A 55,355-nucleotide genomic window follows, 5' to 3' on the forward strand; every position below is an offset into this window, starting at 1 on the left:
GTGCACGTACTCGCCGAACTTCATGACCTGCACGCCGCCCACCGCCACATCGGCGGAGCGGCGCAGCAGGTTGAACATGCTGATGCGGGTGTAGCGCGCGAAACGCTCGTTGATCATTTCCAGGGTCGGCATGCGCCCGCGCACGATGCGATCCTGGCTGGTCAGGTCATATTGCTTGACGCTACCGGGCTCGACGAACTCCTCGGTCTCCACCAGGCCATCATCGACCCCGTGCAGCAGCGCATCGATCTCGTCCTGGGACAGCAGGTCTTGTACGGCCATCAGTGAACTCCCGCCCTATTGCAACACGAGGTTGGTGAACAGCACCTGCTCGACGGTCACCTTGCCGGTTTCCTTCTCGGCCAGTTGCTGCACGCTGGCGGTGGCCTGCTGGCGCAGCATTTCCTTGCCGACCGGGGTGATCAGGGTGGCGAAATCCTGGCTGGAAAACAGCATCACCAGGTTGTTGCGCAGCACCGGCATGTGTACCTTCAGCGCGTCCAGAGCAGCCTGGTCGCGGGTCATCAGCGCCACGCTGACCTGCATGTAGCGCGCCCTGCCGTTCTGGGTGAAATTGACCACGAAGGCGGGCGTCAACTCTTCATAGATCGCCGGCTGCTTGACCGGCGCGGCATTCTCGGCCTGCGCATGCTCGGCGTCCGGCTTGGCGCTGTCCTTGCTCAGAAAGAACCAGGTGCCACCGATCGACGCCCCCACGGCCAGCAACAGTGCCAACACGATCGCGATGATGAGCTTGAGTTTGCCAGGCGGCTTGCTACCTGCTTCGGCAGCAGCAGCGGGTGGCGCGTTCTTCTTTGCCATGCCAAAAATCCGTCACGGAGCGGAGAACCCTCCGCTTTCAATAGGTTAAGAGCAACTGTTATGCCAGCTCAAAGACACGGCTGCAATCACCGAGCGCGCCATGTTACGCGAAAGCGTGGTGCCTGACCCGACTCCAGGGGTGCCGTGCAAAGCAAATCACCCCGCTCGACGGATTGAGCGGGGTGATTCGAAGTGTAGGGTCTGTTCCCGTTTCACGCACGGCCGCGCCGGAGCCAGCGCGGTAGGGCGTACTCGCGAAGCAGTGCGCCGTTGCCGTTGTGCAAGATCGAGAGGTTTGGCGGTCTGTTCGCTTCGCTCCTGAGTCCGCCCTACGCGCTAAGCACGTGCCATTCGCATCAGGCGTAATAGTCGACCATGCCGCGGCCAGCGCCCTGGGCCGGGTCGCGGATCTCGATGCTGCCGAGCACCCGCTCCTCGCTTTCGCCACCGGCCCCGCCCTCGTCCGCCATCCGGCTGCCGCGGCCGCGCCCATCACCTTCCTGGCCCTGCCAGGCGCGGCCCTGGGACTGATCGGAGACATTCACGTCGGCCAGGTTCATACCCTGCTGGGTGAACATCTCGCGCAGGCGGTGCACCTGGCCTTCCAGGGCCTCGCGTACGCTCGGGTGCGCGCTGGCGAAGCTGATCTGGGTCTGATCCTGGTTCAGGCTGATGCGCACATCGAGGCGCCCAAGCTCAGCCGGGTCGAGCTGGATCTCCGCGGACTTGAGGTTCTGGCTGGACATCCACATCACCTTGTCCACCACTCCTTCGCTAAAGCCGGCCTGCTGCATGGCCAGTGGTTGCCCGGGCACCACCGGAACTCGCCCGACCTGGGAGGCCTGCTGACCAATGGCCTGGCTCAGGGCACTGAGCTTGCTGACGAACTGCTCTGGCGCGGTGCCGGCCGAGCTCTCCTTGAGTGCCTCGAGCGCTTCGCTGCTGAGCTCGAAAGACGGCAATGGGGTAACCTCGCTCGGCTCACCCTCCATGGCGCCCGCCTTCATGCCCATGGCTGCCATGGCGCTGGCGAACGCCTGGCCGCTGCTGGCCGAGGCGGAAGTGGCCGCGCCACCAGGCGTGGTCGTCGACTGCGCGGCGGCCTTGTCCTGGGCGCCGACCTCGAGCGCCAATTGCACGGCAGGCTGCTGATTGAGCGCGTCGATTTCCGGGTCGAAACTCGCCTCGGTCATGCTTGCCGGCGCGGAACCGATCAGGCTGGTCGAGGCCGCGGTCGCGGCCTGCGAGTCGGGTTCGCCCTCGACCACCACAGCCTCCGGCTCTGGCTGGAACAAGCCCAGCAGCATCAGGGGGTCGACGGCCCCCTCCTCGAGCGTCGGCTCTTCAGGCAAATCCTTGCCGCTATCGGCAACCGCCGGCTCGGCGGCAGCGGCCGCTGCCGGATCGCTGGCGCCCGCCTGGGGGTCGGTCTTGCCATCGCGAGCCGACTTGGCGGCATCGTCCTGGCGCTCGGCGGCTTTCGCCTGGCGCTCCTTGGCATAAACTTGCGAGAAGCTGGAAGCTTCCTGCTTGCGCGGTTGCGCGGTGCTCTGCGTAGTGGTCGCTGGCGCGGCCTTGGGCTTGGCAGCCGCCGCTGGGGTCAGCAACAGATCAGGGGCAACGGGCATGAATGCTCTCCGCTTGAATTATGACGTATGCCCTCTTCAAGCAAAGGTTGGGCCAACATTCGTACAAGGGATTAGCTGGCCGGAAAACGCTGCCGTTCGGACTTCAGCAGGATCCGCACGATGGCGAACTCGCGCTCGATGCGCGCGACCAGGTGCGCCGACCCGGCCATTTCGCCACGGCGCGCCAACTCTTCGAGCTCCCGGCAGGATTCGGCCAGCACCTTGGCGCCCATGTTGCTGCAGCTGCCCTTGAAACTGTGCGCAGCGCGGCGCATGGCCTGGGCATCCTGATCGTGCTCGGCATTTTTCAGCAGGCGCAGGCGCTCTTCGGAGTCGGTCACGAAGGTATCCAGCAGCACCGGATACTCGTCCTCCATGATGTCCTGCAGGGTATTGAGTACATCGCGATCCAGATGATTGTCGGACACCCTAGACTCCAGGCCAGCCTCGAACGACGGTTCGCCGCCGCGAGCATGTGTGTGACACGCAAAAGCAGGCGGATTATGCCTGGGTGGCCCAGGAAAACTCCACACTGACCCGACGTCCGTCAGGCGACCACTCGCAACGTTCGCTCAACTCCTGGATCAGCCCCATACCGCGCCCGCTCAAACCGTCGGTAGTGCGCTGTCGCGCCCTCACCGCAGCCGCATCGAACCCCGCGCCGCTGTCCTCGACCGTCAAGGTCAGGCGTCCGCCGCTCGGGTGCTGACGCACATCGAAAGCCACGCTGACGCAGCCTTCCTGCAAGGCGTCGAGCCGCTCGGCGCGCAGCCTGTAGTATTCGGCGAAACCGGCTGCATCACGCTTGAGCGAGGAGTCCAGCTCCAGCACGCCATGTTCGAGCGCATTGGTGTACAGCTCGCACAGCACGCTGTAGAGATTGCCACCATTGCCACGCAGGCCCGGCACTTCGAGCAGCAACTGCAACAGGTGTGGCAAGGGATAGAAGTCGCGCAAGGTGGAGCCACGAAAATCATAGCGGGCCGACCAGTTCTCCGGGCCGGCCTGGGATTCACTTGCCGGCAACGGCGGCCGGACGACCGCGCCCTCGTCGATCATGGTCACTTCGACCAGGCTGACGTCATCGCGGGCCTCGCCATGGAAAGTCTGCAGGGCCTGGCGAATATCGGCGAACAGCCGCGACGGGTCTCGGCTGCCATCGAGCACCTCGAGCAGGCGCTGTTCGCCGAACAGCTCGTCGCGCTCGTTCTGCGCTTCGAGTACACCGTCGGAGAGCAGGAAAACCCGGTCGCCCAGCTCCAGCGCGTAGGATTCGTAGTCATCGCGGAAACTTTCCGGCTCGAGCACGCCCAGCGGCAGGTGGCGCGATACCAGGGGCACCCGCTCGCCACTGCCCTGGCGCAGCACATAACCGGCGGGCAGGCCGCCGCCCCAGAAGTCGACCGTCCGGCGGCGGAAGCTGATGCTCAACAGGGTGGCGCAGCAAAACACTCCGCGGGGCAGGATGCGGCGCAACTTGGCATTGCTCTCGTGGAGGATTTCCACCAGCGAATGCCCTTTGCCGGTCATGCGGTAGAAGACGTCCGCCAGGGGCATGGCGCCGATCGCCGCGGGCAGGCCATGACCGGTGAAATCACCGAGCAGCACGTGCATGTCGCCACTGGGGTGAAAGGCGGCCAGCAACAGATCGCCATTGAACAGTGCGTAGGGCGACTGCAGGTAGCGCACGTTGCCGGAACCCAGGCAACCGGAGTGGGCCACCTTGTCGAAGACCGCCTTGGCGACCAGTTGCTCGTTCTGCAGGTGCTCGTTGTGCCGGGCGATCTGGTCGCGCTGAAGCAGCACCTCCTGGTGCAGGCGCCGCAAACGGTCCATGGCGTTGATCTTGGCTTCGAGAATCACCCGGCTGTAGGGCTTGGCGAGAAAGTCATCGCCGCCCGCCTCCAGGCAGCTGACCAGCGCCTCATCTTCGCTCAGGGAGGTCAGGAAGATGATCGGCACCATGGCTTCACCGGCCATGGCCTTGATCCGCCTGGCCGCCTCGAAGCCGTCCATCACCGGCATCAGCGCATCCATCAGCACCAGTTGCGGGCGCTGCGACTCGAACAGCGCCACCGCCTCCAGGCCATTGGCAGCAACCAATACCCGATGCCCCTGGCGGCCGACGATGGTCGACAGCAGCATGCGGTCAGTGGCGCTGTCCTCGGCAATCAGTACGGTCAGGGAGGAGGCGTTCATCGCGCCTCAATCGATCTTGAAAAGCTGTTCGAAGTTGGAAATGGAGAGAATCTTGCGGACATCGGCGTTGCAGTTGAGCAGGCGGATCTGCGCGCGGTCGCCACCGGCATGATCACGCAGCAACAACAACATGCCCAGCGCCGAGCTGTCCAGATAAGTCGTTCCCTTGAGATCGACCGTGTAACGCTTGGGACGGATATCGACACGCTCGTAGGCGCGGCGAAATTCCTGATGGGCGCCGAAATCGAAGCGACCCTGAATGGTGATGGTCAACTCTTGCCCGTCTTCCGAGGGCAGCGAGGTGATGGGCATGAAACACTCCTTGATATCCGGGATAACCCGTAGCCCGCTAAGGCGGGTCAACGTGGCCGAATCTGCTCCGTGGAGCAGCCGATAAGCTGTTGACCCGTGTGGTGACGCGGTGTCTCACCTGTTTTTCCTGGCCCTGCCCAGCCCCCGTTCCGGCGATGCTGAATTCCGGCCTAAGAAGATTTAGCACTAGCCCGCGCAAGCGGCAACCATCATTCCAGGGAATCGCGTCGCGGAATGCGTTGGGACAGTTCGTCGAGCAGTTTCTGCTCGCGCTTGTCCTCGGCCAGGCGTGCTTCGTCCAGGTAGCGCTGCACCAGCTTGCGCAGCCCTTCCAGGCGCGCGTAGCGCTGTTGCCAGACCTCGCGCACCTTGTCCAGGTTGTTGCGGTGCCAGTTGACCGCCTGCTGCTGCTGGGCGATCGCCACGTCGAGCTGGGACAGGAAGCGCTGATAGTTCATCAGCCACTGGCCAGATACACCGCGCTGGCCCTCGCTCATCCATTGCTGCTGATAGCCCTGCAGGTAATTTTCCAGGTCCGCGAGCTTGTTCTGCGCCTGCCCCAGCAGGCCCTGGGCGCGACCGAGCTGCAAGGCCGCTTCGCGCTCGGCCTTCTCGGCCATGTCGACCACCGGCGCCAGACGCGCCGCTCGGCTGGCGGCCACCGGTTAGGACGCCGCCGTGGGGTTGAGCACCGCGGCAAGCAGCTCGCGGCTGCTGTCCAGGCTCTCGCTTTCGCCCAGGGCCTGGCGCAGGTAGCGCACCATCACCGGCTGGCGGGCGATGGCCAGGTCGGTGTCGGCATCGCCCCCCGGCACGTAGGCACCGACGCTGATCAGGTCGCGGCTCTGCTGGTAACGCGACCACAGCTGCTTGAAGCGCTGGGCGTTGCGCATGTGCTCGGGACTGACCACCTGGGGCATCACCCGGCTGATCGAGGCTTCGATATCGATGGCCGGGTAATGCCCCTCCTCGGCCAGACGCCGGGACAATACGAAGTGGCCGTCGAGCACGCCGCGGGCGGCGTCGGCAATGGGATCCTGCTGGTCATCGCCTTCGGACAACACGGTGTAGAAGGCGGTGATCGAACCGCCCCCCGCCTCGGCGTTACCGGCCCGCTCGACCAGGCGCGGCAGCTTGGCGAACACCGAAGGTGGGTAGCCCTTGGTCGCCGGCGGCTCACCGATGGCCAGGGCGATTTCCCGCTGGGCCTGGGCGAAACGGGTCAGCGAGTCCATCAGCAACAGGACGTTCTTGCCCTTGTCGCGGAAATATTCGGCGATCCGCGTGCAGTACATGGCGGCGCGCAGGCGCATCAGTGGCGCGTCATCGGCCGGTGAGGCGACCACTACCGAACGCTTGATGCCCTCCTCGCCAAGAATCTCGTCGATGAATTCCTTCACCTCGCGGCCCCGCTCACCGATCAGCCCGACCACGATGATTTCGGCCTCGGTGAAGCGCGTCATCATGCCCAGCAGCACCGATTTACCGACGCCGGTACCGGCGAACAGACCCAGGCGCTGACCGCGGCCGACGGTGAGCAGCCCATTGATGCTGCGGATGCCGACATCCAGCGGTTCGCTGATCGGGTGACGCTTGAGGGGGTTGATGGTCGGTCCGTCCATCGGCACCCAGTCCTCGGCCTTCATGCCGCCCTTGCCGTCCAGGGCGCGGCCGGCGCCATCGAGGACCCGGCCGAGCATCGACATGCCCATGGGCAGGCGCCCGGTATCCGGCAGCGGAACCACCCGAGCGCCCGGCGCGATTCCGGCCAGGCTGCCGACCGGCATCAGGTAGATCTTGCCGGAGGAGAACCCCATCACCTCGGCCTCGACCTGTACCGGGTGGTAGCTGTCGTCGTTGATTACCAGGCAGCGACTGCCGAGCGCGGCACGCAGGCCCTCGGCCTCCAGGGTCAGGCCGACCATGCGCAGCAGGCGACCTTCGACTATGGGCTGGGTGGGCAGTTTGACGGCCTCGCCGTAGCCGTCCAGGCGGCGGGCGAAGCTGAGGCGCTCAAGGCGCATCGCTGGCATCCAGGTCGATGACCATGTCGGCAGCGCGCGGCGTGGTGGCATGCTCGCGCTGTTGCTCGAACAGCTGCTTGAGTGCCTGGCTCAGCCGGGTTTCGACACTGGCATCGATGCGGCTGTGCTCGCTTTCCACCCGGCAACCGCCCGGCAGCAGCGAATCGTCTTCGAGAATCCGCCAGTTTTCCTCGTGGCGGTCGCGCAGCGTCTTGACCAGTTCGAAGTCCTGGGGGTTGAGGTGAATGCGGATGTTTTCCGCGCCCATCGGCAACAACTTGAGCGCTTCGCGCAGCACCTGGCGGATCTGGCTGGAGTCGCGGCTCAGCTCACGCTGGATGACTTCCCGGGCGACCTGGCCGACCAGGGTCACCAGGGCCACCTCCAGTTGCTGATCCTGCTCGGCGATCGGTTCGAACAGATGACGCATGACCTGCTCGAGCGCCTGGACCCGCCCGGCCAGGGCAGCGTCCGCCTCCTGCTTGGCCTTGAGCTGGCCGGCCCGGAAGCCATCCTTCTCACCGGTAGCGAAACCCTCGTTGTAGGCGTCCTGGCGGATCGCCTCGAGCTCGTCGAGCGTCAAGGGTTTGACATCCTCGAGGGCCACCTCCTCGCTTTCCTGCACCACCGGCGTCGGCTCGGCAGCCACCGGCTCCGGCGCGGGCACCTCGGCCTGCGACTCGTCATGCTCGTCGAAACTGGGCAGCGACCAACGGTCGACACTGCCCAGATCCTTGGCGCGAATCAGCTCGCTGACCGGTTCCTTGGCTACCATGGGTTACACCATCTCCTCGCCGCCCTTGCCGCCAAGCACGATCTCGCCGGCCTCGGCCATGCGCCGGGCAATGGTGAGGATTTCCTTCTGCGCCGTTTCCACGTCGCTGACCCGCACCGGCCCCTTGGCCTCCAGGTCGTCACGCAGCAGCTCGGCCGCCCGTTTGGACATGTTCTTGAAGACCTTTTCCTTGATCGCCTCGTCGGCGCCCTTGAGGGCCAGCACCAGCACGTCGGACGAGACCTCGCGCAGCAGCGCCTGGATACCGCGGTCGTCGACGTCGGCCAGGTTGTCGAAGACGAACATCAGGTCCTCGATCTGCGACGACAGGTCCTCGTCGATCTCGCGGATCGAATCCATCAGTGGCCCTTCGACCGAACTGTCGAGGTAGTTCATGATGTCCGCGGCGCGCTTCACCCCACCCATGGTAGCGCGGGTGGTATTGGAACTGCCGGAGAACTGCTTCTCGAGAATCAGGTTGAGCTCCTTGAGCGCCGCCGGCTGCACGGTATTCAGCGACGAGACGCGCAGGACGATGTCCAGGCGCACCTTGTGGTCGAAGTGGCCCAGCACTTCGCCGGCCTGATCGGGGTCCAGGTAGGCGACCACGATGGCCTGGATCTGCGGGTGCTCGTAGCGAATCACATCGGCGACCGCGCGCGGCTCCATCCACTTCAGGCTGTCCAGGCCGCTGGTGCTGCCGCCGAGCAGGATGCGGTCGATCAGGTTGCCGGCCTTGTCCTCGCCCAGCGCCTGGGTGAGCATCTTGCGGATATAGCCGTCGGCGCCCACGCCGAGGCTGGTCTGGTCGCCGACGGTCTCGACGAACTCGCCCATCACCTGCTCGACCTGCTCGCGATGGATGTTGCGCATGGCGGCCATGGCCACGCCCACGCGCTGGACCTCCTTGGGCCCCAGGTGGCGCAGCACCTGAGCGGCATCGGTTTCACCGAGCGAGAGCAGCAGAATCGCGGCCTTCTCGACCTTGCTCATCTTGGCGGTGGTGCGGTTCTCATTCATCGGCATTGATCCAGTCTTTGACTACCTGGGCGACCCGGCCCGGATCTTCGGCGACCAGACTCTTGATCGCGTTCAGTTGTGCATCATACCCCTCGCTCGGGCTTGGCAACATAATGCTTTGCGGTCCGCCGAGGCTTACCCGATCGGAGGCCAGGCCGTCCATGCCGCCCATTTCGCCGAGGTCGACGTCGCCCTCGCGGCCACCGCCTGCCAAGGCCAGTTCCTTGTTCTTGCCGCCACCGGTGATGTTGTTCAACACCGGGCGCAGCACGAACCACACCAGCAGGAAGATCAGCAGCGCCGGGAACAGCGACTTGAGGCCGCCCATGGCCATCAGGAACAGCTCGCTCTGGTACCACGGCACTTCGATCACTTCCGCGGTTTCACTGCTGAACGGCGTATTGATCACGCTGACGCTGTCGCCGCGGCTGGCATCGAAGCCGACCGAATCCTGCACCAGGCGGGTAAAGCGCGCCAGGTCGTCGCTGGTCCACGGCACCCGGGTGGCTTCGCCGGTGGCCGGGTCGACGCGCATCTGGTCATCGACCACCACGGCGACGGAAAGCCGGCGCAGGCGACCCTGCTGCTGCTTGGTGTAGCTGACCGAACGATCGAGTTCGAAGTTGCGGGTCGACTGGTCGCGCTTGTCGGCCGGGTACGGCGCCAGCATCGGCTGGCCGGTGGCCGGGTCCATGATCTGCTGGCCATTGGCATCGACCAGCGGCTGGCCGGGAGCGACCGGCCCACCAGGCGCGGCGGCACCACCGGCCTGCTGGGGCGCGGCAGCCGGGCCAGGCGGCTGATTGCTCAGTGCGCCCGGCACGCCCTGGGGGCCGCTGCCGCTGCTGCGTTGCTCATTGACCTGCTGCTCGCTGCGCAGCGCCGGCTGATCCGGGTTGAAGGTTTCCGACGTCGACTCGACGGCGCTGAAGTCCACGTCGGCGGATACTTCGGCCTTGTAGCGACCCACGCCGAGCACGGGCTGCAGGATGTTGTGCACGCGCTGGGTGAACAGGCTTTCCATGCGACGGCTGTAGTCGAACTGCTTGCCGGCCATGCTCAGCTCGGACATTTCCTGCTGATCGGACAACAGGTTGCCCTTCTGGTCGACCACGGTGACCTGGCCCTTGTCCATCTCCGGCACGCTGCTGGCCACCAGGTTGACGATGGCCATCACCTGGCTCGGCTCCAGGCTGCGCCCGGCGTACAGCTCGACCAGCACCGAGGCGCTGGGCTTGCGCTCGTCACGCACGAACACCGAACTCTTCGGGATCGCCAGGTGAACGCGGGCGGCCTTGACGTTGTTGAGGCTCGACACGGTACGCGCCAGTTCGCCTTCCAGGCCGCGACGGTAGCGGGTCGCCTCCATGAACTGGCTGGTGCCCAGGCCCTGCTCCTTGTCGAGGATCTCGAAACCGATGCTGGTATCGGTCGGCGCCACGCCGGCGGACGCCAGGCGAATACGCGCCTGGGCCAGGTCCGAGGACTTGACCAGCAGGGCGCCGGAGTTCGGCTCGACGGTGTAATCGATATTGGCGGCGGTCAGGGTTTCCATCACGCTACGCGCATCCATGCCCTCGAGGCTGCCGTACAACGGCCTGTACTCGGGCTGCTGGGACCACAGCACCACGGCAAAGCCGATCGCCACGCTGGCGGCCAGGCCAACCAGCAGGCCGGCCTGACGCAGCAGCGGCATGTCCGAGAGGTTTTCCAGGAAGGTCAGCCCGAACAGCGGCTTCTTCGGCGCGTTGTCGGCGGCGGTGGCAGGTACGTTTGCGGCGAGAGCGTCGGCCATGATCGAAATCTACCCCTTAAACCGGCATCTGCATGATGTCTTGATAGGCCTGAACCAGCTTGTTGCGCACTTGGGTCATGGCCTGGAACGAGACACTGGATTTTTGCGAGGCGATCATCACGTCGGTCAGGTCGACGCCGCTCTGGCCCATTTCGAAGGCGTTGGCCAGCTGGCCGGCGGCCTGTTGGGTTTCGCTGACCTTGTTCACCGCCTGCCCGAGCATGTCCGAGAAGCTCGGCGCGCCGACTTCCTGGGCCTGGGGCACGGCTGGCTTGCGCGCCATGGCCTCGGCCTGCATGGAGCGCATTTCCAGCATTAGACGATTGAACGCGACACCCTGACTCATGACCTTTCCTCCACTGACCGCGGTTTTTTGACGCCGCGAGTGCTTTGCTGAGGGTATTTGCAACAAGGGTGCCAACTACCTCCGTGCCATCAATCCGTGGCCACCAGGCAGATCAAGCAGAAAACGCGCCAGGCTTGACCCTCGGGCTGGCGATGGAGACATGGTGACGAAAAGCTGTCGCCCATGAAAAAGCCGCGCCTCCAGAAGGAGGCGCGGCCTGGGCCGCCAGCGACTACTGGCCGACGGTCAGCTTGTCGCGGTTGCGTTCGAGCAAGGCTTCACCGATGCCTTTGACCTCGAGCAGTTCGTCCACCGAGGCGAAGTCACCATGGGTATCGCGATAAGCGACGATGGCCTGTGCCTTCACCGCGCCAACGCCACTGAGCTCGCGCTGCAGGGTCTCGGCGTCGGCGGTATTGAGGTTGACGGGATTGAGTTCGGCCACTTGCTGGGCCGCGGGCTCGGTAGCCGGCGCCTTCGCCGCCTCATTGGCGCTGGCCAGCGATGACGCACTGGCAACCACGAAAAACAGCAGGGCTTGCAGGGTCGTTTTCAGCATGTTCAACATCCTCTGTAAGTTCCACTCGAGTTGAGCGACGCGGGTGTTCCTCACGCCGCACGATGAAAATAGCCAGTCTGAACCTCCAGTCAAAGGAGCCTTTGTAACTACTTTTTCCGCGTCTATCTAAAGCCCTTGCTCGCCGCTAAGATGCGCGTCTCCTTTACCATGCGTGTTCGACCATGCCCGCCACCGCCCGCTTTCCTCTGCTCCCCTATCTCTGTGCCTGCATCGTCGGTTTCCTCGCACTCGGCAGCCTCTGGCAAACCATCGGCAAGCCGGTGGTGCTGGCCGACGCGGCCACGCCGACCCACAAGCTGCAATGCGCGTCCTACACGCCGTTCGGCAAGGACCAGTCGCCCTTCGATCTGCCCCTGCAGATCCACCCGGAGCAGATGGACACCGACCTGGCGCTGCTGGCCGAGCGTTTTCAATGCATCCGTACCTATTCGGTTACCGGCCTGGAGACGCTGCCGGAGCTGGCCCGCAAGCATGGCCTGAAGCTGATCACCGGTGCCTGGGTCAGCCGCAACCCCCATGACACGGCCATCGAGATCCAGGGCCTGATCAAGCTGGCCAAGGAAAATCCGGATGTGGTCGAGGCGGTCATCGTCGGCAACGAGGCGTTGCTGCGCAAGGAAGTCACCGGCGGGCAGCTGGTCGAGCTGATCAACCAGGTCAAGGCCGAGATCAGCCAGCCGGTCACCTATGCCGACGTCTGGGAGTTCTGGCTCAAGCACCCGGAAGTCGCGCCAGCGGTCGATTTCATCACCATCCACCTGCTGCCGTACTGGGAAGACAACCCGGCCGGCATCGACGCGGCGCTGCATGAAGTGAGCGAGGTACGCGAGCTGTTCGGCAAGCAGTTCGCGCCCAAGGACATCATGATCGGCGAGACCGGCTGGCCTAGCGAAGGCCGCCAGCGTGAAACCGCGGTGCCCAGCCGCGTCAACCAGGCCACCTTTATCCGCGGCTTCGTCGCCCTGGCCGAGCAGCATGGCTGGCGCTACAACCTGATCGAAGCCTTCGACCAGCCCTGGAAACGCGTCAGCGAGGGTGCAGTGGGCGGTTTCTGGGGCCTGTACGACGCCGATCGCCAGGACAAGTCGATCCTCGCCGGGCCGGTGTCCAACCTGCCCCATTGGCCACTGTGGCTGGCCATCAGCGCCGGCGTTCTGGCCTTCGGCCTGCTGGTCGGTGGCCGCCCGAGCTCGACGCGCAACGCCGTGCTGCTGCCGTTGCTGGCCGCACTGGGCGCTGCCTGCATCGGCCTGTGGGCGGAATTGGCCTGGGTGACCAGCCGCTATGTCGGTGAATGGCTGTGGGCAGGCGCCCTGCTCGCCCTCAACCTGCTGGTGCTGGCCCATGCCACGCTGGCACTGTCCACCGCGCAGGGCTGGCGAGCCCAGGCCTTCGGCTGGCTGGAGCGCCGTGCCGGCTGGTGGCTGGCGGCAGCCGGCTTTGCCGGCGCGGTGATGATGCTGGCGATGGTCACCGATGCGCGCTATCGCAGCTTCCCGAGTGCCGCGCTGCTACTGCCGGCCCTGGTGTACCTGCTGCGCCCGGCGGCAGGGCCGCGTCGGGAAATCGCCCTGCTGGCGGTGTTGATCGCTGCCGGCATCGTGCCGCAGCTCTATGAGGAAACCCTGGACAACCTGCAGGCCATCGGCTGGGCCATTACCAGCGCGCTGCTGGCAGCGGCCCTGTGGCGCAGCGTGCGCCACTCGAAGCGGTAACCCCCACCGCGGGCGCTGCGCTTGCCGCGTAGCGCCCGGCGTCTTGGAGCCGATTCACGATCTTTCCAGGCGACATTGCAGAGACTGCAACAAGGCAGGAGCGGACATTGGGCTTCAAGCCGCAAGCTGCAAGCTGCAAGCTGCAAGAAGAAGCTAGAGCACTGTGGACTGCTTTTAACCTGTAGCTTGGGGCTTGCAGCTTGCGGCTGCTTTCGCCACTTTGCAGTCAACGCGCTGAAGCCGAGCCGAACGGTCCTGAACAGGCTCTCAGCGCGTCACCACAGCGGGCGCGCGCACCAGACGAAGCAGAGCAAGAACGACTGCGAACACCGCGAGGCTCGCGGTATACAGCGCCAGCGCCGGCAAACCGAGCAGCAGCGCCGGCACCGCCAGGCGCCAGCCCCAGACGCCGGGCAGGATGAACGCCAGCAGCGCACAACCCAGCGCTGCCCAGGCGATCACCCGCAGGTGGATCATCCAGCCCAGGGTGGCACGCACCTGACAGGCCAGCAGGCCCGGGTCTTCGACGCAGCGGCCGACCCACTGGTCGCCTTCCATGAGCAGGTAGCGCAACGCGTAACTGGCGGCCACGCACACGAGCGCTGCGATCACCAGGGCGACGATGGATAAACGACGAGGCATGCTGCACTCCAGAGGACTTGAAAACGGCGCTCAGCATAATCGCCCGGCAGGCGGATGCAAGCGGCAAATCGATACCCACCAAACCCGGCGCATATGGCCACGGCAAAGGCCGCTGGCGGCCCAATCGCCATCTGGCATACCCGGTGTGCAGCATGGCAGAATTTCCCATGGCACTTTGATACAACGGCGGTTGTCCTAGTCATCGCGGCTGATGCCGAAAGCACCGGCTTGCCGGCCCACCTCTGAAAAGAATGTTCTCTTCCAAAGGGATCTTGTATGTCTTTCATTCCCCGTCTTGCAGCCTTGCTCGGCACCCTGCTGCTCAGCGCCCCTCTGTGGGCCGCCGACATCGATGCGCAGACCTACGGCTATCCGCTGACCAACCCCTTCGAAGCCACCATCGCCACCACGCCGCCGGAGCTGCGGCCCGAGCTGCCGGAAGACGCGGACATCAAGCAGGCTGACTACCGCGTCCGTCTGCGTCCGGAACGGGAGTTCCAGCTGCCGGACAACTTCTGGGCCGTCACCAAGATGAGCTACCGGCTGGCCGAGCAGAATGGCCCGGCGCCGCTGATCTTCATCATCGCCGGTACCGGCGCGCACTATTCGAGCGGCACGCCCGAGTACCTGAAGAAGCTCTTCTACGGTGCCGGCTACCACGTCGTGCAGCTGTCGTCGCCGACCAGCTACGACTTCATGACATCCGCCTCGCGCTTCGCCACGCCCGGCATCAGCCGTGACGACGCCGAAGACATGTACCGCGCCATGCAGGCCGTGCGCGCCCAGCATCCGCGTCTGCAGGTCACCGACTATTACCTGACCGGCTACAGCCTCGGCGCGCTGCATGCGGCGTTCGTCAGCCAGCTGGACGAGACGCGCCGCAGCTTCAACTTCAAGCGCGTGCTGATGCTCAACCCGCCGGTCAACCTGTACACCTCGATCAGCAACCTGGATCGTCTGGTACAGACCCAGGTCAAGGGCATCACCAACCGCACCACCTTCTATGAGCTGGTGCTGGCCAAGCTGACCCGCTATTTCCAGCAGAAGGGCTACGTGGACATCAACGACGCGCTGCTCTACGACTTCCAGCAGTCCAAGGAGCACCTGACCAACGAGCAGATGGCCATGCTGATCGGCACTTCGTTCCGCTTCTCGGCTGCCGACATCGCCTTTACCTCGGACCTGATCAACCGCCGTGGCCTGATCACCCCGTCGACTACCCGATTGGCGAAGGCACCAGCCTGACACCCTTCTTTCGCCGTGCCCTGCAGTGCGACTTCGACTGCTACATGACCGAACAACTGATCCCCATGTGGCGCGCCCGCTATGACGGCGGCAGCATGAACCAGCTGATCAACGAGGTCAGCCTGTACGGCATCGAGGATTACCTGAAGAACAGCCCGAAGATCGCGGTGATGCACAATGCCGACGACGTGATCCTCGGCCCCGGCGACCTGGGCTTCCTGCGCCGTACGATGGGCGATCGCCTGACCGTGTATCCATACGGCGGGCACTGCGGCAACCTCAATTACCGCGTCAACAGCAACGACATGTTGGAGTTCTTCCGTGGCTAAGTCCTTCCCTACTCTCGCACTGTTCGCTGGCCTGTTGAGCTGCGGCGCCGCCTGGGCCCAGACCACCGTCGACGACGATGGCTTCAAGCAACCGCTCAAGGAGCTCAAGTTCAATCCGGGCCTGAACCAGCGCGAATTCGAACGCTCGACGCTCTCGGCGCTGGAAATCCAGGATCCGCTGGAGTCCTGGAACCGTCGTGTCTATCACTTCAACTACCGTTTCGACCAATGGGTGTTCCTGCCGGTGGTCGACGGTTACCGCTATGTCACGCCGGGCTTCGTGCAAAAGGGCGTGACCAACTTCTTCAGCAACCTGGGCGACGTACCCAACCTGATCAACAGCGCCCTGCAGCTCAAGGGTGAACGCGCCCTGAACACCACGGCGCGCCTGCTGTTCAACACCACCCTGGGCGTGGCTGGCCTGTGGGATCCGGCCACGCTCATGGGCCTGCCCAAGCACCGCGAGGACTTCGGCCAGACCCTGGGCTTCTACGGTTCCCCTGCCGGCCCGTACCTGATGCTGCCGATCCTCGGGCCGTCCAACCTGCGGGACACCACGGGTCTGGTGGTGGATTTCGGCGTCGACCAGCAGATCAACTACCTCAATGTCGCCGAGGTCAGCAGCAGTCATCCGGAAATCGTCGTGCTCAGAGGCGTCGATCAGCGTTCGACCACCAGCTTCCGTTATGGCCAGCTGAACTCGCCGTTCGAGTACGAGAAGCTGCGCTTCTTCTATACCGAGTCGCGCAAGCTGCAGATCGCCGAGTGAAAACGCCGGCGGCACCCCAGGGTGCCGCCGGCCACATCGACTTTCTCGATAGATGAGTTGATCTTTTCCCATCCATCCCGCGGCCCGGCTGGCCTACCATGGACTCATCGCTTTTCACGAGAGCCAGTCAGATGGATCAGCTACGCCCTGTCCTCGCCATTCAACCGGGCCAGCCGGCCTCCGACGGTGCCGGTGTGCGCCTGAACCGGGTCATCGGCGGCGCCGGTATCGAACGTTTCGATCCCTTCCTGATGCTCGACGAGTTCAGTACCGACAACGCCGACGACTATATCGCCGGCTTCCCGCCTCATCCCCATCGCGGTTTCGAGACCATCACCTACATGCTCGAAGGGCGCATGCGCCATGAGGATCACCTCGGCAACGTCGGTCTGCTGCAGGGCGGCGACGTGCAGTGGATGACCGCCGCACGGGGCATCATCCATAGCGAGATGCCCGAACAGGAACGGGGCGCCATGCGCGGTTTCCAGCTGTGGCTGAACCTGCCGGGCCGCGACAAGATGGCCGATCCGGCGTACCGCGACATTCCCAGCGCGCAGATTCCGCGCCTGCACACCGAGCAGAACGTCGAGGCGGTGGTCATTGCCGGCACCTTCGTCGAGGGCAAAAACCGCCAGCTCGGCGCCGTGCAGCGCCCGCATACCGAGCCCCATATCTTCGACCTGCGCCTGCCCGCCGGCAGCAGCGTACGTCCCGAACTGCCCGCGGGCCATCGCGCCCTGCTCTATGTTTACCAGGGCGAGGCACGAGTCCAGGAGAGCCACGCGGTAGAGGCCGGCCGGTTGGTACGCCTGGAGGATCAGGGCGACCTGCTGATCAGCACCACCGCCGGCGCAGGCGTGCTGCTCATCGCCGGCAAGCCGTTGCATGAGCCGATCGTGCAATACGGGCCCTTCGTGATGAACAGCCGCGAAGAAATCGAGCAGGCGCTACGCGACTTCCGTGACGGCAGCTTTGCCTGAACGAGTACTGCTCAGGTCAGGTGGTTGCGCCTGAAGGTGTCTTCGCCCATCGCCGCGATCTGCCCCTCGATCAGCGCATCGAAGGGCTTGAGCAGTTCACGGTAATCAGCCGGCGCCTCGAGCAGATTCAACGCCTCGACCAGCGCCTCGAGCGTCGACAGCGAGCCTTCCATCGGCGCCTTGCGCAGGCGATAGCGCGACGCCGGCGCATCGACCAGGGTTACCCGTGGCAAGGCGTCCAGAACGGGATTGAGGTAGAGCAGCTTACGCGCCTTGCGCCAGGTGCCATCGGGCACCACCAGACGGACGGGGCGCCGGTCTGCATCTCGACAAAGCTGGTTGATCGGGCGCGCGTCCTCACCGGGAAACAGCAGGCAGGGGCGATAACCCGGCTGCGCCAGCCAATCCGGCAACGCGTCGAATACCTCACCCACCCACAAATTCGCATTGCGCAGCCCCAGTACCGCGAGGTTCGCGGTGTTGAGGGCGTGGTCCACTTCATCGGGATGCTGCAGAACCAGCACTTCGGTGCGGCTCGGCAGGTCGGGAATCAAGCTGCACAGGCAGTGGCTGGCCGGGCGCTTGCAGCGGGTACAACGGGGGCGTGGCATGGCAGGTCTCCTCAGCCGCGCAGTGTGCCACAGCGCTCACTGCCAGCCGAGGATCACCGGTCAGCGGTTGAAGCGTTCGGCCAGGCTGTGCAGGTAGTCGGCCATGGTTTCCAGCTCCCTGCCAATGGCCGCGCCCTGATGGGCCTGCTCGGCGCCCTGCTCGGAGAGATGGGCGATGCGGGTGATCTGCCGGCTGATGTCGTCAGCCACCTGGCCCTGCTCCTCGGAGGCCGCCGCGATCTGCTGGCTCATGCCGCTGATACGACTGACCGATTCGCTGATGCCGTCCAGCGCAGTGCGCACCGCCTCCACGCTCTGCACGCTTTCCCGGGAGATTTCCTCACCGCGCCCGGCCGTGGCAACGGCACGCTCGGCGCCGGCGCGCAGCGAAGCGATGATCTGGTGGATCTGCTGGGTCGACTCACGGGTGCGCGAGGCGAGCGAACGAACCTCGTCGGCCACCACGGCGAAACCGCGGCCCTGTTCGCCCGCACGTGCCGCCTCGATGGCGGCGTTGAGGGCCAGCAGGTTGGTCTGCTCGGCAATCGAGGTGATCACGTCGGCCACGCTGCCGATGGACTGCGTCGAGTTGGCCAGATCGTTCACCGCCTGGCCGATATCCGCCACGGCCTGGGCCATGTGCTGCATCGACTCCAGGCTGCCGCCCGCCAGTTGCCGCCCTTCCCTGGCCAACCGGTCCGCCTCCTCGGCGGCGTGGCTGGTGCTCTGCACGTTCTGGGTGACTTCCTGAATGGTGGCGGCCATCTGGTTGATGGCAGTTGCCGATTGATCGGTCTCGCTGCGCTGCTGATCGAGCATCTCGGCGCCGGAACGCGAGAAGCCGGCGGCCTGGGCAGCCTGCCGCTTGACGTTGACGCCGGCATCCTCCAGGCGCGTCAGGGCCGTCTGCAGCCGCGCTTCTTCGCTGATCATGGCCATGTCGAGCAGGGCCTGGGCGCCTCGGTTATCGCTGTAGGTAAGGGCCACCAGGCTGCTGGTAAAGGCCTTGGGGTGGTCACCCAGGGTGCGCCGGATCAAGGCACGCTTGCTGTAGAGTTGATAGGAGGCCAATGCTGTCATCACCGCAATCACCAGCAGACCCAGCCATATCCCGGAGAGTGCCGCCTGGGCCGCCAGGATGATCAAGGTCGCAACGATCAGCGGCCAGGAGCGGATCAGGTCATAAGTAAGGTGTTCAATCGCCGGCACCGGCGGCTTGCCATTACGCAAACGTGCGTACAACTTTTCCGCACGGCGCTTCTGATCCTCGGTAGGCAGAGAACGAACCGACTCGTACCCTGCCACCTTGCCATTCTCATAAATCGGGGTGACATAGGCGCTGACCCAGTAGAAGTCGCCATTCTTGGAGCGATTCTTGACGATGCCCATCCAGGGCTTGCCCTGCTTGATGGTTTCCCACATATGGCCAAAGACGGCGGGCGGCATATCGGGGTGCCGTACCAGGTTGTGCGGCTGACCGATCAGTTCTTCCCGGGTGAACCCGCTGATGGCCACGAAAGCATCGTTGCAGTAGGTGATCTTGCTGTTTAGATCAGTGGTGGAAATCAACCGCTCGTGACCGGGAAAAGTCCGTTCCCGCTGAGTTACCGGAAGATTCTGACGCATGGTTGCGATCCTTTAATACGTGAAGGTACGTCCTTTCCACTCCACTATGTCTAGCACAGCAAAGCTGCCGCGCCAGCAAGGGTAGGCGGTGGGTATGTAATGCTCGAAACGCTGGAGAGAGAAAACACAGGAAGCCGATCTGCAGCTCCCTTGTCATACCTTGCTCACTGCTCACCCGAACGGGGATTGCTTCTTTTGTCGGCAACAGGTTCAACGACTTGAGGGTGTCATTGAACTAACTTTGCAGCCGCGTTCTGCCGAACAAGCCGTGATCGCTTGCGGTTCTGCATCGCGTGGAGGGCAGGAAAGGTCTGCGAGCCGACGCGCCGAACGGCATGACGCCAGTCGAGGCAATGGGCGGCTGAAGGTTAGCGCACGCACGGGGAAACAGGCTGATGCGTGAGCTCGACCTGATCAAGATATCGGTTGGTATGAAAGATGACTAGAGCCAAGCGCAGTGAGGGCGTGGCCGATCCATGGCGAGCGCCCTAAACGACGCTCACAGCAGAAATGCGCGGTATCAGCGGCGCCGACGGCGCTCTTCGGCCAGGCGACGTTGCTCGTCGCTACGGATTGGAATGGGCTGCATGCGCGGGGCAAACAGCGCGTTGAGCTGGGCAGTGATTTTTTCGAACCAGTTTTTCATAAGGGTATCCTCAAACTGCGCACGGCTATGTTGACCGCTTGATTTCAGAGTAGCTGAAACCTGGGCGGGAGTGGAGAGCCAAGCAGCCCCAAAGCGTTGCAAGGCGCTACCGACCGTCGCTTAGTTACCTGCTGGAGGCCGCGAATCCTGCGGTGCGCCCCATGGCGGGATGACTGCGCCCGCGATCCGGCTCAAAACTGATACTCGACGCCGGCACCGGCGTACCAGGAGCGCCCCGGCGCCGCCTCGTAAAAACGCCCGTTGCCGTCACCCACGATTACCGAGCCGACGTATTGCTTGTCGGCCAGGTTGTCCAGGCGCAAGGTCTGCTGGGCTTTCCATGGACCGAACTGCTGTTCGAAGCGGGTACGCCAATTGAACACCGCATAGCTGGGCGCGGCTCTTTCGGTATTGGTGTCCTCGACGTACACCTGGCTGCGGTAAAGCCCCTCGAGCGCCGTACTGATGCCGTCGACCGGCCTCCAGGCCAGTTCACCGAACAGCGTGGTGCGGGGTACCCCGGGCAGGTCGTTGCCCTTGTCGATGACGGCGTTGCCAGCGGCGAAGCGCGAATCGTAGGTCGCCGCCAGGTAGGTATAGGCCAGCGCTGCCGACCATTGCTCGGTGAACTGGCTTTCGACCCCCAGTTCGAAGCCGCGGCGCAGGGTCTTGCCGGCATTCTGGTAGCTGGTGCGGCCGCCACTGTTTTCCAGCACGACGATCTCGTCATCGGTGTTGATCTGAAAAATGGCAGCGTTGACGCGGGTGTCTCCGGCGACGCGGGCTTTCAGACCGATTTCATACTGGGTGCTTTCTGAAGGTTCGAGGCCGTAATTGAAACCCGCGTTTCCCCGGGAATAGGCCAGCTCCGCCTGGCTGGGCGTCTCGAAACCCTTGCCGACGGTGATGTAACCGTTCAGGTCAGGCGTAAAGGCGTAGCCGACGCTGACCGATGGAGTGGCCTTTTCGTAACGCCTGGTACCGCTGTCATCGCCATTGGCGCCGGCGATATAGTTGTCATCGACATCCACTTCAACGGTGCTGTAGCGCAAGCCGCCCTGCAGGGTCCAGTTGCCAATGATCCAGGCGGCCTGGGCATAGGGATCCAGGCTGGTAACGGTGTCGACTTCGTCGCGACGCAGGTCACCTTTGACTCCACGAATAACATCAGGCAGCGTACCAACGAAATTTTCGTAACCTTTGCGATCATCTCGACTCTGGTCATAGTCGAGACCAAACACAAGCTGAAGGTCTCCAGTAACACCGGCCACCGGCTGAAGCCAACGTATGCTGCCACCGTGAAACTCTCGCTCGAAATCTACTACTCCGCCGCTGTGACGGGCGTTAGCTTGCGGATTGATGGGGTCTGCGCCAGGCCTAGGACCTGGCTCTATAGGAATCGCTAGATATTGAATGACATGGCGTTTGCCCGCATACGCCGTTAATTGCAGCGCGGAGTCACCGAAATACCGCTCATAATTCGCTCCCAGTTGCTGATGATCGATGCTCTTGCGTGTGTTGTACCGATTGGCATTAGTAGCCACCGATCTTGGATCCGCCTTGTATGCCGCCCACGCCTGCCCCAATGGATCCTGGGTGCCGTTCTGCTCCAGGCTGCTGTAGATCAGCGCCAGCCTGCTGTCTTCATCGGGCTTGAAGTCGAGCTTGGCGAAGGTCTGGTCGCGGCGCGCCGAGCTGTGGTCACGGTAACCGTCGGTGTCCATCCGCGAAGCGTCGAGCACAAAGCCGACGCCATCCGCCTCGCCTTCGGCGGTGAGGTGATTGCGGGTCAGGCCGTCGCTGCCGATCAGTGTCTCTGCGCCGATACGCGGCCGGCCGACACCATCGCGGGAAAACATCTGGATCACCCCACCGGCGTTGCTGCCATACAGCGTGGAAGCCGGCCCCCGGAGCACTTCGATGCGCTCGGCGGTGTCCAGGTTGAAGGTGGCGGCCTGGCCCTGGCCATCCGGGGTGCTGGCGGGAATTCCGTCGGTAATCAGTTTCAGCCCACGCACGCCAAAGGCCGAGCGCGCGCCAAAGCCGCGGGAGGATATCTGCAGATCCTGTGCGTAGTTCTGGCGATTCTGCACTACCAGCCCAGGCACTCGGGTCAGCACCTCGGAGGCATTGATGCCCAACTGACCGTCGCCGATCTGCTCGCGGTCGATGCTGTCCACCGAGAATGGCAGGTCGAAGCTCTGCGCCGCGCTTCGCGAACCGCTGACCACGCTGGGTTCGAGCACCAGGCCGCCGGCCGCCTCCTGCGCCTGGGAGGTGCCCGCCGCCACGCAGCCACATAGCAGCAGGGCCCCGCCCAGGCGGGAAAGTTCGAAGGCGCGCGAAGGAGATCTACAGCTCATGGCAAAAGGATCCTTTCATTGTTCGACTTGGCGCCCGTGGGCGCAGCCACCCGGAGCGGGGTGGTCTTGAAACAGGGATGACTCGGCAAGCGGGTTGAGCGCCGCAGGCGCGAAACCTGCCATTGTCACCCGAGCGGACCTGAGGTGCGACCCGCGGGCGCAAACCCACGTTCAAACAATAGTGACGCCAGGCGCCGCGCTCGGCGCCTGGACCAGAGATGCCCCAGGATAAAAGGCCCATGACGTACCCATGCGCCACCGCCAATGGCCGGTACTGGCAGACGCTGGGCTTGCCTTGCGTGCATCATCCAGCAACACTGCCGCCCTTCATTCCTTGACGGGAGTCTGCCTTGCGCCCTGCCGACATGCTGCGCCTCTTGCTGCTCGCTGCGATCTGGGGCGCCAGCTTTCTGTTCATGCGGATCGTCGCGCCAGTGATTGGCAGCATGCCCACGGCCTTCTTTCGCGCCTCCATCGCCATGCTGGGCCTGCTGGCGATCCTGTTGCTGATGCGGGTGAAGTGGAACTTCCACGGCAAGCTCGGGCTGTGCCTGATACTCGGGATAATCAATGCGGGCATTCCCTCGGCCATGTACAGCATGGCCGCCTTGGTGCTGCCAGCGGGCTACTCGGCGATCATCAATGCCACCACACCGATGATGGGCGTGCTGATCGGCGCGCTGTTCTTCACCGAAGCGATGACGACGAGTCGCGCGGCGGGTGTCGCCCTGGGCCTGTTCGGGGTCGCCGTGCTGACCCGCAGCGGACCGGCGCAGCTGGACATGGGCCTGCTGCTTGGCGCCCTCGCCTGCCTGCTGGCGACCGCGTGCTATGGCGTGGCCGGTTTTCTGACCCGACGCTGGATAGCGGGACGCCTGGACAATCGCCTCACCGCCTTCGGCAGCCTGCTGGGCGCCAGCCTGTTCCTGTTGCCCCTGTTCGCCGGTTCGCTGGCGCTCGAGGCACCGGCCAGTTGGGGCGGTTGGCTGGAGTGGACGTCGCTGCTGGCGTTGGGCCTGGGCTGCACGGCCTTCGCCTACGTACTGTATTTCCGCCTGCTCAATGACATCGGGCCGATCAAGGCCTCGACCACCACCTTTCTGATTCCGATCTTCGGCGTGCTGTGGGGCGCGTTGTTGCTCGGCGAGCCGCTGTCCTGGGCGCATCTGTACGGCGGCATCCTGATCGCCATCGCCTTGTGGCTGGTGGTTCGTCCTGCGGCCAAGGTGCCGGCTTAACGCACGCTCAGTTTTGGTGGGCTGAAGCCCACCCTACAACTGCGTGTACTCCGTAGGGTGGGCTTCAGCCCACCAATTGGCAGACCACCTGACGTCCCGTAAAGCGTTCCCACGCAGAGCGTAGGGACGATCTGATCACGCAAACTTACTGCTGCAATTCCTGCTCGGTGAACAGGTCGCTGAACAGCATGCTGGTCAGGTAACGCTCCCCGGAGTCCGGCAGGATCACCACCAGGGTCTTGCCCTGCATCTCGGGTTTTTCGGCCAGGCGCACCGCTGCCGCCATCGCCGCGCCACAGGAAATCCCGCAGAGGATGCCTTCCTCGCGCATCAGCCGCAGGGCCATGGCCTTGGCGTCTTCATCGGTGACCTGCTCGACGCGATCGACCAGCGACAAATCGAGGTTCTTCGGCACGAAGCCGGCGCCAATGCCCTGGATCTTGTGGGGGCTGGGTTTGACTTCGTCGCCGGCCATCGTCTGGCTGATCACCGGCGAGGAAACCGGCTCGACCGCCACGGACAGGATCGCCTTGCCCTGGGTCTGCTTGATGTAACGGGAAATACCGGTGATGGTGCCGCCAGTACCGACCCCGGAGACCAGCACGTCGATGGCGCCTTCGGTATCGTTCCAGATTTCCGGGCCGGTGGTCTTCTCATGGATCGCCGGGTTGGCCGGGTTCTCGAACTGCTGCGGCATGTAGTACTGCTCGGGGTTGGAAGCAGCGATTTGCGCGGCCTTCTCGATCGCGCCCTTCATGCCCCTGGCGGGCTCGGTCAGCACCAGCTCGGCGCCCAACGCCTTCAATACCTTGCGCCGCTCCAGGCTCATGGAGGCCGGCATGGTCAGCATCAGCTTGTAGCCCCGTGCGGCGGCGACGAATGCCAGGCCGATTCCGGTATTGCCGGAGGTCGGCTCGACCAGGGTCATGCCCGGCTTGAGCACGCCGCGGGACTCGGCGTCCCAGACCATGTTGGCGCCGATCCGGCACTTCACCGAGTAGGCCGGGTTGCGGCCTTCGATCTTGGCCAGGATGGTCACGCCCTTGGGTCCGAGGCGGTTGATCATCACCAGGGGCGTGTTGCCGATAGCCTGTGCGTTGTCTGCATATATGCGGCTCATGGTGTATCGGTTCCTTGTCATGACTGAGCCCGTCAGCCTATGCCTCAAGCCGGGGCGCGTCCAGCGTCTGGAAGTTCGAACTCAGGCGCAGCGGCGGCAGTCCACTCCTGACACCGCGAAACCGGACACCCACGATGAAACGTCGCTACAGCCTGCCCCTGTGCATCTGCCTCGGCCTGCTCGCCGTGCTGCTGGTCGTGCACATCGCCCTGCCCTACATGGTGCGCAATTACCTCAACGACAAGCTGGCCGAGATGGGCGATTACCGCGGCCATATAGAAGACGTCGACGTGGCGTTGTGGCGTGGCGGCTACCGCATCAATGGCCTGCGTATCGTCAAGGTCACCCAGGAGCTGCCGGTGCCCTTCGTCGACGCCCCCCTGATCGACATTTCGGTGAGCTGGAAGGAGCTGCTGCGAAATGGTGCCGTGGTCGCTCGGGTGGTCTTCGAACGGCCGGAGGTGAACTTCGTCGATGGCAAGAGCCGCGAAGATTCGCAGACCGGTGAAGGCACCGACTGGCGTGAGCAGCTGAACAAGCTGCTGCCCATCACCCTCAACGAGGTGCGGGTCAACGACGGCGCCCTGGGCTTCTACAACTTCAATGCCTCCCCGCCAGTCAAGCTCAAGGCCAACGCCATCCACGCCAGCCTGTACAACCTGACCAACGTGGCCGACGAACAGGGTGACCGCGTGGCCCGTTTCGAAGGCAAGGCCAAGCTGATGGATCAGGCGCCACTGGAAGCCAGCGCGGTGTTCGACCCCTTCCACAACTTCCAGGATTTCGAGTTCCGCGTAAGGGCCACCGACATCGAGCTGCCGCGCCTCAATGACCTGGCCAATGCCTATGGCAAGTTCGACTTCAAGTCGGGCACCGGCGATATCGTGATCGAGGCCTTCGCCGAGGACTCCCAGCTCAGCGGCTATATCAAGCCACTGCTGCGCGACGTGGAAGTGTTCGACTGGCAACAGGATGTCGAGAACCAGGACAAGGGCTTCTTCCGCTCGATCTGGGAAGCGGTGGTGGCCGGCAGCGAAAAGGTGCTCAAGAACCGCCCGCGTGACCAGATCGCCACCCGGGTGGAACTGCGCGGCAGCACCAAGCAGCAGGATGTCAGCGCCTTCCAGGCGTTCATCGGTATCCTGCGCAATGGCTTCATCCAGGCCTTCAACAGCGGTTTCGAGCGTGATGCCGCTGAGGAGCCCTGAGCGCGTCCATTCAGTGACTGAATACGCCAGGCGCGTTCACACCCATGCGCCGGGCGCGCTATAGTCGGCGTTTTCCCATTCGCCTGCCGAGGATTCCCGATGAAGTTCGAAGGCACCGAGCACTATGTCGCCACCGATGACCTCAAGCTGGCGGTCAATGCCGCCATCACCCTGCAGCGCCCGCTGCTGGTCAAGGGCGAACCCGGCACCGGCAAGACCCTGCTCGCCGAGCAGCTGGCCGAATCCTTCGGCACGCGGCTGATCACCTGGCACATCAAGTCGACCACCAAGGCGCACCAGGGCCTGTACGAGTACGACGCGGTGAGCCGCCTGCGTGACTCGCAGCTCAGCTCCGACAAGGTTCACGACGTTCGTAACTACATCAAGAAAGGCAAGCTGTGGGAGGCCTTCGAGGCCGACGAACGCGTGGTGCTGCTGATCGACGAGATCGACAAGGCCGATATCGAGTTTCCCAACGACCTGCTGCAGGAACTCGACAAGATGGAGTTCTACGTTTACGAGACCGACGAGACCATCAAGGCCAGGCACCGGCCGATCATCATCATCACCTCGAACAACGAGAAGGAACTGCCGGACGCCTTCCTGCGCCGCTGCTTCTTCCACTACATCGCCTTTCCGGACCGCCAGACCCTGCAGAAGATCGTCGACGTACACTACCCCGGCATCAGCAACAGCCTGGTGGCCGAAGCGCTGGACGTATTCTTCGACGTGCGCAAGGTCCCGGGCCTGAAGAAGAAACCCTCGACCAGCGAACTGGTCGACTGGCTCAAGCTGCTGATGGCCGACAATATCGGCGAAACGGTGCTGCGCGAGCGCGACCCGACCAAGGCCATTCCGCCCCTGGCTGGCGCTCTGGTGAAGAACGAGCAGGACGTGCAGTTGCTCGAGCGCCTGGCATTTATGGCACGCCGCGGTAATCGCTGATATCGAACGTCCTTGTAGGGTGGGTTAGCGAAGCGTAACCCACCGTCCAGCCGCCAGGCTGGCAAGCATGATGCCTGCGGCATCAATGGTGGGTTACGCCGCTGCGCGGCTAACCCACCCTACGGATGATCCCGAGGGCATAGACAATGCTGCTCAACCTGTTCAACGAAATGCGTGCGGCCAAGGTGCCGGTGTCCCTGCGCGAGTTGCTCGACCTGATCGATGCGCTGGAGCACAAGGTGGTGTTCGCCGACATGGATGAATTCTACTACCTGGCTCGCGCCATTCTGGTGAAGGACGAGCGCCATTTCGACAAGTTCGACCGGGCCTTTTCCGCCTACTTCGACGGTTTGCAGAACCTCGACCAGCACCTCGAAGCGCTGATCCCTGAAGAGTGGCTACGCAAGGAATTCGAGCGCTCGCTGAGCGCCGAAGAACGCGCGCAGATCCAGTCCCTGGGCGGCCTGGACAAGCTGATCGAGGAATTCAAGAAGCGCCTGGAAGAGCAGAAGAAACGCCACGCCGGCGGCAACAAGTGGATCGGCACCGGCGGCACCAGCCCGTTCGGCTCGGGCGGCTACAACCCGGAAGGCATACGCGTCGGTGATGCCGGCGAGCGCCAGGGCAAGGCCGTCAAGGTGTGGGATCAGCGCGAGTACAGGAACCTCGACGACTCGGTGGAGATCGGCACGCGCAACATCAAGGTGGCCCTGCGCCGCCTGCGCAAGTTCGCCCGCCAGGGCGCCCTGGATGAGCTGGACCTCGATGGCACCATCGACCACACCGCCCGTGACGGCGGCCTCTTGAACATCCAGATGCGCCCGGAGCGCCGCAACACGGTCAAGCTGCTCCTGCTGTTCGATATCGGCGGCTCCATGGACGCCCACGTCAAGGTCTGCGAGGAACTGTTCTCGGCCTGCCGTATCGAGTTCAAGCACATGGAGTATTTCTACTTCCATAACTGCGTGTACGAATCGGTGTGGAAGAACAACCTGCGGCGTACTGCCGAACGCATCTCCACCCATGATCTGCTGCACAAGTACGGCGCCGACTACAAGGTGGTGTTCATCGGCGATGCCGCCATGGCGCCCTATGAGATCACCCAGCCGGGCGGCAGCGTCGAGCACTGGAACGAGGAAGCGGGCTACGTGTGGCTGCAGCGTTTCATGGAAACCTACAAGAAGCTCATCTGGATCAACCCCTACCCGCGTGAGGCCTGGGACTACACCAGCTCGACGCGCATCATCCGCGAGCTGATCAACGAGCAGATGTTCCCGCTGACCCTGCAGGGGCTGGAAGACGGGATGCGGTTTCTGGCCAAGTAAGCAGATGCTTTCAGCCCGGGTCGAGCGAAGCGACAGCCGGGCTACACACTTGCGCTTAGCGCATGCGCGGCGTTTGCCGCTCGGGCACTGTACGACGTTGACGACGACCGAATGGCAGGGCCAGCAACAGCAGGATGCTTTCCACCACCCAGGCCAGGAACAGCGCGCAGACGATACCCCAGGCGATCGCCTCCGGCGCCAGCAGCACCTGATAGCGGTAGGCTGCCCGGGTTTCCGCCAGCAATTGGCTATCGGCGGCCGTTGCCAGGTGCCAGACCTGGCGATACCAGGGGCCCTGCATGGCCAGCGATTCCTGTTCCAGCAGCGCCGAACGTTCGACCAGCAGGCCGACGCTGCGCGCATCGCTCTGCATCACCGGATCGCTGCTGTTGCGGTAATGGCCGACCAGCCGTTGCAGGTCGCCGTCGAAGAAGCGCCGGGCGGTATCGCGAAAGCCGCTCAGGCTCTGCTCGGACTCCAGGCGATGGGCCTCGACGCGCTTGGCGTAATCGTCAATGAAACCCGGCACCTGAACGCCCAGCAGCAGGCCAAGGGCGAACAGCGCCAGACGCAGATAACTTCGTACCATCCTTCCCTCGCCGCCCCGCGGGACGTCAGTCAGTTGCTCTGGCCCTGGGCGATGCATTCGCCGGCGCGCCACAGACGCCATTCGCCCGGCTGGTACAGCGACCATTGCTCGTTGTCGGTCAATGGCTCGGTCGCCAGCACCGAGACCACATCATTGGGTGTGGTCTCGGCGTGGAAATCCACGCTCATGTCGGCATCACGCAGGTGCGCAGGCCCAAAGGGTGCACGCCGGGTGATATGCGCCAGCTTGGTGGAGCAAAAGCTGAACAGCCAGTCGCCATCGCTGAGCAGGCAGTTGAACACGCCGTGCTGTCGATAGGCCGCGCAGGCGGCGACAAGTTCAGGCAACAGCACCTCGATCGGCACCGCCTCCGGGAAGGCGGTACGAATGCGGTTGAGCAGGTCGCAGAAGGCCGACTCGCTGTCGGTGTCGCCAATGGCGCGGTAGAAGCTCAGCGCCGGGCGAAAATCGGCCAACTGACCGTTATGGGCAAAGCACCAGTTGCGCCCCCACAGCTCACGCACGAAGGGATGGGTGTTGGCCAGGCACACCCGCCCGACATTGGCCTGGCGAATATGGCCGATCACCACCTCGCTCTTGATCGGGTAGCGCTGCACCAGCTGCGCCACCTCCGACTCGCTGCTCGCCCGCGGGTCCTGGAACAGACGCAGCCCGCGCCCTTCGTAGAAACCGATGCCCCAGCCATCGCGATGCGGCCCGGTGCGTCCGCCCCGCTGCATCAACCCGGTAAAGCTGAAGACGATATCGGTGGGGACATTGGCGCTCATGCCGAGCAATTCACACATGATCGGGCTCTCGATTGATCGGGCTTACAAACGCGGTTCGACGCGAGCGCCGCGACTACCGCGTGGCACCGAATAGCTCGGTTCCTGCTCCTGCTGCAGGCGCTCGCGCAGCGTCAGGTCGCTGCCCTCGCCCTGCTCCTCTTCGCGCGCCGCCTTGCGCGCCTTGGCACGGTTCAGGAACGGCCAGCGAATGGCCACGAACAGCAGGTAGACGGCAAACGCGATCATTCCGTACATGGCCAGGTCCGCCACGGCCCGCCAGGCATTGCTGCCGACCTTGAACAGCAGGTCGAGTGCGACGATCGCCACGGCCGGGGCGAACAGCTCCTTGGCCGGGTCGACGATGGTCGGGCAGAACAGCAGAATCGCCACCAGCACCCGCAGCGGCTCGCGCAGGTAGCGCCACATCCAGCTGGTAATCCTGAACCACACCAGCAGGCAACCCAGTGCGGCAATCGCATAGGCGCCCCAGGCGAGGAAATAGTCGTTTTCGATCATGAGGGCGATGGTTCCCTTGCTTGACTGGGCTCGAGCGGACGAATGCGCATTGGCGCGGTTGCCGGACGACAAAGGCGCTTATGATAACGGCTTTTACCCGGTTCGGCGCCTTCAGGGCATTTCTTAAAACGCAGAGACGAAAGCGTTTGGGAGTGCGCCCGGATGTCGCCCCTCGCTCTGGAGATATTCATGACCACCGCCCCCATCGCCCGCAAGGCCGCCGGCGCTGACCCCTACCACTGGCTCGAGGCCCGCGACAGCGACGAGGTACTTGAGCACCTGCGTGCCGAGAACGCCTACCTGGAAAGCCAGTTGGACGACCTGCCGTTGCGCGAGCAGCTGTTCCAGGAGATCAAGGCGCGCATCCGCGAAACCGACCTGTCCCTGCCAACGCCCTGGGGCGATTACCTCTATTACCAGCGCACCACCGCTGGCGACGAATACCCACGCCACTATCGCTGCCCTCGCCCGGCCGATGGCAGCCTGACACTCGACGAGAACGCCGAGCAGCTGCTGCTGGACCCCAACGAGATGGCCGCCGGTGGTTTTTTGTCCCTGGGTGCGTTCAGCATCAGCCCCGACCAGCAGCGCCTGGCCTACAGCCTGGACACCAGCGGCGAGGAAACCTATCGGCTGTTCGTCAAGGAACTGGCCAGCGGCGCCATCAGCGAGCTGCCGTTCGAAGACTGCGACGGCAGCATGACCTGGGCCAATGACAGCCAGACCCTGTTCTACGGTGAGCTGGACGACACCCATCGCCCCGCCACCCTGCACCGCTTTCGCCTGGGCGCTGCACGCAGCACCCAGGTTTTCCACGAAGCCGACGAGCGTTTCTTTCTCAGCTGCTACCGCAGCAGCTCCGAGCGTCACCTGGTGCTGCTGCTGGGCAGCAAGACCACCACCGAATCCTGGATACTGGACGCCGACACGCCCGAGCAGGCCTTCCAGTGCCTGGCCGCGCGCGAAGAAGGCCACGAGTACTACGCCGACCACGGCAAGCTGGATGGCCAGTGGACCTGGCTGATTCGCAGCAACCAGAGCGGCATCAACTTCGCGCTGTACAGCGCTGCGCCCGAACGACCAAGGCGGCCCGACTGGCAGGAACTGGTGGCGCACGACGAACATGTGATGCTCGAGGGCGTCAGCCTGGCCGAGTCGGCGCTGGTGCTCAGCCTGCGCGAGGGTGGCCTGCCGGTCATCGATGTACGCCCGCAAGGACTGGCCGGCTATCGGGTCAGCCTGCCGGACGCCGCCTATAGCCTGTACGTGCAGGACAGCCTGGAATTCGCCAGCCCGGTGATCCGTCTGCGCTACGAAGCGCTCAACCGTCCGGCGCAGGTTCGCGAACTGAACCTGGCCGATGGCACCCAGCGGGTCCTCAAGGAGACGCCGGTTCTCGGCGACTTCGCCGCCGACGACTACCAGAACCAGCGCCTCTGGGCCACCGCGCCGGATGGCACCCAGGTGCCGATCAGCCTGGTCGCGCGTCGCGATGCCTTGGGCCAGGCGGCGCCCCTTTATCTGTATGGCTACGGCGCCTACGGTGAAAGCCTCGACCCCTGGTTCTCCCACGCGCGCCTGAGCCTGCTCGATCGCGGCGTGGTGTTCGCCATCGCCCATGTGCGCGGCGGCGGCGAACTGGGCGAAGCCTGGTACCGTGCCGGCAAACTCGCCCACAAGCAGAACAGTTTCAGCGACTTCATCGCCTGCGCCGAGCACCTGATCGCCAAGGGTTTCACCAGCGCCTCGCAGCTGGTGATCAGCGGTGGCAGCGCCGGCGGCCTGTTGATCGGCGCGACACTCAACCAGCGGCCTGAGCTGTTCGCCGCCGCCATCGCCGAAGTGCCCTTCGTCGACGTACTCAACACCATGCTCAACCCGGAGCTGCCGCTGACCGTCACCGAGTACGACGAATGGGGCGACCCCAACCAGCCGCAGGCCCATGCGCGCATCAAGGGCTATGCTCCCTACGAGAACGTCCGGGCGCAACGCTACCCGGCCATCCTCGCGGTGGCCGGCTACAACGACAGCCGCGTGCAATATTGGGAGGCGGCCAAGTGGGTGGCGCGCCTGCGGGAACTGAAGACTGACGACAACCTGCTGTTGCTCAAGACCGACCTGGAAGCCGGCCACGGCGGCATGAGCGGTCGTTACCAGGCCATCCGTGACGTGGCCCTGGAATATGCCTTCGTCTTCAAGGTGCTCGGCCTGCGCGCGGCAGGCCGATAGCAGGCTGCCGCAGCCGGCAGCCGTGGCGTCAGTCGGGGATCTGCTCGCCCTGCTCCTCGGGCGCCTGCTCCTGCTGACGCTCGGAGGCATCCTGGGCGGCTTTGGTGGATTCATCGTTGTCACGCCCGTCGCGAATCACCGGCGGGGTGTCGGGGTCGACCTTGGACGGGTCAGGCACCTCGGGCGTCTGAATCGCACCGGCAGGCTCGGGCGGGGCGGACTGCTGCTGGGCCTGGGCGATGCCGCCCATCGACAGCAGGCTGATCAGAACGAGTAGAGGGGTGCGCATGGTCAGTACTCCATAAGGCAGTGGGACATGCTGCATTGGGCAGTGCCCGCCGCCAGAAAGTGCAGACTGATTCCACGGCCCTGCCTATATACTGCGCGCATACGCCAGCAAGGAGCGATCATGAGCAGCCCGTCCACGCCACCCTCCAAACTCGACCGCATCCTCGCCGACGCCCAGCGCAGCCGTGAAGAAGGCTACCGGGACAAGGCCCTGCGCATGTACCCGCACGTCTGCGGCCGCTGCGCCCGAGAATTTTCCGGCAAGCGTCTGAGCGAACTGACCGTGCACCATCGCGACCACAACCACGACAACAACCCCCAGGACGGCTCCAACTGGGAACTGCTGTGTCTGTTCTGTCACGACAACGAACACGCCCGCTACACCGACCAGCAGTATTTCAGCGAAGGCTCGACGGCCAGCCAGACCGGCCCGAAAACCACCCACAAGGCCTTCGCCAACCTCGCTGATCTGCTGCAGAAAAAATCCTGAGGAGCGAACTGGTCGTATAATGCCGGCCCCTTTCTCGAGGCCTGGTCCGTGGGCAACAAACGATACAGCTGCATCGGTCTCTACAACCCCAAGTCGCCGGAAAACGTCGGCGCGGTGATGCGCGCCGCGGGCTGCTATGGCGTGGCCTCGGTGTTCTACACCGGCAAGCGCTACGAGCGCGCCCGCGACTTCGTCACCGACACCAAGCGCGTGCACCTGGACATCCCGCTGATCGGTATCGACGACCTGCAGAAGGTCATCCCGCTGGGTTGCACGCCGGTCGCCGTGGAGCTGGTGGATGGCGCACGCCCCCTGCCCACCTACACCCACCCGGATCGCGCCTTCTATATCTTCGGTCCCGAAGACGGCTCGCTGGACCAGAGCGTGCGCGACTGGTGCGAAGAGGTGATCTACATCCCCACCGAGGGCTGCATGAACCTGGCGGCCACGGTCAACGTGGTGCTCTACGACCGCCTGGCCAAAGGCAACAACACCCGTACCGGCGCCAAGTACTGAAGCGCAGACAAAATAAAGCCCGGACGATGCCGGGCTTTGTTTCAGGGCTGACCGATCAGGACATCTCGGCCTTGCCACCGGTGCGGCTGTAGCCATCTTCGGCGACCAGTTTGCCACCGACGTGCTGGTAACCGCTTTCAGCGATCTTGCCGCCGGTGCGCTTGTAGCCATCTTCGGCAACCAGTTTGCCGCCTACGTGCTGGTAACCGCTTTCAGCGATCTTGCCACCGGTACGCTTGTAGCCATCTTCGGCAACCAGTTTGCCGCCTACGTGCTGGTAACCGCTTTCAGCGATCTTGCCGCCGGTGCGCTTGTAACCGTCTTCGGCGACCAGTTTGCCACCGGTGCGCTCGAAGCCATTCTCGGCGATCTTGCCGCCAGTACGCTTGTAGCCGTCTTCAGCTACCTTCTGGGTGCTGATCGACTGCGAAGAGGTGGCTTCGAGCGGGCCCTGGGGCAGCGCGAAGGCAGCGCTGGCAAGGGTGGCGATAAACAGGCTGGCGATAAATTCGGTTTTCATGATGAGCTCCTTGGGAGGAAGTAAGTGGGTATGGAGCTCATGTTACTCAAGAAAATTTGATGAAAAACTCGATCCCGAGAATAGTAAAGATCGACTCCATTGATATCTCGGTCGAAGCCATGAAGCACTAGGCCTCTAAGCAAAACGCGCAGGCCGCCATGGCACCGGACCGGGCGTTTCGCCTCGATAATTAAACATCGATAAATTCGATAGATCAGGCCTTCGCTCGCCTAGCCAATTCAATCCGATCAGGATCCTGGACGGGCTCTGCAGATGCCATGTCGCGAAACAGGGTGAAGTGATCCATACCTGACAGGAAGGTGGCTCGCGCAGATTCCGCGAGCCAGGGAGCGCGGCGCGCCACTGCGCAAGCGCATGGCAGCGACCGCCTGGGGTCAGCGCAGCAGGCGGGTATCCAGCACCTTCGAACTGCGGCCCATGACGTTCTCGGTAATCTCGATGAAGTCCTTGGTGCTGGCCTTGTCCATGCGCATCAGGCCACGGGCCACATCGTCCAGGGAACGTTCCTGACCGTCCTTGGTAGCCTGGCGAATCTCCCGATCGAGCTCCTGCAGCAGCAATACCGCGCGGGCGGTGACCGGCCCGGTAGAGTTCTCGGTGCGCAAGGATTTGACCGGCTTGCTCCACTTGATCAGGTGCTCGCGGACCTTCTGGTAGCGGTCTTCGCTCAGCCCGCCGGCACGGCGCATCACCTCGATGGCGTAATACTCGGCGATCCCCTCGCTGATCCAGTCGCTCTTGTCGGTATCGCTGATACGGCTGAACACGTGCACCAGCTCATGGACCAGCGAACTGGTGCCGTTCTCGCTGACCAGCGGTCGGTCGGCGTGCATGAAATAGGAGTTGGGTGCCGACAGGCCACCGCGCCACATCGGGTCACCGGCCCCGACCACTAGCAGCTTGGCGGGGTCACGGGGGAACACCGCCTGCATCTCCGGCCAGACGAAGGTCAGCAGAGTCAGCGCATCCATCCGGCGCATGCCCTCGCCCACCGGCGCGGCGATGGTCACCTGGGTTTCGCCGAGCTTGGCGCGGCGGGTGCCGATCTTGCCGGCAAGAATCCAACCGGTGGGCCGGTCGAACTTGCGCTGCGGGTTGTCGATGCGGAACTTGTTCTTGCCCACCCGCGGCCAGCCGGTCTCGACGCTGCGCCAGCCCTTGGGCAGATCGAATTCCAGGCGCGCGACCAGATCAAGGCCGTCGACCTGGTTGAGGCTCGCACTGGGGATCAAGTCGTCACCGCGCAGCAGCGCCCAGTCCTCGGTCATGCGCGCATCGAACCGGCCTTCGCCCCGGGGGTGACTGATGCGCACCTTGTAGCTCAGGCTGCTCTTGCCCTTGGCGGGCACCCACAGGCCGCGGTTATCGCCTTCGGGCTTCCACTCACCGTCGGCCTTGAAGTCGCTGTAATACCCCTCGTCGCCGAGGTTGAAATTCAGCCCTCGCACCTGCTCGCCCTCTTCCAGGGTGATGCTGACTTCCGCCTCGTCGCTCTGCGGCAGGAATTTGACCTTGTAGTCCAGATCGACCTTCTCGGCGGCCCACAGGGGTGTGCCGGTACTCAACAGAACAGCGGACAGCAGCAGGCAACGAATCGACATACAGGAGACTCCAGAACGAACGGGCGGAACGTCAAGGGGGATCAAGGGCAAGACTATGCGCAACGGCGTCATCAAACACCAGCGCGCTTAAACGAGCCTTAACGGCTCATCACAGACACTCAGCCGGCGCGAAAGATCAGGTGTTCTTCCCAGTCATCTTCGGCGACGCTGTTTTCACTGAGCATGCGCCCCGCCTGGGAGATGCGTTCGCGGTGTACGGCATCGGGGTCGCCGCATACCAGATGATGCCAGGACGGCAGATCCTTGCCCTCGCTGACCAGCCGGTAGCCGCAGGTCGGCGGCAGCCACTGGAACTGGTCGGCCTGGGCAGGCGTGAGCTGAATGCAATCGGGCACGAAGCGCTTGCGGTTCGGATAGTCGCTGCAGCGGCAGGTCTGCAGATCGAGCAGCTTGCAGGCGATGCGCGTGTAATACACCGCACCGTCATCCTCATCCTCCAGCTTTTGCAGGCAGCACAACCCACAGCCATCGCACAGTGACTCCCACTCCTGGTGGTCGAGCTGCTCGAGGGTCTTGTGTTGCCAGAAAGGATGCGCGGGCATGGCCATGGTCGAACTTGCAGGTCGGGGCGAAAAGGCCGGCAGTCTAGGTCTGCAGGCCGAACAGCACAAGCCGCGAGCGACGGCGGGCTCAGTAGCCGCGGGCGAAATCCACCTGTCCCCGCAATTCGTCGCCAACTCGATAACGCTGCAGATTGGCCAGGAACAACTCGACCAGCAGGTGCGGCAAGGTCGGCGCCGCGCTGTGTCCGGTCAACGTCAGGTTGCGCGCGGTCCAGAACGGATGGCCGGCCGGTAGCGGCTCCTCACGGCAGACATCGATCACCGCCGCAGCGAGCCCTCCGCTGGCCAGCGCGGCGACCAGATCCTCGTCGACCACGGCGGTGCCACGCCCGGCGTTGATCAGCACCGCCGAGGGTTGGAAGCGGGCCAGCAAGGCGGCGTCATAGATATCGCGGGTGGCGGGCGTATTGGGCAGCAGGTTGACGACGTAATCGGCCTGGGCCACCAGCCGCGGCAGCTCGCCGAGCGCGGCCACCTCACTGAACGGCGCCAGGCGGCGTGGGCTACTGGCCACGCCGCTCAGTTCGACGTTGAACGGTTGCAGGAAGCGGGCGACCGCCGCGCCGATCTCACCGGTGCCGACGATCAATACCCGGCGCCCGGCCAGGCTGCCCGGCAGGCGGCCATCCCAGCGTCGCTCGCGCTGCGCCTGCTGGCGGGCGAGCAGTTCGCGCTCGTGGGCGAGCATATGGCACAGCACGTATTCGGCCATGATCTGCCCGAACACGCCGACCGCCCGGGTCAGCCGATAGTCCCTGGGCAGATCCTCGGCCAGCAGCGGCGTGATGCCCGCCCAGGTGGACTGCAGCCAGGCCGGTTTATGGCCGGCGCGCAGCAGGCTGGCGAACTTATCGGGCTCACCCAGCCAGATCGGACAATCAGCGGCCTGCTCGGCCAGTGCCTCGCCCTCACCCACGCTGAGTTCGAGCTGCGGCGCAGCACTCTGCAGCAATCGCTGGTAGTCGGCGTAATCCTGTTCGGCGATCAGTACGCGCACGGCATCGTCCTCCCGTCAGACCGGATCGTTACGGCGCAGCAGCTCCTCGGGGAGATGCTGGATGTAGTCTTCTTCCGGTGGCGGCATCTGCAGGTGGTAGCCCTGGCTGTCGAGGTTCTCCAGCACCTTGCCGATGTCTTCGCGTGCCAGGGTGCGCTCGGGGGTGAGCACCATGTCGAAGGCATGCACGGGCGCACCGAAGGCACCCAGCAGCGGCTCGGGCACTCGGGTCAGCGCGTCGGCGCGCAGCACGTAGAGGTACATCTCGTGCTTGCGCGGGCTTCGGTAGATCGAACAGATACGTTTCAAGCCACTTCTCCTTCACCGGCCAGGCAGTCGAGCAACGCCTGGCCCATCAATTCGCGACGCCAGCCACGCAGGCTCTCGGGCAGGCGGTAGGGGCCGTGGGGGTAGCCGCTCTTGAGTAGCGCTTCGAGGGTCTTCTTGCGCAGCATCAGCTCGGGCACGATCTGCAGACGCTCACCTTCGCGCTGGCCGACTGCGCGTAGTTTCTTGAGCAGCCCCGAGGCTTCGATCGGCAAGGGTTCGGGCATCGCCGGCGGCCACTCGGCTGGCGGCAGTGCCGCTGCCTCGCGGATCAGCTGCAGGATGGTCTCGCCATCCTGGCGCACGGTTTTCGGGTGCATGTCCTCGATGCGCGCCAGCGCGACCAGGTCGCTCGGCTGGTGGCGCGCCAGCGGCCACAGCGAATGTTCGCGAATGATCCGGTTGCGCGGCTGATTGCGCGCCCGCGCCTGGCGCTCGCGCCAGGCGCACAGCGCGCGCAGCACCGCCAGTTGCGCACGGGATAGCTTCCAGGCCAGCTTGGCTTCGCGGTAGGCCTCCTCGGCGGGCATCTCGCGACGCAGGCCGGCGACCAGCTCGGCGCCGTCCTCGAGTAGCCAGGCATTCTTTTCGGCCGACAGTCTGTCCTGCAGGCGGTGATACAGCTCGGCCAGGTGCACGACGTCTTCGGCGGCGTAGCTGACCTGGGTCTCGGACAATGGGCGCTGCAGCCAGTCCGAACGGGTTTCGCCCTTGGGCAACTCGATATCCAGCACGGCCTGCACCAGGCGCGAGTAGCCCATCGAGAAACCGAGATTGAGGTAGCCAGCCGCCAGTTGCGAGTCGAATAGCGGCGCCGGCAGGCTGCCGGCCAGGCGCAGGAATACTTCGAGGTCCTCGCTGCAGGCGTGCAATACCTTGACCACCCGGGGGTCTTCGAGCAGTGCGGCGAAGGGCGCCCAGTCGCCGATCAGCAAGGGGTCGATCAGGTAGGCACGCTCGCCCTCGCTGACCTGCAGCAAGCCGGCGATCGGGTAGAAGGTGTCGACACGCATGAACTCGGTGTCCAGCGCCACGAAGGGCTGTTTGCGCCAGACAGCGCAGTGCGCTGCCAGGCTGGCGTCGTCTCGAATCCAGACAATTTCGATGGTCACGCGGCTCTCCCGTAAAGATTGCCGCGCAGTATATCCCGTGAACCGCTGCAGCGCGCTCATGGCAGTTCGATGCGCAGCCGCTCGCGTAACGCGTCCGAGCAGCACAACATCGGCGCACGCAGTTCATCGTTGATCAAGCCCTGCAGGGCCAGCATGGCCTTGACCGGCGCTGGATTGGGCTCGGCGAAGGCCAGGCGTATCCACGGCAGCAATTGACGGAACAGCGCACGCCCGGCGAACAGGTCGCCCTCGCGCAACAAGCTGACCACCCTGGCGAAGTCGGCGGTGCGCACGTGCGCGGCCGCGGAAATGGCGCCGCTGCCGCCCAGGCACAGGCTGGCGAAGATCTGCTCGTCCTCGCCGGTGAGCACATCGAGCTGGTCATCGGCGATCAACGCCTGGGTCTTGCGCAGATCGCCGCCACAGTCCTTGATCGCCACGATACGCGGATGCCTGGCCAGCTCGCGGATAGTCTCCAGCTGCATGCTCACGCCGCTGCGATAGGGAATGTCGTACAGGATGATCGGCAGCTGCGAAGCCTCGGCGATAGCCAGAAAGAACGCCTGCACGCCCTCCTGGGACGGCCTTATATAGTAGGGCGCCGGCACCAGGATGGCGGCCAGCGGCCGGCTCTGGATACGCTGCAGGCGAGCCAGCACTGCCGTCTGGTTGTTGCCGGCAAGGCCCATCACCACGCGGCTGGCCGGCACCACCTCGAGCACCGCATCCAGCACCGCCAACTGCTCCTGCTCATCGAGAGCCGCGGCCTCGCCGCTGGTGCCGCAGACCACCAGCCCGGCCGCGCCGCTGTCGATCAGATGCATTGCCAGGGATCGCAACGCCGGCAGATCCACCTGCCCGCCGCGAAACGGCGTCACCAGCGCAACCCAGATACCGGAAAAGGTAGACATGCATGCAACTCCTCGGTGTAGACCGTCTGGTCACCGTCGATGGAGTGCAGGAAGGGAATGTAGCGAAGGGATGCTTCGACTTGGCGCCTCTGTCCTGTCAGCCCATCTGACGGGACAGCGCGCCCCGGTCAAATGAGCGACTGTTTCTTCGACTTGCCAGCGTCCAGGCACACGCACTGATCCATGGCAGCGAGGCCAGGGATAGCAAGCGCGGGCAAGGCGATGGTGAACATGGACAGCTCGGCAAGACGACAAGGCCTCGATACTGCCGAAACCTGCGTAGCCCTGTCAATCTACCTGCGCAACAGGTCAGCAGCGTCCTGGTGTGCATTCGGTACATAGCGGCCGAGTTAAATCTTCAATCGGTTCAAGCACCGTCTTTACCACGTGACCATCACACCAGGCGCCAAGTTGAGCGGCTACTCCGTCCCCTCACTGGGATTTTTCTCGGGCGCCTGAGCAACGATGCTTTCGGCATCCCTCACCCTGCTGCCCGCCCCCTCTCCCACCCGCGACTGGCGAGGCTGCATCGAGCGCCACTTGGAAAACTGACTGTCGAGTCACAGGTGCCAAGCAACGAAAGGCTCTATATCCTGCCTTTCACGGACAGCATCAACCTCGAAGGATCGTGTTTCCCCTGAACTTTCCGAATTGCCATCGAGTCAGCAAGCGAGAGTTCCCCGACCCTGCCATGGAGCACCCCGTGAGTAAAACAATCCTAAGAACCGGTCTGGCAATCGCCATCGCGTCCACCTCCACCTACGGCCTGGCCAGCGGCTTCGCGCTCAACGAACAAAGCGTCGCCGGCATGGGCATGTCGTTCGCCGGTCGCTCGTCGTCGGCCGAAGACGCCAGCACGGTGTTCGGCAACCCGGCCGGCATGGCGCGCATCCAGCGCGAACAGGTCAATTTCGGTGTCGCGGCTATCCATGCCAAGAGCCGTATCAGCGACACCAGCAGCACCACCGCACCGGCTGCCGGTGGTGGTGGCGCCAACGGTGGCAGCAACGATGGCGACATGGTCCCGACCACGGGCGTGCCCATGGGCTACTACGTCAAGCCGCTGGATGAGAAGGTCGCGTTCGGTATCGGCGTCTACGCCCCTTTCGGCCTGGCCACCGAATATGAGAATGGCTTCCAGGGCCGCTACTTCGCCGACAAGAGCTACGTGCGGGTGATTACCGTACAACCGACCCTGAGCTACCGCTTCAACGACAAACTGTCGGTGGGCTTCGGGCCGACCTTCAACCATATCGAAGGCGAGCTGAGCTCCTCGCTGACCAACCCGTTCGGCCCGGCCGGCGCCAATGACGGCAAGGTCAAGATCAAGGGTGACGACACCGCGGTCGGCTTCAACGCCGGCGTGCTCTACGAATTCACTCCGCAGACCCGCCTTGGCGTGACCTATCACTCCCGGGTCAAATACGAGCTGGAAGGCGACACCCGGGTATCCGGGCCGGGCCCGGCAATCGGCACCTCGGCCGGCAAGTACGACGCCTCGCTGGACGTGACCACCCCCGAATCGGTGGATATGTCCTTCACCCACGAGCTCAACGATGCCTGGACCCTGTATGCCGGCAGCACCTGGACGCGCTGGAGCCGCTTCAAGGAGCTGCGCATCGAGAACGAAGGCGTAGGTGGTGCGTTCGCCGGTTCGCTCGGCACCATCGTCGAAGAGCAGGAGTGGCACGACACCTGGGCTCACGCCGTCGGCCTGTCCTACAAGGTGAATCCGCAGTGGGTGCTGCGCACCGGCATCGCCATCGATCAGACGCCCACCAACAACACCGACCGCTCGCCGCGCATCCCATCCGGCGACCGGACCATCTTCAGCCTGGGCGCCGGCTGGAGCCCGACGCAAGACATGACCATCGATCTGGCCTATTCCTATCTCAAGGAAGAGGAAGTCGAGATCAACCGCGCCACCCCGGCCCGCGGCAGCTACAACGCCACTTACAAGAACAGCGCCCATGGCCTGGGCGCGTCCCTGACCTACCGCTTCTAAGGGCTGGCACGCTCGGCCACTGCACGGTGGCCGAGCCGTTCCAGACATAAAAAATCGCGGCCTTTGCCGCGATTTTTTATGCCTGCACTAGGGTCTGTTGCCGTTTCAACGCGAGCCGCGTTGTCGCGAGAAATCTCGCCAGGCCGGGCGGCGATCCGCTAAGCGGAGGACGCAGGGAATGGACTAGCCGTCCGCGTTTTCCCTTGCCAAGTCCTCCAACGACTCATGGCGAGATTTCCCGCACAACCTAGGCGGCCCCACCCGTAGGGCCGGGCCTGTTTTGTCGCGATGCGGCGTTTCTCGCCGGCTCATTTAGCTCGCTAAACTTCGCGGCTGTGTGACCCACATGGATGTGGGAAATGCCGCAAGCCCGCCGGGAGCGGGCGTGGCCCTTGCCTCGCGACAAAACGGGCTCCGGCGCGGCCGTGCGTGAAACGGCAACAGACCCTAGCCTCAAGGTGTTGAGGCGATCGCCTTCTCGATGGCGGCGATCAGCTCGGGATCGTCCGGCTTGGTCATGCTGGAAAAGCGCGCGATCACCTGCCCCTGGCGATCGACCACGTACTTGAAGAAGTTCCAGCGTGGCGCTGCGCTCTGCCTGGCCAGCTCCTTGAACAGCGGGATGGCGTCGCCGCCGGTGACCGGCTGGGTTTCGCTCATGGTGAAGGTCACGCCGTAGCTCACGTAGCAGACCTTGGCCGTCTCCTCGGCGTCATCGGACTCCTGCTTGAACGAGTCGGACGGCACGCCGAGCATCTCCAACCCCTGCTCGCGATAGCGCTGGTTGAGCGCCTCCAGCCCCTCGAACTGCGAGGTGAAACCGCAGAAACTGGCGGTGTTGACCACCATCAGCGGCTTGCCGGCGAACCGCTCGCAGAGGTCGATCCTGTCCTTGGAACGCAGTTTGGGCAACTCACCCTGGCCGGCCAGCAGCGCCGGGCATTCGGCGGCCTGGAGCGGGCTGCTCAGGGCCAGCAGGGCCAGCAGGGCCAGGGGTACGGCAAACAGTGACAGTCGCATCGAATCGTTCCTTGTCGGCCTCAGCACAGGTTCATACCCAGCTGCATGATCGCCAGGCCGCCCATGCGCCAGGCCCAGAACAGCACAGCAAGCAGCGCCAACCCGGCAGCGCCGGCCGCCACTCCGACCACGGGTTTCAATGTCATGCCTGGGCTCCTTGCAAACGCGCTACGGGTTGCTCACGAACCGGCCAGTTGAGCGCGGCGGCGAGCACGCTGAGCAGGATGGAAATCTGCCACACCAGATCATAGCTGCCCGTGTGGTCGTAGAGGTAACCGCCGAGCCAGCCGCCCATGAACGAGCCCAGCTGGTGGAACAGGAACACGAGACCGCCGAGCATCGACAGGTTGCGCACGCCGAACAGCGTCGCCACGGTGCCATTGGTCAGCGGCACGGTGGACAGCCACAGCAGCCCCATGGCGATCCCGAAGGCGTAGGCCGTCCATACGCTCAGCGGCACGCTGATGAACAGCGCGATGACCACACCACGGGCCAGGTACAGGGCGCTGAGCAACCTTGGCTTGGAACGTCGCCCGCCGAGCCAGCCGGCGATGTAGGTGCCGAATACGTTGAACAGCCCCACCAGCGCCAGCACCGTGGTGCCGACGATGGCCGGCAGGTGCTGATCGACCAGGTACGCCGGCAGGTGCACGCCAATGAACACCACCTGGAACCCACAGACGAAAAAGCCCAGCGCCAACAGCCAGAAGCCGGAATGGCTGCACGCCTCGCGCAGCGCCTCACCCAGGGTCTGCTGCGGGCCCTGGCTCACCGGTGGCCGGTCCTTGACCATGGCCGCCAGGGGCACGATCAGTGCCACCATGATGCCCAGAGCGATCAAGGCGGCCGACCAGCCCAGCCAGCCGATCAGCCCCAGGGTGCCTGGCAGCATGGCGAACTGGCCGAAGGAGCCCGCCGCCGCGGCAATGCCCATGGCCATGCTGCGTTTCTCCACCGGCACCGCCCGGCCGACCACGCCGAGGATCACCGAGAACGAGGTGCCGGACAGGCCGATGCCGATCAGCAGCCCGGCGCTTAGCGACAACGACAGCGGCGAGTCCGCCAGCCCCATCAGCACCAGCCCCGCGGCATACAACAGGCCACCGACGATGATCGCCCGCTGCGCGCCGAAGCGATCGGCCAGCGCGCCGGTAAACGGCTGGGCGATGCCCCAGATCAGGTTCTGCAAGGCGATGGCGAAGGCGAACACGCCTCGCCCCCAGCCGAACTCCGCGCTCATCGGCGGCAGGAACAGGCCGAACCCGTGACGGGTGCCCAGGGACAGGGCGAGGATCAGCGAAGCCCCCAACATGATCCAGACGCTGGTGCGCCAAACCGAATTCATTGCATGTCCTTCTGTTGTCAGGTCGAAACGCAAAAAGGCAGTGGTGCCATGCACCTCGCCCGTCAATCCAGGCTGGCGAGCAGCTCGTCCAGCGCTTGCAGGTGATGCGCTTGCAGGCGTTGCTTCAGGTGGCGCTGTACAGCCTGCCAGGCATCCAGCGCCTCGGCGAGCAGCTTTTCACCCGCGGCGGTCAGGCTTACCAGGCGATTGCGCTGATCGGCACCCTCCTCCAGGGCCACCAGACCACGCCGTTCGAGCAGCCGCAGGTTGCGGCCCAAGGTGCTGCGCTCGAGGCCTACGGCATCGGCCAGGTCCGTGATGCTTGGCTGATCGAGCCTTTGCAGATGACGCAGTAGAGAATACTGGGCAACGCTGAGTCCGACACCATTCAGGGCATCGTCATAGAGCTTGCTGACGCCACGGCTGGCGCGACGCAGGCGGGTGCACAGGCATTCGGTAGGCAACATGGATATAGGTATATACCCGCAATTCGGCTTTAACAAGCCACGCGCTGCCGAATGCAGACAAATCACCGAGCGCTGTGCAGTTCGGCTTAGCTGCCTTGCAGCGTCGCGGCGAGCAGCACGGCGCACTCGACCCCCTCCAGCAATGCGCCGGCCGTATCGCCGGTCGTGCCGCCCAGGCGCTGCAGCATCATGCGGCGCAACCAGAGGAAAGCGCCTGCTGCTGCCACCATCACCCAGAACCCAGTGAACAGCAGGCCGAGCAAGGCCGTCACGGCCAGCACCATGGTGGCACAGGAACGTGGCAGATGGGTTTTCAGCGCGTCGCCGAGGCCGCCGGGCCGCACATAGGGCGTGCAGAGAAACAGCGCCAGCAGCGCCCCCCGCCCCAGCACCGGCGCCAGCAGCAACACGATGTGATCCCCTCGTTCGAGCAGGGCCAGCAAGGCGGTGAACTTGAGCAACAGCAGCAACACCAGCACCACCACGGCGATGGGGCCGCTGCGCGGATCCTTCATGATCGCCAGGGTGCGCTCGCGGTCGCCGAAGCCGCCCATCCAGGCATCGGCGCTATCGGCCAGGCCATCAAGGTGCAGGGCGCCAGTCAGAGCGACCCACAGGCTTAGCAGCAGTGCTGCCTGCAAAGCGAGCGGCGCTGCCTCGAGTAGATGGGCGGCGCCCATCAACAATCCACCGATCAGGGCGCCTACCAGCGGGTAGTAAAGCAGCGAGCGGCCCATTTGCTCAGGTGTGGGCATCCCCGCCAGGCGCACCGGCAAACGGGTGAGAAACTGCAGGGCGATCCACAACGGCGTCATAGACACTCCCGCAGGCCGAGTCCGTCGAACTGCAGGTGCACGCGCTGGCCGTGGGCCACGCTGACCTGCAACAGATGCTCGCGGGGCAAGCCCCGCGCCCTGGCCAGCAACAGGCGCATCACGCCGCCATGGGTAACCACCAGCAACTGCTGCCCCCGATACTCGGCGTACACGCGTTGCAGCGCATCGAGCACCCGCGCTTCGAAATCGAGCAGCGGCTCGCCACCCGGCGGAGTAAAGGCATAGGGGTCGGCCCAGAAACGGCCCAGATCATCGGCGTCGGTTTCCATCAATTGTGCGGCCGTGCGCCCTTCCCAGTCACCGAAATGCAGTTCCTGCAGACCGGCCTCGAACTGCAGTGGCAGGCCGCGAGCGGCCGCCAGTTCCTCGGCGAAACGCGCACAACGCTGCAGCGGTGAGCTGATCAGCGCATCCCAGTGCTCGTCGGCTCGCACGGCGGCCCGTAACTGCGCCCAGCCAGCCTCGGTCAAGGCATCGTCCAGGCTGCCGCGCAGGCCGCCGCCCTGATGCGTTTCGCCGTGGCGCAACAGCTGCAGGATCACGCCGGGCGGTCCGCGACCGCCGCTTCGGCGAAGGTGGCCATGCCGTTATGCAGCGCACAGGCCAGGCGCAGCATCGGCACCACCAGCGCCGCACCACTGCCCTCGCCCAGGCGCAGCCCCAGGCTGACGATCGGCGTGGCCTGCAACGCCGCGAGCAGGCGCCCGTGGCCGGGTTCGGCGCTCTGGTGGGAGAACAGCAGCCAGTCGCGACATGCCGGGTTCAGGCGCACCGCCAGCAAGGCCGCGACGCTGCAGATAAAGCCATCGACCAGCGCCACCACGCCCTGCTGGGCGCAGGCCAGGTAGGCGCCAGTCAGCGCGGCGATCTCGAAACCGCCGAGGCAGCGCAGCGCCTCGATGGGCTGATCGGCGGCGCCCTGGTGCAGCCTCAGCGCCGTTTCGATCACCTGCGCCTTGTGGGCGACGCCAGCCGCTGCCAGGCCGGTGCCTGGCCCGACCAGCTCGCCCACCGGGCAATCGAGCAGCAGACAGGCCAGTGCCGTGGCGGCGGTGGTATTACCGATGCCCATTTCACCGCCGATAAAGAGTTCGTGCCCCTGCTCGGCGGCGCGTAGCACGCTGTCGCGCCCGGCCTGCAGGGCGATCAGCGCCTGGGCCGGGGTCATGGCGGCCTCGTGCATCAGGTTGGCGGTACCCGCGCCTACCTGCAGGTGACGCACGCCTGGCAAGGGCTCGAGCGGCTCGGCGGTACCCAGATCGGTGACCTCCAGCGCGGCACCCAACTGGCGGGCCAGCACACTGATCGCCGCACCGCCGGCAACGAAGTTGCGCAGCATCTGCCCGGTCACCGCCTGCGGATAGGCGGAAACGCCCTCGGCCACCACGCCATGGTCGCCGGCGAAAATGCTGATCCACACCTTGTCGACCTGCGGCCGCTCGCGGCCCTGCACCGCCGCCAGGTGCACCGCCAGGCGCTCCAGCTCGCCGAGCGAACCGGCCGGCTTGGTCAGCTGGGCCTGACGCGCCGCCGCCTTGTCGCGCGCCACCGAGTCCAGGGGCTGCGTGGGGTTGAGCCACCAATCGAGTGTCATAACGGGTCTCCCTTGAGGGTCATCGGCAGGCCGGCCACGGTGAACAGCACGCGCTCGCAGCGCTCGGCGACGGCCTGGTGCAGCAAACCGGCGGCGTCGACATAGCGGCGGGTCAGCTCGCCCATCGGCACCACGCCAAGGCCGGTTTCGTTGCTGACCATGATCACCCGGCCGGGCAACGCCTGCAGGCAGGCCAGGAGTGCATCGCATTCGCGGTTCAGGCGCGCCTCGTCGTCGAGCATCAACAGGTTGGTCAGCCACAGGGTCAGGCAGTCAACCAGCAGGCAGCGATGCGGCGAGGCTTGTTCCTGGAGCACTTGCGCCAGCGCCAACGGCTCCTCGACCAGCCCCCACTCGGCCGGGCGCCGCTCTCGATGGGCGCGGACGCGGCTGTTCATCTCGCCGTCCAGCGGCTGGCTGGTGGCGATATAGACGACCTGCAGCCCCGACTCGGCGGCCAGACGCTCGGCCAGCCGGCTCTTGCCCGAACGGGCACCGCCCAGGATCAGCTCGCCCATCTAGCGCACCTCCTCGGCCAGGCCACAGAGTGCACGCAAGGCAGCCTGGTCCAGGTGGGTTTCGACCAGATCGGCCAGGCGCTCGATATCCCGCTCGCGCAGCGCATGATAGTCCACCGCCTGCACGTCACGCAGCCCGGCCCAGCGCAGCAGCGCACTGCACGCCGCCGAGGACTCGAACAGCCCGTGCAGGTAAGTGCCGAGCACCTGGCCGTCTTCGCTCAGCGCGCCGTCGCTGCGGCCATCGTCGAGCTGCACGGCGGCGCGCCGCAGGCCGACGCCCGAGGTCACCCCGGCATGGATTTCATAACCACTGATGGCGGCATCTTCCAGGCACAACCGGCCCCTGACGTTGCGCAGCTGCTTGTGCGGCTCCAGCACGGTGTCGATCTGCAACAGGCCGAAGCCCTCGCTGCCACCCGCGGGCCCTTCCAGCCCTTGCGGATCCTCGACCCGACGGCCGAGCATCTGCAGCCCGCCGCAGATGCCCAGCAGCTTGCCGCCGTAACGCAGGTGCCGGTCGATGGCCGCCGCCCAGCCGCCGCTGCGCAGAAAAGCCAGGTCCGCACGCACGCTCTTGGAGCCGGGCAGGATGATCAGGTCCGCCGGCGGGATGGCCTGGCCGGGGCCGACGAAGCTCAGCTCGACCTGGGGGTGCAGGCGCAGCGGATCGAAATCGGTGTGGTTGCTGATCCGCGGCAGCACCGGCACCACCACCTTGAGCGCCTGACCGGCCTTGCTCACCTGACGGCGGTCGATGGCGTCCTCGGCCTCCAGATGGAAATCCATCAGGTACGGCAGCACGCCCAGCACCGGTTTGCCGGTGCGCCTTTCGAGCCAGTCCAGCCCCGGCTTGAGCAGGGCGATGTCACCGCGAAACCGGTTGATCACGAAGCCCTTGAGGCGTGCCTGCTCGCTGGGCGACAGCAACTCCAGGGTGCCGACCAGATGGGCGAACACGCCGCCCTTGTCGATATCGGCGACCAGGATCACCGGGCAGTCGACCGCCTCGGCAAAACCCATGTTGGCGATATCGTTGGCACGCAGGTTGATCTCGGCCGGCGAGCCGGCGCCCTCGACCATCACTACCTGGTGGTTCGCCCGCAGGCGAGCGTGGGAGGCCAGCACCGCGTCACGGGCGACCTGCTTGTAGTGATGATAGGCCACGGCGTTCATATTGCCGACCGCCTGGCCATGGATGATCACCTGGGCACCGGTGTCACTGTTGGGCTTGAGCAACACCGGGTTCATGTCGGTATGGGCCGGCAAACCGCAGGCCTGGGCCTGCACCGCCTGGGCCCGGCCGATCTCGCCGCCGTCGGCGGTCACCGCACTGTTGAGCGCCATGTTCTGCGGTTTGAACGGCGCCACACTGACGCCCTGGCGGCGCAGCCAGCGACACAGCGCGGTCACCAGGGTGCTCTTGCCGGCGTCCGACGTGGTGCCCTGCACCATCAGGGTGGCGCCAGGCTGGTGGGGACTCATCGCGCCTCCTCGGCGAAGACTTTCAACGCCGCTGCCAGGCGCTGCCAGCCGGCCTCATCGGGCGGCAGGCCGAAACGAATGCTGGCCGGGCGCTCGAACAGGCGGGCCAGGATGCCGTTGCAGGCCAGGAACTCGTGCAGCAGCGCCGCCTGCTCGCTGGCGACCCACTGGAACAGCGCGCAGCCACCGGTGGGCGCCAGGCCATGCTCACGCAGCAGGCTGGCCAGGCGCTGACCGTCGCTGACCAGGCGCCGGCGTTGCGCCTGCTGGGCGGTCTTGTCAGTGAGCAGTTGGGTCGCCAGCCAACGGGTCGGGCCGCTGATCGTCCAGGGACCAAGCATCTCCTCCAGTTCACCGAGCAGAGCGCGTTCGGCCAGCACGAAGCCCAGCCGCGCACCCGCCATGCCGAAAAACTTGCCAAACGAGCGCAGCACGATCAGCCCGGGCGAATGCGCGTGGGCGGCCAGGCTCTGCTCCGGGGTGCAGTCGATAAAGGCTTCATCGACGATCAGCCAACCACCCCGCTCGGCCAGGCGCGCATGCCAGGCATACAGCTGCTCGGGAGAAAAGCGCCGCCCGGTGGGATTGTTGGGATTGACCAGCAGCAGTACATCGAGGCGCTCCAGCGCGCGGTTGACGCCGGCCTCGCTGATCTCCAGCACCCGGTGCCCTTCGCGCTGCCAGGCCGCCCCATGCTCGGCATAGGCCGGCGACACGATGCCAACCCGTGCCTCGCGACGCAGCCGCGGCAGGCACTGGATCGCCGCCTGGGAGCCGGCCACCGGCAGCAGCCCGGCGGCGCCGTAATAGGCGCAGGCGGCGGCTTCCAGGCCATCGTCCTGCTCCGGTAGGCGATTCCAGGCCTGCGCGGGAATTTCCGGCAGCGCCAGGCTGTAAGGCGCCACGCCGGTCGACACGTCCAGCCAGTCGCTCAACGGGATGCCATAGTGCAGCGCCGCCTTGCGCAATCGCCCGCCGTGCTCAAGCAAGGCACACCTCCCCGGTCAGCATCAGCAGCAACCAGAGCAATACACCGCCCCACACCAGGTTCATTGCCCGCTCGATATCCCGCGCCCGTGGCGGCGGCCCTTCACCCAGCCCGGGGCGCGGGTGCAGCTCGCCATGATAAACCGCCGCGCCACCGAGGCTGACGCCCAGCGCCCCGGCCCCCGCAGCCATCACCGGCCCGGCGTTGGGGCTGTCCCACTGCGGCGCCTGGCGCTGCCAGCAGCGCATCGCCAGGCTGGTACGCCCCAGCAGCGCATAGGTCAGCGCCACCAGCCGGGCCGGCACGTAATTGAGCAGGTCATCGATCTTCGCAGCCGCCCAGCCGAAGCGCTCGAAACGCGCGTTGCGATAGCCCCACATGGCGTCCAGGGTGTTGCTCAGACGGTACAGCACCACGCCCGGCGCCCCGGCGACGAGAAACCAGAACAGCGCGGCGAACACCGCGTCGCTGCCGTTTTCCAGCACCGACTCGGTGCCGGCACGGGCCACGCCGTTAGCATCCAGGTCCTCGGTACGGCGGCTGACCATGTAGCCAACCCGCTGCCGGGCCAGCGGCAGGTCACCCAGGCGCAGCGCCTGGGCCACCGGCTGGGCGTGCTGATCGAGGCTGCGCAGCCCCAGGGCGGCGTACAGGGCGAGGATCTGCACCAGCCAACCGACCCATGGCAGCTGCACCAACATCAGGGTGAGCAGCGTCAACGGCAGCACCGCCAGGCACCAGGCGCTCACTCCGTGGCTGCGCCAGCCGCCACCGGACGGGTTGAAGCGCTGCTCCAGGCGGTCGGCCAATTTGCCGAAGCCCACCAGCGGGTGCCAGCGCTTCGGCTCGCCGAGGGCGGCATCCAGGGCCACGCCCGCGACGGCGCTGAGGATCAGGCTCATGGACGGTTCTCGTTAATCATGGTGATCCCAGCGGTTCTGAAACAGCAATTCATGCAGCGGCCGCACCTGTGCCCAGCCTTCCTGAGCCAGCATCGGCGCTGGGTAGAAGGCCTGCACCGGCCCCAGGCAGAGCACCGCGACCGGCTTGCTACCCGGCGGCATGCCCAGCAATTCGGCCAGCGCGACGGGGTCGAACAGCGACACCCAGCCCATGCCCAACCCTTCGGCACGGGCTGCCAACCACAGGTTCTGGATCGCGCAGGACAGCGACGCCATGTCCATTTCCGGCAAGGTGCGCCGGCCGAACACATGGGCCTCTCGGCCCTCCATCAGCGCGGCCACCAGCACTTCGGCGCAATCGCGAACACCCTCGACCTTCAGGCGCATGAATTCGTCCGAACGCTCGCCCAGGGCCTCGGCGGTCAGCTGACGTTCGCGCTCGACCAGTTGGTAAATGCCTTCACGCAGCGCCGCCCGGGTGACGCGGATAAAGCGCCACGGCTGCATCAGCCCGACGCTGGGCGCCTGGTGCGCGGCTTCGAGCAAGCGGGCGAGTAGCTCGGGCGCCACCTCGCCGCCGCTGAAATGGCGCATGTCGCGGCGCTCGGCGATGGCGCGGTAGATGGCGGCGCGCTCTTCGGCGCTGAAGGCGTGCTCGCTCATGGCCGCAGCAACGCCGCGGCGGCCGTCGGGTTCGACGGCAGATAGAAGTGGATATAAGAGGCGGTCAGGCGCCCGATCCGAAATACCGCCTCGCTGACCGGCTTGTCATTCGGACAGTCGCCAAGGACCAGTGGCTGCAACCCGGACTCCAGGCGCGAATGGTGGTAGCTGTGCCCGCGCAGTTCGCCCTCGGGCAGTGCCACGCGCTGCAACGCCAGGGCGACCAGGCGCTTCTGCATCTGCCCGTGGCCAGGCACCAGGCCGGCCAGTTCGGCGCGCTCGCCGGCGACATCGCTCAGCGATTCGAGCAGGTACAGCATGCCGCCGCACTCGGCGAGCAGCGGCTTGCCGGCCTGCTGGTGCGCCCTGATGGCGTCGATCATCGGTCGATTGCCACTCAGTGCCTGCAGATGTAGTTCCGGGTAGCCGCCGGGCAGATAGAGGCTGTCCACCTCGGGTAGCGCTTCGTCGCCCAGCGGGCTGAAAGACACCAGGGTCGCCCCCATGCGCTCAAGCAGATCGAGATTGGCCTGGTAGATAAAGGCGAAGGACGCATCGTGCGCCACGCCGATACGCACGCCTTCCAGCAGCGGTTCCAGTGGCGCCAGCGCGGGCGCCGCGAAGGTCACGGGCGGCGGCATGGTCAGGGTGGCGGTCTGCTCGAGGGCATCGGCCGCGGCATCCAGGCGCACATCCAGGTCGGCCAGCTCGGCGGCCTGTACCAGACCAAGGTGCCGGCTTGGCAGCTCGATGGCGGCACTGCGCGGCAACGAGCCGTACCAGCGGATCGAGGCCGGCAGGCTGTCACGGATCAGGTCGTTATGGCGACCTGGATTGACCCGGTTGCCGAGCACGCCGGAGAACGGCAGGTCCGGCTGGTAGCTGGCCAGGCCAACGGCCAGGGCGCCGAAGGTCTGGGCCATGGCCGAACCGTCGATCACCCCAAGCACCGGCACGCCGAAACGACGCGCCAGGTCAGCTGCCGACGGCGAGCCGTCGAACAACCCCATCACGCCTTCGATGAGAATCAGATCGGCCTCGCCCGCCGCTTCCCAGAGCAGCCGCCGGCTCTCGGCCTCGCCGACCATCCACAGGTCGAGCTGATAGACCGGGTTGCCGCTGGCACGGGAGAGGATCATCGGGTCGAGAAAATCCGGCCCGCACTTGAATACCCGCACCCGCTTGCCCTGCCGGGTATGCAGGCGCGCCAGGGCGGCGGTGACGGTGGTCTTGCCCTGCCCCGAAGCCGGCGCGGCAATCACCAGGGTCGGGCAGCGCCGTGGCGTCCCCGGCTCGACGGACAGCGCTTGCTGCGTATTCAAAATTCCACGCCCTTCTGCGCCTTCACCCCGGCCTTGAAGGCATGCTTGACCAGGGTCATCTCGGTCACCGTGTCGGCGGCCTCGAGCAACGCCGGCGGCGCGCCGCGGCCGGTCACCACCACGTGCTGCAGTTCCGGGCGCGACTCGATATCGCGCAGCACCAGATCCAGGTCCAGATAACCGTGCTTGAGGGCGATATTCAGCTCATCGAGCACCACCAGGGCGATCCGCGGATCGCCCAGCAATTGCCTGGCGACATCCCAGGCCTGGCGGGCCTTCTCGATGTCGCGCTGGCGATCCTGGGTATCCCAGGTGTAACCCTCGCCCATCACGTGGTAGCTGACTTCATCGGGGAAACGGCGGAAAAACTGCTCCTCGCCGGTGGCCATGCCGCCCTTGATGAACTGCACCACGCCCACCTTGAGGCCATGGCCCAGCGCTCGGGCAACCATGCCGAAGGCCGAGCTGCTCTTGCCCTTGCCGTTGCCGCTGTGCACCAGCAGCAAACCGTATTCGTCCTGGGCCTGGGCGATCCTGTCGTCCATCAGCGCCTTCTTGCGCGCCATACGGGCGTTGTGGCGCGCATCGCGTTCGGCCGATTCGCGACTGGGGGGTGGGGTCGACTCGCTCATGGGATCTCCTCGGTGCCAGCACGCCTGCGCAGCTGAAACGCTCAGGCATGCATTGATGCCTGACGATAAAAACGATCACGCAGGAGCAGGCAGGGGCTGGCCCTGGGGCCGCGCACCGGCCGCGCCCACCGCGCAACCTAAGGAAAAAGCGACAGGCCGGTCTCCGGGCTTGCGAGCGCGAGTCCCCTGGGACACAGCGACCAACGCGCCTTCCCGTATCAGCGATACAGTGGCCAGAAGCGTGGTTGGACTCGTTTACCGTTGCGGGGGCAGCGTCGGCATTGCTCGCTTGGCGGCAGCGCACCGACTTCCCAGTTTCACCCCTGGCCGCGACCAGGGGCACCTGAAGCAGGTCGCAAAGGGTAAGGACTGACGGCGTAAGCGTCAATCGCAGAGTCGGTGATGTCGCACGGCCTCGCGCGACGGCATGCTCAGGGATGGCTGGCCAGTTCCACCGGAAAGACGCGCTTGGCTTCGATATAGGTGCGCTGCCAGTAGCTGTTGCCAAGGCTGTCCAGGCGCACCGTGCCACCTGAGGATGGCGCATGCACGAAGCGCCCTTCGCCGACGTAGATGCCGGCATGGCTGACCTGCCGTCCACCGTTGGTGGCGAAGAACACCAGATCGCCACTGCGCAGGGAATCCCGGCCAATGGTCGGCGCGCGCATGCTGATCAGCTCGCGCGTCGAGCGCGGCAGCCTGATGCCGGCGGCGTCACGGTACACGTAGCCGATCAGCCCACTGCAGTCGAAACCGCTGTCCGGCGTATTGCCGCCGTAACGATAGGGGGTACCCACCAGACCCAGTGCGCGGAACAGCACATCGTCCGCGCCCCCCTGATAACCACCGGGTGCAGGCATGACCACGACGGGTTGCGGGGCAGGTGCGGGCACTCGGCTGGAGCAGGCACCGAGCAGTGCGGCGAGCAGAAGGAAGGCGATACGGACGGTGGCAGTCATGGACGGACGATCCTGGAGCCTGAATGCGCCCTACTCTGCCGTGTTCACAACTGCAGTGCAAGCTTTAGCTTTACACTGCAGTCGCTTGAAAACATTCGAATTGTTACCCGAGCATGCTGACCGGGCAACTCCCCATCAGTGTTGAGAGGCCAAATGCTCGGTCGGCGCCAATGCCAGAACGCGCTTGGCTTCAATGAAGGTGCGCTTCCAATAGCCATCGTCCAGGCTGTCGATACGCACGCCGCCGCTGCGACGGCTGGAGGAATGGATGAATTGATCGTCACCCAGGTAGATGCCGGCGTGGCTGACGCGGCCGCGACCGGCCGTGCTGAAGAACACCAGATCGCCGGGTTTCAGGGCCTTGCGATCGACCAGCGGGGCATCGATGTTGATCATGTCGCGAGTCGAGCGCGGCAGTTCCATCCCCAGCTCCTCGCGGAACAGGTAGCCGATGAAGCCGCTGCAATCGAAACCGGTTTTCACCGAGGTACCACCGAAGCGGTAGCGCGTGCCGATCAGGGAAATACCCTTTTCCAGCACGCTGTCCGCCAGTTGCGGCAAGGCGTAAGGGGCATGATTGGCGAAATCGACGACAGCGTCGTTTTCGCCGGCATCCTTGAGCTCCACGACAGGCGCAGCGACCACCGGCCTGGCAGGCAATGAAGCCTGGGCCTGAGGCGTATCGATCTGGGGTTGCGAGGTGTGGTTAGCGCAGGCGGCGAGAACCAATGTGAGTGCGAGAGGCACGAGGGGTGCGAAGCGTTTGCGCATGGGCACGACCGTGGCATGAAAAATGAACAGCCGCGACTATGCCCGCGAACGGGCTCATTTGCAAATATTATGAGCAGCGATGTGACTCAGTAGTTC

At 64.9% G+C, this 55,355-nt stretch carries 58 protein-coding genes, 2 pseudogenes and 1 riboswitch (2 of these 61 only partly in view); of the genes and pseudogenes, 12 read left to right on the forward strand and 48 right to left on the reverse strand.

The features are described 5' to 3' along the window. From fliM to SA190iCDA_RS16010, 13 genes are all read right to left on the reverse strand, one after another. Positions 1-282, reverse strand: the 5' end (the start) of a protein-coding gene (gene fliM, locus SA190iCDA_RS15950) for a flagellar motor switch protein FliM (RefSeq protein WP_070886353.1). 693 nt of this gene lie to the left of the window's left edge; only the first 282 of its 975 coding nucleotides appear in the window; the start codon lies at positions 280-282; its stop codon lies off the left edge, out of view. 15 nt (positions 283-297) lie between these two features. Beyond that, positions 298-822 carry a flagellar basal body-associated protein FliL gene (fliL, locus tag SA190iCDA_RS15955; protein WP_070886354.1) on the reverse strand — a complete coding sequence of 175 codons (525 nt, stop codon included), beginning with the start codon at positions 820-822 and terminating at the stop codon, positions 298-300. A 356-nt stretch (positions 823-1,178) separates the two neighbouring features. Beyond that, a complete protein-coding gene (locus SA190iCDA_RS15960) occupies positions 1,179-2,450 on the reverse strand; it encodes a flagellar hook-length control protein FliK (RefSeq protein ID WP_070886355.1) in 1,272 nt (423 codons plus the stop codon). 71 nt (positions 2,451-2,521) lie between these two features. Continuing rightward, positions 2,522-2,878 (reverse strand): Hpt domain-containing protein, encoded by a 357-nt coding sequence (locus SA190iCDA_RS15965; protein WP_070886356.1) that lies wholly within the window; start codon positions 2,876-2,878, stop codon positions 2,522-2,524. 73 nt (positions 2,879-2,951) lie between these two features. Continuing rightward, a complete protein-coding gene (locus tag SA190iCDA_RS15970; RefSeq protein WP_070886357.1) occupies positions 2,952-4,649 on the reverse strand; it encodes an ATP-binding SpoIIE family protein phosphatase in 1,698 nt (565 codons plus the stop codon). A 6-nt stretch (positions 4,650-4,655) separates the two neighbouring features. Further along, positions 4,656-4,961, reverse strand: coding sequence for an STAS domain-containing protein (locus SA190iCDA_RS15975; RefSeq protein WP_070886358.1), 306 nt, complete (start codon positions 4,959-4,961; stop codon positions 4,656-4,658). Between the two features lie 209 nt (positions 4,962-5,170). Continuing rightward, positions 5,171-5,623, reverse strand: coding sequence for a flagellar export protein FliJ (fliJ, locus tag SA190iCDA_RS15980; RefSeq protein WP_070886359.1), 453 nt, complete (start codon positions 5,621-5,623; stop codon positions 5,171-5,173). Positions 5,624-5,626: 3 nt separating this feature from the next. Next, the gene (fliI, locus tag SA190iCDA_RS15985) at positions 5,627-6,985 is read right to left on the reverse strand and encodes a flagellar protein export ATPase FliI (protein ID WP_070886360.1); all 1,359 of its coding nucleotides are present in this window, start codon (positions 6,983-6,985) and stop codon (positions 5,627-5,629) included. After that, a complete protein-coding gene (gene fliH, locus SA190iCDA_RS15990) occupies positions 6,975-7,760 on the reverse strand; it encodes a flagellar assembly protein FliH (RefSeq protein WP_070886361.1) in 786 nt (261 codons plus the stop codon). Before fliH ends, fliI begins: the two co-directional genes overlap by 11 nt. 3 nt (positions 7,761-7,763) lie before the next feature. Further along, positions 7,764-8,780: a flagellar motor switch protein FliG gene (gene fliG, locus SA190iCDA_RS15995; RefSeq protein ID WP_070886362.1), complete on the reverse strand. Its 1,017-nt coding sequence runs from the start codon at positions 8,778-8,780 to the stop codon at positions 7,764-7,766. Beyond that, complete coding sequence (gene fliF, locus SA190iCDA_RS16000) at positions 8,773-10,575, reverse strand: flagellar basal-body MS-ring/collar protein FliF (protein ID WP_070886363.1); 1,803 nt, start codon at positions 10,573-10,575, stop codon at positions 8,773-8,775. Before fliF ends, fliG begins: the two co-directional genes overlap by 8 nt. Positions 10,576-10,591: 16 nt before the next feature. After that, the gene (gene fliE / locus SA190iCDA_RS16005; RefSeq protein WP_070886364.1) at positions 10,592-10,921 is read right to left on the reverse strand and encodes a flagellar hook-basal body complex protein FliE; all 330 of its coding nucleotides are present in this window, start codon (positions 10,919-10,921) and stop codon (positions 10,592-10,594) included. A gap of 232 nt (positions 10,922-11,153) precedes the next feature. Then, positions 11,154-11,480 carry a ComEA family DNA-binding protein gene (locus tag SA190iCDA_RS16010; RefSeq protein ID WP_070886365.1) on the reverse strand — a complete coding sequence of 109 codons (327 nt, stop codon included), beginning with the start codon at positions 11,478-11,480 and terminating at the stop codon, positions 11,154-11,156. Between the two features lie 182 nt (positions 11,481-11,662). On the opposite strand from SA190iCDA_RS16010, the gene SA190iCDA_RS16015 reads away from it, so the two are divergent. Then, positions 11,663-13,216 (forward strand): beta (1-6) glucans synthase, encoded by a 1,554-nt coding sequence (locus SA190iCDA_RS16015; RefSeq protein WP_070886366.1) that lies wholly within the window; start codon positions 11,663-11,665, stop codon positions 13,214-13,216. A 267-nt stretch (positions 13,217-13,483) separates the two neighbouring features. Here the strand turns inward: SA190iCDA_RS16015 and SA190iCDA_RS16020 are convergent, their stop codons facing one another. Continuing rightward, entirely contained in the window at positions 13,484-13,858 is a 375-nt protein-coding gene (locus tag SA190iCDA_RS16020; RefSeq protein WP_070886367.1) for a hypothetical protein, read from the reverse strand. A 276-nt stretch (positions 13,859-14,134) separates the two neighbouring features. Here SA190iCDA_RS16020 and SA190iCDA_RS16025 point away from each other — a divergent pair. The 3 genes and pseudogenes from SA190iCDA_RS16025 (at position 14,135) to SA190iCDA_RS16035 (ending at position 17,181) form a co-directional block, all read left to right on the forward strand. After that, positions 14,135-15,432: pseudogene (locus SA190iCDA_RS16025) on the forward strand (serine/threonine protein kinase). Further along, complete coding sequence (locus SA190iCDA_RS16030; protein ID WP_139159505.1) at positions 15,425-16,201, forward strand: VacJ family lipoprotein; 777 nt, start codon at positions 15,425-15,427, stop codon at positions 16,199-16,201. Before SA190iCDA_RS16025 ends, SA190iCDA_RS16030 begins: the two are co-directional and overlap by 8 nt. 131 nt (positions 16,202-16,332) lie before the next feature. Beyond that, the gene (locus tag SA190iCDA_RS16035; RefSeq protein WP_070886369.1) at positions 16,333-17,181 is read left to right on the forward strand and encodes a pirin family protein; all 849 of its coding nucleotides are present in this window, start codon (positions 16,333-16,335) and stop codon (positions 17,179-17,181) included. Positions 17,182-17,192: 11 nt separating this feature from the next. Here the strand turns inward: SA190iCDA_RS16035 and SA190iCDA_RS16040 are convergent, their stop codons facing one another. From SA190iCDA_RS16040 to SA190iCDA_RS16050, 5 genes and pseudogenes are all read right to left on the reverse strand, one after another. Further along, positions 17,193-17,792, reverse strand: a complete 600-nt coding sequence (locus SA190iCDA_RS16040; protein ID WP_070886370.1) for a tRNA-uridine aminocarboxypropyltransferase — start codon at positions 17,790-17,792, stop codon at positions 17,193-17,195. A 60-nt stretch (positions 17,793-17,852) separates the two neighbouring features. Beyond that, entirely contained in the window at positions 17,853-18,872 is a 1,020-nt protein-coding gene (locus SA190iCDA_RS16045; protein ID WP_419203947.1) for a methyl-accepting chemotaxis protein, read from the reverse strand. 264 nt (positions 18,873-19,136) lie between these two features. Next, positions 19,137-19,418: pseudogene (locus SA190iCDA_RS23520) on the reverse strand (PAS domain-containing protein); the annotation flags it as partial. 520 nt (positions 19,419-19,938) lie between these two features. Continuing rightward, on the reverse strand, positions 19,939-20,064 hold the full coding sequence (locus SA190iCDA_RS23160; RefSeq protein WP_268963853.1) for a PA1414 family protein: 126 nt from the start codon (positions 20,062-20,064) through the stop codon (positions 19,939-19,941). Positions 20,065-20,255: 191 nt separating this feature from the next. Then, positions 20,256-22,427, reverse strand: a complete 2,172-nt coding sequence (locus SA190iCDA_RS16050; protein WP_070886372.1) for a TonB-dependent receptor family protein — start codon at positions 22,425-22,427, stop codon at positions 20,256-20,258. Between the two features lie 350 nt (positions 22,428-22,777). Between SA190iCDA_RS16050 and SA190iCDA_RS16055 the strand changes: the two genes are divergently transcribed. Then, on the forward strand, positions 22,778-23,665 hold the full coding sequence (locus SA190iCDA_RS16055; protein WP_070886373.1) for a DMT family transporter: 888 nt from the start codon (positions 22,778-22,780) through the stop codon (positions 23,663-23,665). Between the two features lie 145 nt (positions 23,666-23,810). Here SA190iCDA_RS16055 and cysK read toward each other — a convergent pair whose 3' ends face one another. Continuing rightward, positions 23,811-24,785, reverse strand: a complete 975-nt coding sequence (cysK, locus tag SA190iCDA_RS16060; protein ID WP_070886374.1) for a cysteine synthase A — start codon at positions 24,783-24,785, stop codon at positions 23,811-23,813. A gap of 134 nt (positions 24,786-24,919) precedes the next feature. Between cysK and SA190iCDA_RS16065 the strand changes: the two genes are divergently transcribed. From SA190iCDA_RS16065 to SA190iCDA_RS16075, 3 genes are all read left to right on the forward strand, one after another. Further along, complete coding sequence (locus SA190iCDA_RS16065) at positions 24,920-25,993, forward strand: DUF748 domain-containing protein (RefSeq protein ID WP_070886375.1); 1,074 nt, start codon at positions 24,920-24,922, stop codon at positions 25,991-25,993. A 99-nt stretch (positions 25,994-26,092) separates the two neighbouring features. Next, positions 26,093-26,938 carry an AAA family ATPase gene (locus tag SA190iCDA_RS16070; protein ID WP_070886376.1) on the forward strand — a complete coding sequence of 282 codons (846 nt, stop codon included), beginning with the start codon at positions 26,093-26,095 and terminating at the stop codon, positions 26,936-26,938. A 146-nt stretch (positions 26,939-27,084) separates the two neighbouring features. Further along, positions 27,085-28,263 carry a vWA domain-containing protein gene (locus tag SA190iCDA_RS16075; RefSeq protein WP_070886377.1) on the forward strand — a complete coding sequence of 393 codons (1,179 nt, stop codon included), beginning with the start codon at positions 27,085-27,087 and terminating at the stop codon, positions 28,261-28,263. A 55-nt stretch (positions 28,264-28,318) separates the two neighbouring features. On the opposite strand, the gene SA190iCDA_RS16080 is transcribed toward SA190iCDA_RS16075, so the two are convergent. From SA190iCDA_RS16080 to SA190iCDA_RS16090, 3 genes are read right to left on the reverse strand one after another with little or no spacing between them, the layout of a single operon-like run. Then, a complete protein-coding gene (locus tag SA190iCDA_RS16080) occupies positions 28,319-28,852 on the reverse strand; it encodes a DUF2937 family protein (protein WP_070886378.1) in 534 nt (177 codons plus the stop codon). 29 nt (positions 28,853-28,881) lie between these two features. Then, positions 28,882-29,658: a class II glutamine amidotransferase gene (locus tag SA190iCDA_RS16085; RefSeq protein ID WP_070886379.1), complete on the reverse strand. Its 777-nt coding sequence runs from the start codon at positions 29,656-29,658 to the stop codon at positions 28,882-28,884. 24 nt (positions 29,659-29,682) lie between these two features. Then, on the reverse strand, positions 29,683-30,156 hold the full coding sequence (locus SA190iCDA_RS16090; protein ID WP_070886380.1) for an MFS transporter: 474 nt from the start codon (positions 30,154-30,156) through the stop codon (positions 29,683-29,685). A 189-nt stretch (positions 30,157-30,345) separates the two neighbouring features. Between SA190iCDA_RS16090 and SA190iCDA_RS16095 the strand changes: the two genes are divergently transcribed. Continuing rightward, positions 30,346-32,385 carry a S9 family peptidase gene (locus tag SA190iCDA_RS16095; RefSeq protein ID WP_070886381.1) on the forward strand — a complete coding sequence of 680 codons (2,040 nt, stop codon included), beginning with the start codon at positions 30,346-30,348 and terminating at the stop codon, positions 32,383-32,385. 28 nt (positions 32,386-32,413) lie between these two features. Here SA190iCDA_RS16095 and SA190iCDA_RS16100 read toward each other — a convergent pair whose 3' ends face one another. Next, positions 32,414-32,674, reverse strand: a complete 261-nt coding sequence (locus SA190iCDA_RS16100; protein ID WP_070886382.1) for a hypothetical protein — start codon at positions 32,672-32,674, stop codon at positions 32,414-32,416. A 120-nt stretch (positions 32,675-32,794) separates the two neighbouring features. Between SA190iCDA_RS16100 and SA190iCDA_RS16105 the strand changes: the two genes are divergently transcribed. Further along, the gene (locus SA190iCDA_RS16105; RefSeq protein ID WP_070886383.1) at positions 32,795-33,163 is read left to right on the forward strand and encodes a YajD family HNH nuclease; all 369 of its coding nucleotides are present in this window, start codon (positions 32,795-32,797) and stop codon (positions 33,161-33,163) included. 48 nt (positions 33,164-33,211) lie between these two features. Next, complete coding sequence (locus SA190iCDA_RS16110) at positions 33,212-33,679, forward strand: RNA methyltransferase (protein ID WP_070886384.1); 468 nt, start codon at positions 33,212-33,214, stop codon at positions 33,677-33,679. Positions 33,680-33,734: 55 nt separating this feature from the next. On the opposite strand, the gene SA190iCDA_RS16115 is transcribed toward SA190iCDA_RS16110, so the two are convergent. The 7 genes from SA190iCDA_RS16115 to dapA all read right to left on the reverse strand — a co-directional run bounded on the left by SA190iCDA_RS16115 (position 33,735) and on the right by dapA (position 39,752). Then, positions 33,735-34,199: a hypothetical protein gene (locus SA190iCDA_RS16115; RefSeq protein ID WP_070886385.1), complete on the reverse strand. Its 465-nt coding sequence runs from the start codon at positions 34,197-34,199 to the stop codon at positions 33,735-33,737. A gap of 395 nt (positions 34,200-34,594) precedes the next feature. Beyond that, positions 34,595-35,821 carry a hypothetical protein gene (locus SA190iCDA_RS16120; RefSeq protein ID WP_070886386.1) on the reverse strand — a complete coding sequence of 409 codons (1,227 nt, stop codon included), beginning with the start codon at positions 35,819-35,821 and terminating at the stop codon, positions 34,595-34,597. A 119-nt stretch (positions 35,822-35,940) separates the two neighbouring features. Next, entirely contained in the window at positions 35,941-36,390 is a 450-nt protein-coding gene (locus SA190iCDA_RS16125; protein WP_070886387.1) for a YcgN family cysteine cluster protein, read from the reverse strand. Positions 36,391-36,472: 82 nt separating this feature from the next. Then, positions 36,473-37,402, reverse strand: a complete 930-nt coding sequence (locus SA190iCDA_RS16130; protein WP_070886388.1) for a D-2-hydroxyacid dehydrogenase — start codon at positions 37,400-37,402, stop codon at positions 36,473-36,475. 15 nt (positions 37,403-37,417) lie between these two features. Next, positions 37,418-37,711: a YcgL domain-containing protein gene (locus SA190iCDA_RS16135; RefSeq protein WP_070886389.1), complete on the reverse strand. Its 294-nt coding sequence runs from the start codon at positions 37,709-37,711 to the stop codon at positions 37,418-37,420. Beyond that, positions 37,708-38,841 carry a ribonuclease D gene (gene rnd, locus SA190iCDA_RS16140; protein ID WP_070886390.1) on the reverse strand — a complete coding sequence of 378 codons (1,134 nt, stop codon included), beginning with the start codon at positions 38,839-38,841 and terminating at the stop codon, positions 37,708-37,710. Before rnd ends, SA190iCDA_RS16135 begins: the two co-directional genes overlap by 4 nt. Positions 38,842-38,897: 56 nt before the next feature. Beyond that, on the reverse strand, positions 38,898-39,752 hold the full coding sequence (gene dapA, locus SA190iCDA_RS16145) for a 4-hydroxy-tetrahydrodipicolinate synthase (RefSeq protein WP_070886391.1): 855 nt from the start codon (positions 39,750-39,752) through the stop codon (positions 38,898-38,900). 703 nt (positions 39,753-40,455) lie between these two features. Between dapA and SA190iCDA_RS16150 the strand changes: the two genes are divergently transcribed. Beyond that, a complete protein-coding gene (locus SA190iCDA_RS16150) occupies positions 40,456-41,757 on the forward strand; it encodes an OmpP1/FadL family transporter (RefSeq protein WP_083329813.1) in 1,302 nt (433 codons plus the stop codon). A gap of 453 nt (positions 41,758-42,210) precedes the next feature. Here the strand turns inward: SA190iCDA_RS16150 and SA190iCDA_RS16155 are convergent, their stop codons facing one another. The 17 genes from SA190iCDA_RS16155 to SA190iCDA_RS16230 all read right to left on the reverse strand — a co-directional run. After that, positions 42,211-42,777, reverse strand: a complete 567-nt coding sequence (locus SA190iCDA_RS16155; protein WP_070886393.1) for a glutathione peroxidase — start codon at positions 42,775-42,777, stop codon at positions 42,211-42,213. 20 nt (positions 42,778-42,797) lie between these two features. Further along, positions 42,798-42,923: a hypothetical protein gene (locus tag SA190iCDA_RS23165; RefSeq protein ID WP_268963854.1), complete on the reverse strand. Its 126-nt coding sequence runs from the start codon at positions 42,921-42,923 to the stop codon at positions 42,798-42,800. Beyond that, entirely contained in the window at positions 42,920-44,122 is a 1,203-nt protein-coding gene (locus SA190iCDA_RS16160) for an MFS transporter (RefSeq protein WP_070886394.1), read from the reverse strand. The genes SA190iCDA_RS23165 and SA190iCDA_RS16160 overlap by 4 nt, the downstream gene beginning before the upstream one ends. A 62-nt stretch (positions 44,123-44,184) precedes the next feature. Then, entirely contained in the window at positions 44,185-44,589 is a 405-nt protein-coding gene (locus SA190iCDA_RS16165; RefSeq protein WP_070886395.1) for a MarR family winged helix-turn-helix transcriptional regulator, read from the reverse strand. A gap of 86 nt (positions 44,590-44,675) precedes the next feature. Next, a complete protein-coding gene (locus SA190iCDA_RS16170; RefSeq protein ID WP_070886396.1) occupies positions 44,676-45,404 on the reverse strand; it encodes an adenosylcobinamide-GDP ribazoletransferase in 729 nt (242 codons plus the stop codon). Continuing rightward, positions 45,401-45,967 carry a histidine phosphatase family protein gene (locus tag SA190iCDA_RS16175; protein ID WP_070886397.1) on the reverse strand — a complete coding sequence of 189 codons (567 nt, stop codon included), beginning with the start codon at positions 45,965-45,967 and terminating at the stop codon, positions 45,401-45,403. Before SA190iCDA_RS16175 ends, SA190iCDA_RS16170 begins: the two co-directional genes overlap by 4 nt. Beyond that, positions 45,964-47,019 carry a nicotinate-nucleotide--dimethylbenzimidazole phosphoribosyltransferase gene (gene cobT / locus SA190iCDA_RS16180; protein WP_070886398.1) on the reverse strand — a complete coding sequence of 352 codons (1,056 nt, stop codon included), beginning with the start codon at positions 47,017-47,019 and terminating at the stop codon, positions 45,964-45,966. Before cobT ends, SA190iCDA_RS16175 begins: the two co-directional genes overlap by 4 nt. Beyond that, positions 47,016-47,537: a bifunctional adenosylcobinamide kinase/adenosylcobinamide-phosphate guanylyltransferase gene (gene cobU / locus SA190iCDA_RS16185; protein WP_070886399.1), complete on the reverse strand. Its 522-nt coding sequence runs from the start codon at positions 47,535-47,537 to the stop codon at positions 47,016-47,018. The genes cobT and cobU overlap by 4 nt, the downstream gene beginning before the upstream one ends. Beyond that, positions 47,538-49,022: a cobyric acid synthase gene (locus tag SA190iCDA_RS16190; RefSeq protein WP_070886400.1), complete on the reverse strand. Its 1,485-nt coding sequence runs from the start codon at positions 49,020-49,022 to the stop codon at positions 47,538-47,540. Further along, positions 49,019-50,011, reverse strand: a complete 993-nt coding sequence (cobD, locus tag SA190iCDA_RS16195; protein WP_070886401.1) for a threonine-phosphate decarboxylase CobD — start codon at positions 50,009-50,011, stop codon at positions 49,019-49,021. Before cobD ends, SA190iCDA_RS16190 begins: the two co-directional genes overlap by 4 nt. Continuing rightward, positions 50,004-50,912: an adenosylcobinamide-phosphate synthase CbiB gene (gene cbiB, locus SA190iCDA_RS16200; RefSeq protein ID WP_070886402.1), complete on the reverse strand. Its 909-nt coding sequence runs from the start codon at positions 50,910-50,912 to the stop codon at positions 50,004-50,006. The genes cobD and cbiB overlap by 8 nt, the downstream gene beginning before the upstream one ends. 12 nt (positions 50,913-50,924) lie before the next feature. Then, positions 50,925-51,575, reverse strand: coding sequence for a 5,6-dimethylbenzimidazole synthase (gene bluB / locus SA190iCDA_RS16205; RefSeq protein ID WP_070886403.1), 651 nt, complete (start codon positions 51,573-51,575; stop codon positions 50,925-50,927). Continuing rightward, entirely contained in the window at positions 51,572-52,879 is a 1,308-nt protein-coding gene (locus SA190iCDA_RS16210; RefSeq protein WP_070886578.1) for a cobyrinate a,c-diamide synthase, read from the reverse strand. Before SA190iCDA_RS16210 ends, bluB begins: the two co-directional genes overlap by 4 nt. 14 nt (positions 52,880-52,893) lie before the next feature. Beyond that, the gene (gene cobO, locus SA190iCDA_RS16215) at positions 52,894-53,529 is read right to left on the reverse strand and encodes a cob(I)yrinic acid a,c-diamide adenosyltransferase (RefSeq protein ID WP_070886404.1); all 636 of its coding nucleotides are present in this window, start codon (positions 53,527-53,529) and stop codon (positions 52,894-52,896) included. Between the two features lie 136 nt (positions 53,530-53,665). Continuing rightward, positions 53,666-53,891, reverse strand: a riboswitch (cobalamin riboswitch). Between the two features lie 69 nt (positions 53,892-53,960). Then, the gene (locus tag SA190iCDA_RS16220; protein WP_070886405.1) at positions 53,961-54,488 is read right to left on the reverse strand and encodes a C40 family peptidase; all 528 of its coding nucleotides are present in this window, start codon (positions 54,486-54,488) and stop codon (positions 53,961-53,963) included. A 135-nt stretch (positions 54,489-54,623) separates the two neighbouring features. After that, complete coding sequence (locus SA190iCDA_RS16225; RefSeq protein ID WP_070886406.1) at positions 54,624-55,259, reverse strand: C40 family peptidase; 636 nt, start codon at positions 55,257-55,259, stop codon at positions 54,624-54,626. Between the two features lie 54 nt (positions 55,260-55,313). Beyond that, positions 55,314-55,355, reverse strand: the final stretch of a protein-coding gene (locus tag SA190iCDA_RS16230; protein ID WP_070886407.1) for an NAD-dependent deacylase. 738 nt of this gene lie beyond the right edge of the window; 42 of the gene's 780 nt are visible here — the last part of the coding sequence; its start codon lies off the right edge, out of view — the gene reads right to left on this strand; the stop codon is at positions 55,314-55,316.

Source organism: Pseudomonas argentinensis (assembly GCF_001839655.2).
GTDB classification, from domain to species: domain Bacteria; phylum Pseudomonadota; class Gammaproteobacteria; order Pseudomonadales; family Pseudomonadaceae; genus Aquipseudomonas; species Aquipseudomonas argentinensis_B.

Bases quoted from the DNA above. Each gene is read 5' to 3' on its own strand.
- fliL (WP_070886354.1), bottom strand. From the start codon at position 822: ATGGCAAAGAAGAACGCGCCACCCGCTGCTGCTGCCGAAGCAGGTAGC.
- SA190iCDA_RS15960 (WP_070886355.1), bottom strand. From the start codon at position 2,450: ATGCCCGTTGCCCCTGATCTGTTGCTGACCCCAGCGGCGGCTGCCAAG.
- SA190iCDA_RS15970 (WP_070886357.1), bottom strand. From the start codon at position 4,649: ATGAACGCCTCCTCCCTGACCGTACTGATTGCCGAGGACAGCGCCACT.
- SA190iCDA_RS15975 (WP_070886358.1), bottom strand. From the start codon at position 4,961: ATGCCCATCACCTCGCTGCCCTCGGAAGACGGGCAAGAGTTGACCATC.
- fliI (WP_070886360.1), bottom strand. From the start codon at position 6,985: ATGCGCCTTGAGCGCCTCAGCTTCGCCCGCCGCCTGGACGGCTACGGC.
- fliH (WP_070886361.1), bottom strand. From the start codon at position 7,760: ATGGTAGCCAAGGAACCGGTCAGCGAGCTGATTCGCGCCAAGGATCTG.
- fliG (WP_070886362.1), bottom strand. From the start codon at position 8,780: ATGAATGAGAACCGCACCACCGCCAAGATGAGCAAGGTCGAGAAGGCC.
- fliF (WP_070886363.1), bottom strand. From the start codon at position 10,575: ATGGCCGACGCTCTCGCCGCAAACGTACCTGCCACCGCCGCCGACAAC.
- fliE (WP_070886364.1), bottom strand. From the start codon at position 10,921: ATGAGTCAGGGTGTCGCGTTCAATCGTCTAATGCTGGAAATGCGCTCC.
- SA190iCDA_RS16010 (WP_070886365.1), bottom strand. From the start codon at position 11,480: ATGCTGAAAACGACCCTGCAAGCCCTGCTGTTTTTCGTGGTTGCCAGT.
- SA190iCDA_RS16015 (WP_070886366.1), top strand. From the start codon at position 11,663: ATGCCCGCCACCGCCCGCTTTCCTCTGCTCCCCTATCTCTGTGCCTGC.
- SA190iCDA_RS16020 (WP_070886367.1), bottom strand. From the start codon at position 13,858: ATGCCTCGTCGTTTATCCATCGTCGCCCTGGTGATCGCAGCGCTCGTG.
- SA190iCDA_RS16035 (WP_070886369.1), top strand. From the start codon at position 16,333: ATGGATCAGCTACGCCCTGTCCTCGCCATTCAACCGGGCCAGCCGGCC.
- SA190iCDA_RS16040 (WP_070886370.1), bottom strand. From the start codon at position 17,792: ATGCCACGCCCCCGTTGTACCCGCTGCAAGCGCCCGGCCAGCCACTGC.
- SA190iCDA_RS16045 (WP_419203947.1), bottom strand. From the start codon at position 18,872: ATGACAGCATTGGCCTCCTATCAACTCTACAGCAAGCGTGCCTTGATC.
- SA190iCDA_RS23160 (WP_268963853.1), bottom strand. From the start codon at position 20,064: ATGAAAAACTGGTTCGAAAAAATCACTGCCCAGCTCAACGCGCTGTTT.
- SA190iCDA_RS16050 (WP_070886372.1), bottom strand. From the start codon at position 22,427: ATGAGCTGTAGATCTCCTTCGCGCGCCTTCGAACTTTCCCGCCTGGGC.
- cysK (WP_070886374.1), bottom strand. From the start codon at position 24,785: ATGAGCCGCATATATGCAGACAACGCACAGGCTATCGGCAACACGCCC.
- SA190iCDA_RS16065 (WP_070886375.1), top strand. From the start codon at position 24,920: ATGAAACGTCGCTACAGCCTGCCCCTGTGCATCTGCCTCGGCCTGCTC.
- SA190iCDA_RS16070 (WP_070886376.1), top strand. From the start codon at position 26,093: ATGAAGTTCGAAGGCACCGAGCACTATGTCGCCACCGATGACCTCAAG.
- SA190iCDA_RS16075 (WP_070886377.1), top strand. From the start codon at position 27,085: ATGCTGCTCAACCTGTTCAACGAAATGCGTGCGGCCAAGGTGCCGGTG.
- SA190iCDA_RS16080 (WP_070886378.1), bottom strand. From the start codon at position 28,852: ATGGTACGAAGTTATCTGCGTCTGGCGCTGTTCGCCCTTGGCCTGCTG.
- SA190iCDA_RS16085 (WP_070886379.1), bottom strand. From the start codon at position 29,658: ATGTGTGAATTGCTCGGCATGAGCGCCAATGTCCCCACCGATATCGTC.
- SA190iCDA_RS16090 (WP_070886380.1), bottom strand. From the start codon at position 30,156: ATGATCGAAAACGACTATTTCCTCGCCTGGGGCGCCTATGCGATTGCC.
- SA190iCDA_RS16095 (WP_070886381.1), top strand. From the start codon at position 30,346: ATGACCACCGCCCCCATCGCCCGCAAGGCCGCCGGCGCTGACCCCTAC.
- SA190iCDA_RS16100 (WP_070886382.1), bottom strand. From the start codon at position 32,674: ATGCGCACCCCTCTACTCGTTCTGATCAGCCTGCTGTCGATGGGCGGC.
- SA190iCDA_RS16105 (WP_070886383.1), top strand. From the start codon at position 32,795: ATGAGCAGCCCGTCCACGCCACCCTCCAAACTCGACCGCATCCTCGCC.
- SA190iCDA_RS16115 (WP_070886385.1), bottom strand. From the start codon at position 34,199: ATGAAAACCGAATTTATCGCCAGCCTGTTTATCGCCACCCTTGCCAGC.
- SA190iCDA_RS16120 (WP_070886386.1), bottom strand. From the start codon at position 35,821: ATGTCGATTCGTTGCCTGCTGCTGTCCGCTGTTCTGTTGAGTACCGGC.
- SA190iCDA_RS16125 (WP_070886387.1), bottom strand. From the start codon at position 36,390: ATGGCCATGCCCGCGCATCCTTTCTGGCAACACAAGACCCTCGAGCAG.
- dapA (WP_070886391.1), bottom strand. From the start codon at position 39,752: ATGTCTACCTTTTCCGGTATCTGGGTTGCGCTGGTGACGCCGTTTCGC.
- SA190iCDA_RS16155 (WP_070886393.1), bottom strand. From the start codon at position 42,777: ATGCGACTGTCACTGTTTGCCGTACCCCTGGCCCTGCTGGCCCTGCTG.
- SA190iCDA_RS23165 (WP_268963854.1), bottom strand. From the start codon at position 42,923: ATGACATTGAAACCCGTGGTCGGAGTGGCGGCCGGCGCTGCCGGGTTG.
- SA190iCDA_RS16160 (WP_070886394.1), bottom strand. From the start codon at position 44,122: ATGAATTCGGTTTGGCGCACCAGCGTCTGGATCATGTTGGGGGCTTCG.
- SA190iCDA_RS16165 (WP_070886395.1), bottom strand. From the start codon at position 44,589: ATGTTGCCTACCGAATGCCTGTGCACCCGCCTGCGTCGCGCCAGCCGT.
- SA190iCDA_RS16170 (WP_070886396.1), bottom strand. From the start codon at position 45,404: ATGACGCCGTTGTGGATCGCCCTGCAGTTTCTCACCCGTTTGCCGGTG.
- cobT (WP_070886398.1), bottom strand. From the start codon at position 47,019: ATGACACTCGATTGGTGGCTCAACCCCACGCAGCCCCTGGACTCGGTG.
- cobU (WP_070886399.1), bottom strand. From the start codon at position 47,537: ATGGGCGAGCTGATCCTGGGCGGTGCCCGTTCGGGCAAGAGCCGGCTG.
- SA190iCDA_RS16190 (WP_070886400.1), bottom strand. From the start codon at position 49,022: ATGAGTCCCCACCAGCCTGGCGCCACCCTGATGGTGCAGGGCACCACG.
- cbiB (WP_070886402.1), bottom strand. From the start codon at position 50,912: ATGAGCCTGATCCTCAGCGCCGTCGCGGGCGTGGCCCTGGATGCCGCC.
- bluB (WP_070886403.1), bottom strand. From the start codon at position 51,575: ATGAGCGAGCACGCCTTCAGCGCCGAAGAGCGCGCCGCCATCTACCGC.
- cobO (WP_070886404.1), bottom strand. From the start codon at position 53,529: ATGAGCGAGTCGACCCCACCCCCCAGTCGCGAATCGGCCGAACGCGAT.
- SA190iCDA_RS16220 (WP_070886405.1), bottom strand. From the start codon at position 54,488: ATGACTGCCACCGTCCGTATCGCCTTCCTTCTGCTCGCCGCACTGCTC.
- SA190iCDA_RS16225 (WP_070886406.1), bottom strand. From the start codon at position 55,259: ATGCGCAAACGCTTCGCACCCCTCGTGCCTCTCGCACTCACATTGGTT.